This window comes from Viscerimonas tarda, from assembly GCF_054601255.1.
In genome coordinates this window covers 57,672-100,294 of record NZ_BAAHWV010000013.1, presented here as the reverse complement: position 1 = coordinate 100,294, position 42,623 = coordinate 57,672, and the positions used below count along the sequence as shown (strand labels likewise).

Sequence of the window (42,623 nt, the reverse complement as noted above, 5' to 3'; positions counted from 1 at the left end):
AGCAGGCGACGGGAAAAGAGGCGAGCAACTTGACCTTCAAGCGTTTTTTATCCGCATTGGCGCAAGATATAAGCGTATAAGGAAACGCCCAAGGGGAGTCCCCTCGCCGCAGCTCTACGAGTACAAGTTGGAGAAGCTGCAAAAACTTGAACAACAGGAAAGTGAGGGGCGTATTGTCCTCTACTATGCTGATGAAAGCCACGTTTGCACCGAGGGATACGTTCCCTACGGTTGGCAGTTGCCTGGAGAGGATGTATGCATTCCTTCCCAAAGAATCGCAAGGCTCAATATCTTCGGAATGATTGACAGAAAGAACCATTATGAAGGTTTCACCACTACGGAGAGCATCACCGCAGACAAGGTTGTCAGCTTTCTCGATGCTTTCTCGTTCCGTGTACGTAAGGACACGTTTGTCGTACTTGACAATGCCTCCGTCCACCGCAATCATAAAATACGGGAGTTGAGACCTGTCTGGGAGAAAAGAGGTCTTTTCCTTTTCTATCTGCCTCCGTATTCCCCGCATCTGAACATTGCGGAAACACTTTGGAGAATATTGAAGGGAAAATGGATAAGACCACAGGACTATGCGAGTACTGACACACTTTTCTACTCCACCAACAGGGCGGTGGCAGCGGTGGGTAAAGAACTGTTCATTAACTATTCGCATAATGTCGCTTAATTTTGAGTACTTACTTATATTCCATTAAGTCCATATATAAGAATGCTACTTGTTTGGATAATATCCTATTTTATGGCAACTTTGATGTATTTATATCTGGAAAAACCATTTATGAATATCCGAAAGAAAATACCCTTTTTGAATAGAAATCATCAGATAATAAACAAACAATCGTCAATAATTTTTTAAACCATAAATAAAAACACAAAAGCTATGAGTAAGAAGATTTTTTTAAGCGAGAATGATATTCCGACAAGCTGGTACAATGTTGTGGCAGATATGAAAAATAAACCGCTGCCTCCGTTAAATCCGGCAACAAAAGAAGTGCTGAAACCCGAAGACCTGGAGCCTGTTTTTGCCAAAGAACTTATCAAGCAAGAATTGTCGGGCGAACGCTGGATAGAAATTCCGGACGAAGTGAGGGAATTGTACAAAATATGGCGGCCAACCCCATTGGTTCGGGCTACCGGCTTGGAAAAAGCCCTGGATACGCCCGCCCATATCTATTTCAAGAACGAAAGTATAAGTCCCGTAGGTTCTCACAAGCTCAATTCGGCTATACCACAGGCTTATTACAATAAAAAGCAAGGAATAACGCACCTCACCACCGAAACCGGCGCAGGACAATGGGGCGCAGCGCTGAGCTTCGCCACCAGTTTGTTCGGCCTCAATCTGGACGTGTATATGGTGAAGGTGAGCTACGAACAAAAACCCTACCGCCGCGTAATGATGCAAACATGGGGCGCCAATGTAGTGGCCTCGCCCAGCAACCTGACCGAAGCCGGACGAAAAATTCTGGCCAAAGACCCCAACAATTCGGGAAGCCTGGGCATCGCTATTTCGGAAGCGGTGGAAATGGCTGTCAAGGGAGAGAATACCCGCTATACATTGGGTAGCGTATTGAATCATGTATCTTTGCATCAAACAGTTATTGGCTTGGAGAGTGAAAAACAAATGGAAATAGCAGGCGAATATCCCGATGTAGTTATCGGATGTTTCGGCGGCGGTTCCAATTTTTCGGGGATTGCCTTCCCTTTCCTTCGCCACAAGCTGACCGACGGCAAAGCTATCCGCATTATTGCAGCCGAACCGGCCAGTTGCCCGAAACTGTCGCGGGGTAAATTTGAATACGATTTTGGCGATACCGTAGGGATGACACCCTTGTTGCCCATGTACACGCTGGGACACGATTTTCAACCGGCAGACATTCATGCAGGCGGATTGCGCTACCATGGCGCCGGCGTGATTGTTAGCCAGTTGCGCAAAGACGGGCTTGTAGAAGTTCAGGATATTCCACAATTGGAAACATTTGAGGCCGGACGCTTATTTGCCAATACCGAAGGAATTATTCCCGCACCCGAATCAACTCATGCCATTGCAGTAGCTATAAAAGAAGCCCTGAAAGCCAAAGAAGAAGGCGTGCAAAAAAATATACTGTTCTGTTTGTCAGGCCATGGGCTGGTTGACATGTCGGCTTATGACCAATTCTTGTCGAATAAGATGAAGAATTATCAGCTGAGCGATGAGGAAATAGCCAAATCGACAGAGGTGTTGGAAAAATTAGTTTGAAAACCGTAGGGGCTGTATAAAAAGTCTCTTCTCTTAGATTGTCATTGCGGGCTCCGACCCGCAATCTCCTGACATTCAGTTGATGTTTGTCAGGAGATCCCGTGTCAGACACGGGATGACAGGCTTTTGACACAGCCCCCTACAAAATTAAAAAATAAATGAGACAGATACTGAATAGATTATTCGACCATCAAAGTCTGAGCAGGGGCGAGGCCAAAGACATTCTGACCCGGATGGCCTTGAATGAATACAACGATTCGTCAATAGCGGCGTTTATTAGTGTCTTCCTTATGCGAAGCATTACCATCGACGAGTTTATGGGATTTACCGATGCCTTGCTCGACATGCGGAGGAATGTTGATTCGTTGGCAGCGTATAATCCGGTTGATATTGTGGGTACCGGCGGTGATAATAAAAACACGTTTAATATCTCCACCCTGTCGTGTTTTACGGTGGCGGCAGCCGGTTATAAAGTGGCAAAGCACGGCAACTACGGCGCAACCTCGGTGAGTGGCGCATCGAATGTGATGGAACAGCACGGCGTGAAATTCACCACCGATACCGGAAAACTGGAACGCTCGCTCGACAAATGCAACATGGCCTACCTGCACGCACCCTTATTTAACGATGCGCTGAAAGTGGTAGCTCCTGTGCGAAAAGCATTGGGTGTGCGTACATTTTTCAACATGTTGGGGCCGGTCGTTAATCCGATAAAACCCAAGAGGAGCGTGCTGGGCGTATTCAACCTGAAGATGGCGCGCATGTATCACTACATGTACCAGCAGACGGATTGCGATTATGCCATTATACACGGGCTCGACGGCTATGACGAGATTTCGTTGACCGGCGACTTCAAAATAATAGACCGGTCGATAGAAAAGATTTTCTCGCCCGAAGAGCTGGGTTTTGAACGCTACAAGGAGTCGGATTTGTATGGCGGAAATACGCCCGAAGATGCCGCTCATATTTTCGACGATGTGGTGAATAACGTAGCCACCAAAGCCCAGAAAGACGTGGTGATTATTAATTCGGCAGTAGCCATCCGAACAATCGACCCCTCCAAGTCGATGGCAGAAGCCATTGCCGAAGCAACAGAAGTAATCGAAAGCGGAAGATTGAAAAAGACCTTTCTTCAGTTTTTGGAATTAAATACAGCCCCCTAATCCCCCGTAGGGGGACTTAGTCCCTCCAACCTCCCCGTAGGGGAGGCTATTAAAGTCCCCCTACGGGGGATTTAGGGGGCTATAACTCGTAACTGATGAACATACTAGATAAAATAGTCGAAAATAAACGGCTGGAGGTAGCGCAGCAAAAGAAAGAAACGCCACTCGACCGCTTGGCCGCTCAGCTGGAGGACAGCACGAATAAACAGTCGTTCAGGCAGTCGCTGATAGATTCGCCGACGGGAATAATCGCGGAATTCAAGCGGAAATCGCCCTCGCGTGGCTGGATTTTTGAACAGGCGAAGGTGGAGGATGTTATCCCGCTATATTCCGGGTATGGGGCTAGCGCTATTTCCATACTCACCGATACGCATTTCTTCGGCGGAAGTTTCAAGGATTTCAGGAAAGCCCGGAGCCTGACCAACACACCGCTGTTGAGGAAAGATTTTATTGTGGACGAATACCAGATTTATCAGGCTAAGCTGCTGGGCGCTAATGCAGTACTACTCATCGCCTCGGCTCTGACGATACCCGAAACGAAGCAATTCGCCGCCAAAGCCCGCGAATTGGGTTTGGACGTGTTGCTCGAGGTGCACAACGAAAAAGAATTGGCATACATAAACGATAAGGTGGACGTGATAGGCGTAAATAACCGCAATTTGACTACCTTTGTTACGGATGTGCAGGCCTCCTTCGATTTGGCGGAAAAAATCCCTGCCGGATTTGTAAAAATATCGGAGAGCGGCATTTCGCAGCCTCAAACGGTTATTGACTTGCGCCAAGCCGGATTCAGGGGATTTTTGATGGGTGAAAACTTTATGAAAACCGACAATCCGGGACAAGCTTTAAATGATTTTATTCGTCAGTTGATATGATGATAAAAGTGTGCGGGATGAAATACCCCGAAAATATCCGGCAACTGGCAAGTTTGCCAATTGATTTGATGGGATTTATTTTCTATCCCCGTTCGCCCCGTTATGTGGCCGGACTGGAACCCGGCGTATTGGCTGCCATCCCCGACCGGATAAAAAAAGTGGGCGTTTTTGTCAACGAGCAACCGGATAGGGTATTTGCCTGCATGGAGAAATACAAGCTGGATTATGTGCAGTTTCACGGCAACGAAAGCGTTGACTGGTGCCGGTTGACGAAAGCCAGGTATCCGGCAGTTAAGATTATAAAAGCGTTTAATGTTTCCGGCGCTTCCGATTTTGAAAAGACGGAAGCCTATTCAAGCGTTTGCGATTATTTTTTGTTCGACACCAAAACATCACAGCATGGCGGTTCGGGACAAAAATTCGACTGGACAATCTTGGATGCATACAGGGGAAATCTTCCTTTTTTCCTGAGCGGAGGCCTATCGGCAGATGATGCTGAATTGGTAAAGAGCTTAAAACATCCGAAACTGTACGCGCTCGATTTAAACAGCAAGTTTGAAACAGCGCCCGGATTAAAAGATATTGCATTATTGGGCGAATTTATAAATCGCCTGAAAAACAAATAAATATGAACAGAATAAAACAACTCTTCGAAAACAAGCAGAAAAATATACTATCGGTATATTTTACGGCAGGATACCCTCATCTGGAGGATACAAACGGAATTATCAGGGAATTGCAATCGAATGGCATTGATTTGATTGAGATAGGGATACCTTTCTCCGACCCAATGGCGGACGGACCTACCATACAGGCGAGCGGTACGGCTGCCCTCAAAAACGGTATGACGCTGAAAATCCTGTTCGAGCAGTTATCGACTATCCGGCAAGACATCACCATACCGCTTATACTGATGGGCTACCTGAATCCGGTGATGCAATACGGCTTCGAGAACTTTTGCATCAAATGCAAGGAAACAGGCATCGACGGCGCCATTATCCCCGATTTGCCGTTCAACGATTACATCAAGGAATACAAACCGATTGCCGACAAGTACGACATTAAAATAGTCATGCTGATTACGCCCGAAACTTCGGACGAACGCGTCCGGTTGATTGATGAACACACCGATGGATTTATCTACATGGTATCCTCGGCATCGACAACAGGCGCTCAAAGCAGTTTCGACGAAAAGAAACAGAACTACTTTAAACGCATCAATGCGATGGGTTTACGCAATCCGCGCCTGATTGGTTTCGGCATATCGAACAAAGCAACGCTGGATGCTGCACAAGCCAATGCCAGCGGCGCCATTATCGGCAGTAAATTTATCAGCTTGCTGAAAGAATCGGCTTCTGTTAAAGAGGCTGTTGCGGGGTTGAAGAGGAGTTTGATGTGCTGATATGCTGATATGCTAATGTGCTGATGCCTTTCGGTAAAGCGCCCATAAAAGACTACGCACGTTACGGATGAGATTCCTCCCTTTGGTCGGAATGACTCGCCTCTCAGTGATTTAAAGGATGAAGAAATGGCGGCTTCGCCGCCATTTCTTCATCCCCCCTCTCAAAAAAAAGAGACCGTCATTTTGAGCGTAGCGAAAAATCTCTTGCTCATATCAGCAACTTTACCGAAAGGCATCAGCAGTTTTTCTAATTTGCTAATTTGCTAATTGATTTTTATGAAAAAATTTATCCTATTTATCTTGATGGTCTTTGTTTCCTGTGCGGTATTTATATCGTGCAGCGACAATGTTGATGACAGGGAAAAGCCTGCAATTCTTACGTCTTTTAAGGACAACGACACCTTGTACATAAGCGCCAGGGACACCAATGTCTTTACGATTGAACTGCAAGATAACGAGGCCTTGTCAACCTTGAAGATACATTTGGTTTGCAATGCCGGAATCGACACGCTTAGCCGCGACAGTACGAGCGCCGCCTTGCAAAAATCCATCTATATGTGGGGCTTGTTCAATGCCAAATCGGCCATCGTTACCGACACCTTCAGTATTCAAACGACCACCACCTACAAATCGCAACGCTATCCGGTAAGCGCAGGCGACACAAGCATCTATAAACTAATTGTCGGCTGCATCGACCGCGCCGGTAATTACGATTCGGTTGTTTATAAGGTTAATTTGGTAATCCCCTAAATCCTCGAACACAGAAAGAACGCAAATTACGCAAATTATGCGAATTCACGCAACTGATTTTATGAATTGACTGATTTTAAACAATATAATTTGCGTAATCTGCGTAATTTGCGTTCTTATGTTGTCAATCAATTAATACATAAGCCAAATACCTCGTATCTTCCCTCACCGGACAAAGAGACAGGTAACCTGATTTAATTTTTCCGTTTTCCACCAGCAAGGGATGCGATTTTATTCGTTGGGTGTGTTTGGCGTATAGCTCTCCGGGGGTGGCGTTGAAATCAATGTGGAAGGAGCCGGTTGAAGCTTCGGCGAGGATGTTTTTGCTCAGACTGAGGGTGAGAAAGCCCATGTTGTTCCGCAAATTTATTTCGACGCATGGCTGCAGATAAAAACAGTTATTTTCCTCATACACCAGCATATCTACGCCTACACAACCGGCATACAAGGGAGCAATATTTTCAGCAATAAACAAGATAAGCATTTCTTTCACCTCCTCCAATTGAGATAGCGGAATGAAGCGCGCTATTTCGGCCTCGATTTGCTTTTGAGAGCCAATAAAATTTCCCAGATACGCCCCTTTTTCGTTTGTTTGGAACAGCGATAAACCTTCAAATTTTGCCGTATTGTTTGCGGTGGTAAACTCCATGGCAAAGTCCAGTTTTTTATCCAGTACCTTTTCGATGGATACCGTTCCTTGTTTTTTGAGGTAGCCGTGCAGTATTTGCTGTTCGGTGCGGGTGAGTTTTCCTTCGGGCAACCACAGCAGTCCCCTACCCGACGACGAATACGGCGCTTTGGCCAAAAGTCGTATGCTGCTGTTCCGGCCTACATAATCCTCAATATCCTCCAGCGAATGGAAAAAGCGGGGTAACAGGTCTTCGGCAAAGGCAGTCGATTTTTCAAGAATAAATCCGAGGCATTTTTTGGCAGTAGCGCGGCTGTTCAGGCTTTTGTATTCCTCCCGCCATTCCGGTATATCCCAATTCAATTGATATTCAGTATTTATCGTGTCGAAAAAATGGATAACCTGCGGCGTAATACCCCAAAAACAAAGGCCTTGATTGAGCAGTTCATTCTTATGAGCCGGAATATCCGCTCCGGTTATATGCTTGGGCAGCACAGCCGAAAACTCGCCGACATGCGAAACAAACTCTTCCGGCAGATTTTCAGCAACCAGAATCCAATCGTCCGCACCGGCATACCACGCGGGCAGGAAAGATAAATCCCGCTGCATTGTTACCACATTAGCCGGAGCCATGTAATACTTTGAGGCGTTCAGGACGGCGGCTTCATGCCCCGGATTAAAAAAATGAATCATTTCCTTAATCCATCCTTAAAATATTAGCTCCCAACTGATTGAGCCGAACGTCAATATTTTGGTAACCCCTGTCTATTTGGTCGATGTTGTGAATAATGCTTTTCCCATCGGCGCACATGGCGGCGATGAGCAAGGCAATACCGGCGCGTATATCGGGCGAGGTCATCACGGTGGCGCGCATGGGTCGTTTTCCGGCGCCGATGACGGTTGCCCTGTGCGGGTCGCATAAAATGATTTGCGCCCCCATATCTATCAGGCGGTCAACGAAAAACAGGCGGCTTTCAAACATTTTTTGATGTATCAGCACGCTTCCTTTGGCCTGTGTGGCAACCACGAGCAACACGCTGATGAGGTCGGGCGTCAAGCCAGGCCAGGGCGCATCGGCTAGGGTAAGAATCGAACCGTCGATAAATGTATCTATCACATATTCATCTTGTTGCGGAATATAAATATCGTCTCCCCGGCGTTCGACAATGATACCCAACCGACGGAAGGCATCGGGAATCATACCCAGTTCGTCATAGGCCACATTTTTTATTGTCAGTTCCGATTTTGTCATGGCGGCCATACCGATAAAGCTGCCAATCTCTATCATGTCGGGCAAAATGCTGTGAGTAGTTCCGCCAAGCGATTCCACCCCCTCAATGCGAAGCAGATTGGAGGCAATACCCGATATTTTAGCGCCCATCCTGTTCAGCATTTTGCACAATTGTTGCAGATAGGGCTCGCAAGCCGCGTTGTATATGGTGGTCTCGCCTTCGGCCAGCACAGCCGCCATCACGATGTTCGCCGTACCGGTAACCGAAGCCTCGTCGAGCAACATATAAGCGCCCTTCAAGCGGTCGGCTGTAATGGAGTACATCTGGTCATCGGAATCATAATCGAATTTGGCGCCGAGTTTTTCAATGCCGGCAAAGTGCGTATCCAACCGGCGGCGACCAATTTTATCACCCCCCGGCTTAGGCAGCAAGGCCTTTCCAAAGCGAGCGACCAAGGGCCCGATAATCATGACCGAGCCCCTCAACGAAGAACTTTTCTTGACAAACTCGGGCGTTTGCAAATAGTCGATATTCACTTCATCGGCTCTGAACGACCAGGTATTTTCGTCGATTCGCCGTGTTTTAACCCCCATTTCCGAGAGCAGAGCTATCAGGTTATTTACATCCAATATATCCGGTATATTTTCAACTACCACCTCCTCGGAAGTCAACAAGGTTGCACATATTATTTGAAGCGCCTCGTTTTTAGCGCCTTGTGGGGTAATGTCGCCTTTCAGCCGACAACCGCCTTCTATTATGAATGATGCCATATTATTTTGAGTTAAGCCCCTCCAACCTCCCCGCAGGGGAGGCTATTAAAGTCTCCCCTACGGGGAGGTTGGAGGGGCTGTTGTGTTTATTCTATTCTCACTTCCGGTTCGAGCCTAAGGCCGAACTTTTCTTTGACTACCGATTGAATTTCGGTGGCAAACCGGACAATTTCGTTGCCGTCTGTCGTTCCGTAATTAACCAAAATCAGGGCCTGATTGGGATAGGAGCCGACATTTCCTAGCCGTTTTCCTTTGTATCCGGCGCGGTCGATCAGGAAGGCGGCAGATGTTTTTATTTGCCCGTCCGTCTGCGGATAAACAGGCAGGTCGGGGTATGTTTCCAACAATTTCCTGGCTGTTTCCTCGCTTATATACGGGTTTTTGAAAAAGCTGCCGCAATTCGGCAGCCGCTTGTGGTCGGGTAACTTGCGTTGCCTGATTCGGATAACAGCATCCCTCACATCCTTTATTGTGGGCTGTTCAACATTTTCGAGTTCCTTATTCAGGTCAAGGTATTCAGGTGCATAAGTGAACGATTTTTTCAGGTGAAAAATAACCGAAATAATGACGTATTTATTCGTCCGCTTAAAAATGCTGTTCCGGTATTCAAATTCACATTCTTTATTCGAGAAAGACAGTATCTCGCTCGTCTCCATATCCAGCGCAATGACTTCGCGAATGCAGTCTTTTACCTCGGAACCATACGCGCCAATATTCTGGACGGGAGATGCGCCGACCGTTCCCGGTATCAGCGATAAATTTTCGATACCCGCAAAGCCTCTTTCCACACAATGCGCTACAAAATTATCCCAGTCTTCCGATGCCATTGCCTCAACAAATACATCGTCATCCTCTTCGCCGGATATTTCGTGCAAGCCTTTCAAGCAAGGTTTAATGACCAAGCCATTGAAATCGCGCGTGAAAAACAAGTTACATCCTCCGCCTACGATAAGCTTTTTCTCCGCCGGATAATCCACAAAGCATTCTTTCAGTTGCTGAATGTTTTGTGGTTCGCAAAACAACTTTGCATAAGCCTCCGTCTGGAAAGAATTGAATGTTTTTAACTGAACGTTTTCCTGATACATTATTTTACGATTGAGTATTGTGCAAAAATAAGAAATAAATCAATAATTTCCTTACTATTTGGAAAAGTAGCAAATAGAGACAACAACAGATTCTTACCTCATTTTCTTAACTTAATGACATTGGGCTAAGGCTGAAAGCTTTTAACTCAGATTAAGAAGTATTTATCTTACCGATGTGATGCTCCTCAAGCATTTTCTTGAGAATTATTCATATTTAATACACAAATACACCAAATTCACTGTTTATCACCAACTGCTTTTTATCCGATTGTTCAACACGACCCACTATTTGAGCTTCGATGCCAAATGATTGGGATATTTCGATTACTTGCTGTGCGTATTGTGCCGGCAGGTAAACTTCCATCCGGTGCCCCATGTTGAATACTTTGTACATTTCCTGCCAGTCGGCGCCCGATTGCTCGTGTATCAATCTGAACAGCGGTGGAACGGGGAACATATTATCTTTTACAATCTTCAGGTTATCGACAAAATGCAGCACTTTGGTCTGCGCTCCTCCTGAACAGTGTACCAGTCCATGTATCTGAGGGCGAAGCATATCCAGCAGCTTTCTCATCACCGGGGCATAGGTGCGTGTGGGAGACAAAACCAGTTTTCCCGCATCTATGTCCAAGCCCGAAATAGCATCGGTCAACTTCATTTTTCCCGAATAAACCAGGTTTTCGGGAATCGAACTGTCGTAACTTTCGGGGTATTTCCTGGCCAGGTAATTGGAGAAAACATCGTGGCGCGCCGATGTCAAACCGTTGCTGCCCATTCCGCCGTTGTAGCCTTTTTCGTACAATGCCTGCCCGTAGGACGACAAGCCTACAATAACATCACCGCCTTGTATTTTGTCGTTGGATATAACATCGGCACGCTTCATCCGGCAAGTAACTGTACTATCGACAATAATAGTACGAACCAAATCGCCTACGTCAGCCGTCTCGCCACCTGTCGGGAAAATATTCACACCCAGTTGAGCCAATTCCTCACACAGTTCATTCGTGCCGTTTATAATTGCCGAGATAACCTCGCCGGGTACAAGCAATTTATTTCGTCCGATGGTTGACGAAAGCAAGATATTATCGGTTGCGCCAACACACAACAAGTCGTCGATATTCATAATCAAGGCATCCTGAGCGATGCCTTTCCACACCGAAATATCTCCGGTTTCCTTCCAGTACATGTAAGCCAGTGAAGACTTGGTGCCAGCCCCGTCGGCGTGCATAATATTGCAATAGTCGGAATCGCCACCCAAAATATCGGGTATTATTTTGCAAAAAGCCTTGGGATATAAACCTTTGTCTATATCCTTTATAGCATTATGCACATCCTCTTTTGAAGCCGATACTCCTCGCTGATTATATCTTTGATCGCTCATTTCTTTGATTGTGGGTATTATAATTGTACAAAAGTACGAAAAAAGTGAAAAACGAAGACTAATGTACCAATTATTTAATGTAGGAATGTGGTAATTAATATTGGTAATGAAAAGTAAATAAAAAAATAAATAATTGGGTGAGCAGTTGCATATATAGCGATAAAGCTATATATTCGTAGTCTTAATCAAAAAAGATTTATGAAATTTTCGGAATTACATCGCCGACTTGAAAAAGCTGGGTAGTACATCGTAAAAGAGACCGATCACAGGTATTATGGGCGCTACGACTTCCCCCATTTGATTAAAGTAGGCCGACACGGAAGTAAAGAGGCGCCTCCAAACAAATTCAATAAAGTGATGAAACTAGCGGGACTTAAATAATTAAACAAAGAAGAAAAACATGGAAAAGAAAAAAGTAAAAGCCATTATTGGAAAATCAAAAACAGGATTTACCATTATGATGGATGGATTTGACTGGGCTATGTCATACGGAGATACACTGGAAGAAGCTAAAAAAGATTTTGAAAATTTTCCAAAAGAATACATTCAAGTATCTAAAGAAACAGGCAGGGCTATACCAGCTGAGCTGAACGATGGAAATCTGGACTTTGAATATGTATATGACTTATCGGGTTTCTTCGCTCATTATGGATTTATATCGCCTACAAAATTGGCTCGCCGAATTGGAGAAAATACAACTTTAATGCGTCAATATGCCTCAGGATGTACTTATGTGAGCGATACAAAGAAAAAGAAGATAGAAAAAGAAATACATGAAATTGGTAAAGAACTCTTAGCTGTTTCTTTTTAAATGGCTCCTGTTTTTAGACAAAAAGCACAAAAAACACTTGCATATAAGTATTAATATTCGTACCTTTGAACTCTAATAATTAAACAAAATGAAGTATTCGGAGTTTCACCGAAAAATATTAAAAAATGGCTGGGTATTTGTTTCGGCAACCGGTAGCCACTATTTTTACGAAAAAGATGGAATACCTTCCCTGCCAGTACCGTACCACGGTTCCAAGGAAATGGGAGAAGGATTAAGAAATCGTTTAACAAAATCAATGGGATTGATATAACCCCAATCAAAAAATAATTATGGAAAAGTTGTATATTATAGTCGAAAAAAGCAAAGATTATTATGATGCTTTTGCCGAAAATTGTGAAGGCGTATATGGCGCAGGTGATAGTATAGAGAGTGCAAAGGAAAACGTATTGGAAGGTTTAAGATTGCTTATTGAACATCACAAAAATAATTTGCCTGAGATACTGAAAGGCGAATACGAAATAGAATATAAATTTGATGTCTCTTCCTTTTTAAAGTATTATTCCGACACATTTAGTTTATCGGGTTTGTCGAGGCTGACGGGTTTAAATCAAGGCTTGCTGAGCCATTATGTAAACGGGCGTAAAAAGCCTCGCAAAGAAACGGTACAAAAAATAGCCGACTCGCTGCACAAACTGGGTAAAGAAATTGCCGAACTGGAGCTTGTTTGATAAAAATTAAACGAGCACACAGATAACTGCAACTACATGACCAAGCTGAAAAACGTCCTATTTTCATTGGTGAAAGCATATAAATACTCGCTTTGCCTTTATATGCTATTGTTTATTATCGCGTTCATCTTCCGAATCAACATTTTGGGAGAAAGCCTGCCCAAAGACCTCCTTTTTGCCGGATTGAACGCAATTCTTATCCTGTTGGTCGTTATCATTTTTGCACGAACCATATTTCGGATACCTGTCATCATTCTTGTATCCCTTCTTATATCGGCAGATTTGGGGCTTTTCTGTTTTTACGGAGGATTAATGAACTATGGCATATTGGCATCCATCATGGAAACCAATCTGTCCGAGGCTTTCGGAATGGGAAAGCTGGTACTTCCTGCCGGAATAGTAGCTTTCGTTGTCCTTTATTTCCTGATAAACAAATCGACATTGGAAATAAAAAAGAAGCCGGCGAAAATCAAAACAATCCTATTCTACACAGCAGCCATCCTCTTCGGAATTTTTATCTTGCCGGGATTGTTTTCGTTTGCCGAATTCAAGTCAAATATAGCTATTACAACGCGCTACAATAAAACGCTTTCCACAACAGCATATTATTCATCGGTCATCAGGTGGAAATACCCCTTGGTAATAAATGATATTTTTATCGCTTCGGCCTATTTTGACGAAATGGCCAAGTTCAGGGAAGATATGAACAGGACAAAAACACTACCCGAAGGTGTGTTATTCGACCAAGAGAAAGGAAAGATAGATAAAATTATAGTGGTTTTGGGCGAAAGTTCCAACAGGGAAAACTATTCGCTGTATGGATACAACATAAAAACAACGTCTTTTCTCGACAGTCTATCGGCTAAAAGTCCCGAATTAGTATCATTCTACGACCATATTATATCTCCGGCATCCGTAACCAGAGATGCCGTGAGGATATGCCTTTCGTTTTCAACCGTCCTCAATTTCCAACCGTTTATTGATAATAAAAACGTAGTAGATTTGGCAAACGATGCCGGCTACGAAACAGCTTGGGTATCGAACCAAAACAGGATGAGTTGGGTTGAAAATTTCACCTATCTGATAGCAAAGAGTTCGGACACCTGCGTTTTCCGCCCCGATATTTCCCCCAACGATTTGGACTTGATTCCTGTTATAGACAACATACAAAAGCCCGGCGTTAAACAATTTATGGTCGTTCACCTGGCCGGTAACCATCAGCCGTATGATGATAAATACGACCGGGAAGACTCAAAAATGCTAGGCTCTTCGGGAAAAACCATCGACTACGATAAATCCATTCATCACACCGACAGGGTCCTTCGGGAAATATATAAGTTATTTGCTAAAACCGAAGAAAACACCCTGATTTACTACTTCTCCGACCACAGCGAAAAAGTGAACGAAGGTCATGCCATTTTGAACAAATACAAAATACAATACCACATTCCTTTAATTGTGATGCAAAACAACGCGTTTATAAATGCCGACAGCCTTATCTGCAAATATTACGACAAGCAAACAGGCCGGTTAAACACATCCTCCAATATTTTCCAGCTGAGCGAATTAATGGGGTATCGTGTGGCCGACAGCTTGATTGAAAAATCGAAAATTGATGGGAGATACATTATTCAACCGGATGGCAGCTATTGCCTGTATGATGCTATAAAAGAATGAAACAGGCTGCGAAATACTAGCTCAATGTACCGAGGGCATTCGCAATATTTTAGATTTTGCACCGATATATTATCCAGGGCAAACCTTAAAAAAATTTACTGCTTATGCCTTTCGGTAAAGTTGCTGATATGAGCTGGAGATTCCTCCCTCTGGTCGGAATGACAGTCTCCTTTTTGGGAGAGGGGATGAGGAAGCGGCGGCAAAGCCGCCGCTTCCTCATCCCTTAAAGCGCTAACAGGCGAGTCATTCCGACCAAAGGGAGGAATCTCATCCGTAACAGTAGTACTAAATTTTTCATGCGTTTGACCTGGAACTTTGAACCTTGAATCTGGAATTTTGAACTTTTTTACTATCTTTGTTCCACCTCTCTTGCCTTTCCAGAGGAGGGTAAATAAAAAGCCTCCTCATTCGGGGGTGATTGGAGGGGGCTTAATTTGTAACTTGTTATGAACCAGTACAATTTCAACCAGATAATCGACCGCAAAGGGACAAATGCCTTGAAAACAGAGGCTTTAGAGAAAAGGTACGGACGTAGCGACCTGATTCCTCTTTGGGTGGCCGATATGGATTTTCTTTCTCCACCCCAAATAACGGAAGCCATTATAGAACGGGCTAAACACGGCATTTTCGGATACACCGAGCCCTCGCAGGAATATTACGATGCCATTATCAACTGGGTAGGGAAACACCACAACTGGGCGATTGAGCAGGAATGGCTCGACTACATTCCGGGCATAGTGAAGGGCATCGCTTTTGCCGTTGATTGCTTTACCACAACAGACGACAAAGTGATTATTCAACCACCTGTATATCACCCGTTCAGGATTGTACCGACTTTGCACCACCGGACGATTGTGAATAATCAACTGGTTTTAAGGGCAGGCCAATATACGATGGACTACGAAGACCTGAAAAATCAGCTTGATTCCTCCTGCAAAATGCTGATTCTCTGCAATCCGCACAATCCGGGTGGAAGGGTGTGGACCAAAGACGAACTGGCTGAACTGGCCGAAATCTGTTTCGACAACAAGATACTGGTGATTTCGGACGAAATACATTCCGATTTGGCGCACGAGGGGCACAAACACATCCCTTTCGCTACTGTTTCGGAAAAAGCGGCGATGAACAGCATCACGTTTATGGCGCCAAGCAAAACATTCAATATTGCGGGTATCGTCAGTTCGTATGCTATTATTCCCAACGAGCAGATAAGGCATAAATTTCATGCTTACCTGCACAGCAGCGAGCTGGACGAAGGGCATATCTTTGCTTATACGGCCACGCAAGCCGCTTACGAACACGGCGAAAACTGGTTGAAAGAAGCAAAAGAATATATTTGGCAAAACATTCTGTTTGTCGATAATTACCTGAAAGAAAATATTCCGCAACTGAAAGCAATGTTGCCCGAAGCCTCATTTCTTGTGTGGCTCGATTGCAAAGAATTAGGATTATCACAAAAAGAATTAGTATCTTTGTTCGTTGAAGATGCACGATTGGCATTAAACGACGGCAGCATGTTCGGCAAGGGGGGCGAAGGCTATATGCGCTTAAACGCAGGCTGTCCGCGCTCGACGCTCGAAGAGGCGCTTGGGAGGCTTAGGGAGGCGATTGATAAGGATTAATGCTCATATTTGAGTAAACAGTTATTTTTTGTAAATGATAAGGTAATAATAATGGGAGCAATTATCGGTTTTATAATCATCGGGATACCTTGTGCTGTATTCCTGGTCTATTGTCTTACGCCAGCAGGAAAACGTTGGTTAAAAACAAACCATTTACTTTAAAAACTTGTGTGTACAGACGTGGCACGCCACGTCTCTACTTATAACTGATTAAACATACATTAAACTATTATAAAAATGAAAATTTCACAGAACAAATTTGTCTCGCTAACATACGATTTGAATGTAGGAGAAGGTGAAGACCGCGAACTAATGGAAAGGGCAACCCCCGAAAATCCGCTTGAATTTATATTCGGAACCAACTCAATGCTTCCCGCCTTTGAAGAAAAGGTCGATAATTTATCGGAAGGCGATAATTTCAGTTTTACCCTTACTCCCGAACAGGCATACGGAGAGTATGACGATGAGCATGTTGTAGATCTACCGAAAGATATATTTGAAGTAGATGGCAAAATAGACGACACGGTTGTTTTTGAAGGAAACATTGTGCCGATGATGGATGCCGACGGTAACCGCCTGAATGGCTCGGTAGTAGCAATAAAAGATGAGGTAGTAACCATGGATTTCAATCACCCGCTAGCCGGAGAAACCCTTAACTTCACCGGAAAAGTATTGACCGTGAGAGATGCCAGCGCCGAAGAAATTGCGGCCATATTCTCGCACCATGGTTGCGATTGCGAAGGATGCGATTGTGGCGAAGACCATAGCGGCTGTGCCCCCGAGTGCGGTTGCGGATGTAACTAAAAACAGCCCCTCCAGCCTCCCCGTAGGGGAGGCTGGAGGGGCTCTAATTATAAAAATTATGGAACAGGAATTTTGTCAAAGTTGTGCGATGCCGTTAAGTGACGGGCAATATGGCACAAACAAAGATGGTGGCGCAAACAAGGAATATTGTTGCTATTGCTACAAAGAAGGAGCTTTTACACAAGATGTTACGATGGACGGAATGATAGAACATTGCGTTCAGTTTTTGGACGATTTCAACAAAGATTCGGGCAAAAAACTGAGCAAGGAAGAAGCCATCGCCCAAATGAAGCAGTATTTTCCTGCGCTTAAAAGATGGAAAGCATAGAACGGATAGCCCCCTAAATCCCCCGTAGGGGGACTTTTAAAGAACTGTCATATTTTTCTTCTGAAAGAAAATGAAAGAAAAAGAGAAAGAGAGATTAAGAATCGTTGTAAAAATAGGCAGTAATGTGCTGACCCGCAAAGACGGTACGTTGGACGTTACGCGCATGTCGGCGCTTGTCGATCAGGTTGTTGAGCTGAAGAAATCGGGCATTGAGGTCATTGTAGTTTCGTCCGGGGCAGTAGCTGCCGGAAAAGCCGACATACAATCTCACAACAAACTCGATATGGTTTCGGCGCGGCAATTATTTTCGGCCATCGGGCAAGTTAAGCTTATCAACCATTATTATTCCCTTTTCCACCAGCATAAAATCACCTGCGGGCAAATTCTGGCTACAAAAGAAGATTTCTCTACGCGGCGGCACTACCTCAACCAGCGCAATTGCATGACCGTCATGCTCGAGAACGGGGTTGTTCCGATAGTGAACGAAAACGACGCCATTTCGGTCAACGAACTGATGTTTACCGATAACGATGAGCTTTCGGGTTTGGTTGCAGCCATGATGGATTGCGATAAACTAATCATTTTGAGCAATATAGACGGGATATACAACGGAAATCCGGCGGATGCAGGCGTGAAAGTCATCAGGGAAATTGATGTCAAAAAAGACAACATCGAAGAATACATACAATCATCGAAATCTTCGGAGGGAAGAGGCGGTATGCAAACCAAGTACAATATCGCCCGCAAAGTAGCCGAAGAAGGCATTGAGGTGATTATTGCCAACGGTAAAAAAGAAAATATACTCTGCCTCATCGTCAACAAAGAACCGGACTGCACTTATACCCGCTTTATCCCCGACAAAAAGAAAGTTTCGAGCATAAAAAAATGGATAGCACACTCCGAAGGATTTGCCAAAGGCGAGATATACATCAACGAAGGAGCCAGGGAAGTATTGCTGGGAAACAAGGCTATCAGCCTGTTGCCGGTAGGTATCGTAAAAATAATGGGCGAATTTGAAGCCGACGACATTGTGAAAATAATGGATGAAAAAGGCATACAAATCGGCGTAGGCAAGCCCTCCTGCAACAGCGAAAAAGCGCGACAGGAAATAGGAGCAAAACAAGCTAAACCAATCATTCATTACGACTATTTATACTTAGAAAAATAGAATTATGGAAGACTATCAAAGCCTCTTTCAAGCAGCGTATGACGCACGCGAATCGATGAGTTTTCTGGATGAAACTACTGCCAGTGAAATACTGGAAGCCATCGCCAGAGAAGCCGAATTGAAGATGCATCATATCCTTTCCGAAAATCAAAAAGACTTGCAGCGGATGGATAAAGACCATCCGATGTACGACCGTCTATTACTGACCGAAGATCGGATTCTGGGGATTGCCAACGATATAAGGAATGTAGCAAAACTGCCCTCTCCCGTTGGACGAATACTGAAACAATCGACCCACGCAAACGGCATGAGGATAAGAAAAGAAGCCGTTCCTTTTGGCGTTATCGGCATTGTGTATGAAGCCCGCCCGAATGTGAGTTTCGATGTATTTTCGCTTTGTTTCAAAACCCGGAATGTTTGCTTGTTGAAGGGCGGTTCGGATGCGCGGTTCTCGAACGAGGCCATTGTGGATATTATCAGGGAAGCGCTTGACAACCACAATGTAAACCCCAATGTGTGCACCCTTATGCCCAGCGAAAGGGAAGCCACTGCCGAATTGTTGAAAGCAAAAGACTACATCGACCTGATTATACCCCGGGGCGGAAAATCGCTCATCAACTTTGTGCGCGAAACATCGCTCATTCCGGTGATAGAAACAGGCGCCGGCGTATGCCATACCTACTTCAACAAATACGGCGACCGCGAAAAAGCGCAAAAGATAATATTCAATGCCAAAACCCGCAGAGTGAGCGTATGCAACACCCTCGATTGCCTGATTATCGACAAAGAACGCCTCGAAGAATTGCCTTACCTGTGTAGCCTGTTGCAAGAAAAAAACGTAATACTATACGCCGATAAACCGGCATACGAAGCTTTATCGGATGGGTATCCGAAAAATCTGTTGAAACAGGCTGACGAGGATACATTTGGCATCGAGTTTTTGGATTATAAAATGGCTGTAAAAACCGTCTCCGATATACAGGAAGCATTGAAACATATCGCCAGATACGGGTCGAAACACAGCGAATCCATCATCAGCGAAGACGAACAATCGGTGAAACTATTCGAGCAATTGGTGGACGCATCCAGTGTTTACGCCAACGTATCAACAGCATTTACCGATGGCGCCCAATTCGGACTGGGAGCCGAAATAGGCATCAGCACACAAAAAATACACGCCCGCGGCCCCATGGGACTGGAAGAATTGTGCACGTATAAGTGGATAATAGAGGGAGAAGGACAGACAAGGTGGTAAACGACAATACAAGTAATACATCGGGGAAACATGGATAAGCAAACAGCTATAAAATTATTTGAAGAGAAGAAGGTGCGTACCGCATGGAACGAAGACGAAGAAGAGTGGTATTTTTCGATTCAGGATGTTGTAGAAATCTTGACAGAAAGTAGAGATGTAAAGCAATATATCAAAAAAATGTTACGCCGCGATGAACAATTAAAAAACAACTGGGGTACAATTTGCACCCCAGTTGAAATGAGAACCGTGGATGGGAAACGGCGAAAAATACAAGCCTCCAATATTCAAGGACTTTTCAGAATCATACAATCTGTCCCATCACCCAAGGCGGAACCATTTAAGCAATGGCTGGCACAAGTGGCAAAGGAACGTCTTGACCAAATGCAAGACCCCGAATTGTCGATAGAACAAGCCATGACCGATTACAAACGTTTGGGCTATTCTGACAATTGGATAAACCAACGGCTGAAAAGCATTGAAATTCGCAAGGACTTAACGGACGAATGGAAAAGGCACGGCTTACAGGAAGGTGTACAATTTGCCTCGCTAACCGATATTATTTACAAAACATGGGCGGGAAAGACGGCGAAAGAATACAAACAGTTCAAAGGTTTGAAAAAAGAAAACCTGCGCGACAATATGACAAATAAAGAACTGGTGATTAATATGCTTGCCGAGCTATCCACAAAAGAAATATCCGAAGTTTCTAATCCTGAAACGAGGACGTTGCCAAACGCGGAGGGAATATCGCACTTGAAGCTCGCCTAAAGCTCGAAGCCGAAACAGGTAAGAAGGTGGTTAGCCCACTAAATGCAATGGATGCACTAAGAATCGAAGATAGAAAAAAGGAGAAATAAATGTCATATTCTCATGCCAAAGAAAAAGAAAAAGTCTTCCAATAAAATAACTGTTGAAGACTACATAAAAGCCGTAAAAAAAGCCAACCGCGAAATCCAGTTATCGGCTCAACCGGGATGGGTTTCGACAAACAAGATACATAAAAGCAAAAAAGCATATAGCCGAAAAAATAAAAGAACAGACTATTTGAGTGATTGATGATGGAACGAAACATAACTATCGACTATTTTAAACTATTTCTATGTGTACTGGTTATGACCATACACATGTCTCCGCTATTCACGGCAGACAAGGCTAATTTGGGGGGATGGCTCATATCCAACGGTATTTCCCGAATCGCAGTTCCTTGTTTCTTCTTGCTGAACGGCTACTTTATTGCCGAAAGAATAAGAGACTGCAAATTTGTAAAAACCTATTTAATCCGTTTAATTATACTCTATATAGTATGGACGGCTATTTATTACGTGAGATTCTCTCATTACGATACAACATATATTCCGGTATTCTTAATCGCCGGATACTACCATTTATGGTATATTACGGCCTTGATAGGAGGCGTTTTATTGTTATACTTCCTGAGGAAATGGGTAAACAATAACCAGGTATTACTCATCGGCTCTATTGTTCTTATTCTTTGTGGATATTATATTCAAAACCATATTTATCCTTTTGCTTATGCGGCAATAAACGTTATCTTGTACAAGAATGCCATTTTTATAGGATTACCCTTTATTTTTGGCGGTTATTATATTAGAAGCATCGAAGCAAAGATAAAAAACATCAAGTTATACGGCTTGTTATTTCCGGTTATTCTCAGTTTTATCACACTTTTGGTGGAAGCAGGCAACACCGACCGTTCATCAATTCCGAATGATTTATATGTTTCCCTCATTGTTTTTTGCCCCACGCTATTTATACTTGTTCTGAAATATTCCAAGTATGCGCCAAGTGATGGCTATATCGGCAAATTAGCCTCTGGAATATATTTCGTTCATATACTGATGTTTATTCTTGTAAGAACAATACTGAATTACCCTCGTGAAGACCATATATACATATTACCGATTACTCTGTTCTTCTCGATGATAGCATCGGCAGGGATTATTGAATTGAATAAACGACTAAAAATATTTTTATAATGAGAACCTATACAAATGTCAAAGATTTAGGAAATCTTGAAAATGCAGTTAAAGAAGCGCTTGAAATCAAGAAAAACAGGTATGCATACAAGCATCTGGGCGAAAATAAAACCCTGCTGATGGTATTTTTCAACTCCAGCCTCCGCACACGCCTGAGTACCCAAAAGGCCGGTATGAACCTCGGTATGAACACCATAGTACTCGACATAAACCAAGGAATGTGGAAACTGGAAACCGAACGCGGCGTAGTGATGGACGGCGATAAAACAGAACACATCCTCGAAGCCATACCGGTTATGGGTTCTTATTGCGACATAATAGGCGTACGTGCGTTTGCCCAGTTCGAGAACAAGGCCGACGACTACAACGAAAAAATACTCAATCAGTTTATCCAATATTCGGGAAAACCCGTATTCAGTATGGAAGCGGCCACAGGGCACCCGCTACAAGCATTCGCCGACCTGATTACCATTGAAGAATACAAAAAAAACGACCGTCCAAAGGTGGCGCTTACCTGGGCTCCTCATCCCAAAGCCTTGCCGCAGGCTGTACCCAATTCGTTTGCCGATTTTATGAATGAAGCGAATGTCGATTTCGTTATTACCCACCCCAAAGGCTACGAGCTTGATTCTAAGTTTGTAAGAGGCGCCAGAGTAGAATACGACCAGGACAAGGCATTGGCCGGAGCCGATTTTGTGTATGCCAAAAACTGGGCAGCCTACGAAGACCCAAATTATGGTAAAATCCTGAACAAAGATACCTCGTGGACTGTTACAACAAACAAAATGGCTTTGACCAACAATGGATATTTCATGCACTGCTTGCCTGTGCGCCGTAATATGATTGTCAGCGACGATGTAATCGAAAGCCCACAGTCTATTGTAATACCCGAAGCCGCCAACCGCGAAATTTCGGCACAAACAGTAATCAAACGCATGTTGGAAAGTTTATGATAGAAAGAAATGTAACTATCGACTATTTTAAACTATTTCTATGTGTACTGGTTATGACCATACACATGTCTCCGCTATTCACGGCAGACAAGGCTAATTTGGGGGGATGGCTCATATCCAACGGTATTTCCCGAATCGCAGTTCCTTGTTTCTTCTTGCTGAACGGCTACTTCATACAAGGCAAGCTTAACAACCGGCAAGGTATTTATTCTTATCTAAAGCGAATGCTGAAAATATACATTGTCTGGACATTGATTTTCATTCCATTTTTCCTTGGCCGTTCGCATACCCAGATAGCATTGTTTGTTGTTTTCGGATATTATCATTTATGGTACCTGCCGGCTCTGATGCTGGCCGTATTCGGGCTGTTTGTGCTGAAAAAAGCAATCAAAAGCGATAAAACGCTGTTAATTCTGATAGTCGTCATCTATTTTATCGGATACATCATACAGTATTATCTGATAGATTCGGATATCCCCCGGGCAATTAAACTGGTGATTTCGCGCAATGGCTTATTCAATGCCCTGCCCTTTGTCTTTTTAGGATACTACATAAAGGCTTATGAAGACAAGTTAAAGCGCATCAAGAATATACATTTGTATATAACAACGGTTTTGTGTTTTGTTTTGATGGGGATTGAATCGTATATATCCTATTATTACGCATCCATGAAAATACTGGATGCATTCGCCGTATCGCTCATTATTTGTCCCGCTTTGTTTTTAATTGTCCTGAAACATTCTAAATTTGCAGTGGATGATGGATATATCGGACAATTGGCTTCGGGAATCTATTTCGTTCATGTGATAGCTATTTCGCTCGTTGTGAAGATATTTAATGAAGGAGGCGAATTCAACATACATTGTTTGGCGCTCATTTATTTCTTCAGTATGCTATTGTCGGCAGGAGTAATTGCCGTAAACAAGCGACTAAAGATATTTATATAACATCACAAAACTGATATACTTATGAAAAAAGGTTTAAAAATTGCAGGAATTGTTGTAGGTGTCATTCTAATTTTAATGATCGCAACCCCCTTTCTATTCAAAGGGAAAATAAAGGATGCCGTAATAAAAGTTGCCAACGAACAACTGAATGCGGAAGTAGCCATCGGGGATTTCGGATTGAATCTTTTTTCTAACTTCCCCAATGCCACATTATCGCTCGACGATGTATCGGTGAGCGGTATCAACGACTTCGAGGGCGATACCTTGGTAAAGGCCAAATCGCTTAGCGCCACCATCAACCTGTTTTCGCTATTTAACGGGAATTACGAAATTTCCGAAATAGAAGTGGACCGGGCTGAGGTTTATGCCAAACTGCTACCCGACGAACGGGCAAACTGGGACATTGTGAAAGATACGACTACCACCGAAGAAAGTACGGCTTTCAATCTGAGCCTGAAAAGAGTGGACATTAATTCGTGCAACATTACCTACGATGACCAGCTATCGGGTATGAAGGCTATCCTGACCAACTGGAACGGAACGCTTTCGGGAGATATGGATGCCGACGAAACCAGGTTGAAAACAAATTCAACCATTGGCGAACTGTCGTATATCATGAACGGTATTCCCTACCTCAACAAAGCGAAGGTATTTATCGACGCTGCTTTAATTGCCGATTTGAAAAACATGAAGTTTACCATTGATGAAAGCAAAATACAATTGAACGAAATAAAAGCGCAAATTGACGGTTCGGTGGCTATGATTGGAGAAACAGGTATTGATTTCGACCTGAAATTGAATGCACCCGATACCCAGTTCAAGGATATTCTTTCGATAGCGCCTGCCATGTACACCGAAGATTTTAAAGACATTAAAACATCGGGGACAGCATCGCTCGACGCTTCGGTAAAAGGCTTGATGGATGGGGATGTCTATCCGGCTTTCAATATAAAGTTACTGGTTAAAGATGCCATGTTCCAGTATCCTTCCTTGCCCAAGTCGGTGAACAATATCAATGTCGATTTGCTTGTCGATAACAAAGGCGGATCGCTGGATAATACGGTGATAGATGTCAGCAAATTCAATTTCAATTTGGGTGGCAATCCGTTTAGCGCTCATTTCAATGTACAGACACCGATAAGCGACCCGGCTGTAAAAGCGCATGTGGACGGCAAACTCGATTTGGGAATGATTAAAGAAGTGTATCCTCTGGACAAAGGCACCGAACTGAACGGAAAATTAACTGCCAACCTGGATCTTGCGACCCGCCTGTCGGCCATCGAGAAAGAACAATACGGGAATGTAACCGCAGCGGGACAATTAGCGCTGAGCAGCATGACCTACAAGTCGCCGGATATGCCTGAGGTTGTTATAAACGAAGCCAGATTGGATTTTACGCCCAAATATGTAAATCTCACGTCTCTTAATGTGAAGATAGGGCAAAACGATTTATCGGCAACCGGTCGCCTCGAAAACTTTATTGCCTACGCCCTGAAAGACCAGACATTGAAAGGACAACTGAACCTGAAATCGAACTACTTCAACGCCAACGACTTTATAAGTGATGATGAAACTGCCACAGCAGCAGACACATCCTCCGCAACAGGTAGTTTTGAAGCGCCCAAAAACATCGACTTTGCATTGAACGCCTCGATGAATAAAGTGATATACGAAAACGTAACCCTCACCAACCTCACCGGAGCTATCAACGTAGCGAATGGAACCATTACCATGAAAGACGTTTCGGCCAATGCGCTGGGAGGAAGCTGTAAAGTGAATGGGTCGTACAGCACAGCCGAAAATCCGGCCAAGCCTAAAGTCGATTTATCACTGGCGCTAAGCAAAGTGTCGTTTGCCGAGACCTTTAAACAGGTAGAAGCCATTCGGAAATTTGCTCCCGTTTTTGAAAAAATTACCGGAAACTATTCGATGAATTTCAAATTCAATACCACCATGGGCGACAACCTGCTGCAAATGCTGGGCGCATTAACCGGAGACGGAGCATTGCAAACCGGCGATGTGCAGATAGGAGGCATCGAAGCGTTGAGCCAATTATCGTCGGCATTGAAGCTGGGTTCGGGTTCGTTGAACTCCTTCTCGACAAAAGATTTGAATATTCCGTTTAAGGTTGAAAACGGTAAAATCACCACTAAACCCTTCAATATCAATATTGGTAGCGAGGGAAAATTAAATTTGGAAGGAAGTACAAGCCTTGACGAATCCATTAACTATAAAGGAATAATTACTCTTCCGAAGTCCATGTCGAGCAGTTTTATCAATAACGTCGGCATAACCATCGGTGGAACATTCACCAACCCGAAAATAGGCATCGACACCAAATCGTTGTTGAGTAATGCAGCCAGTTCGGCCGTTGACCAATTGCTTGGAGGCAAAGGCGGCAAAACAGGAGAAGTTGCCGCCCTCGCAACCGACAAAGCCCTGCAAGCTCAAAAACTGAGAGACGAAGCAAAAGCCGCCGCCGATAAATTGGTTCAAGCAGCTAAAGAACAAGGCGATAAGCAAGTCAGCGCCACTAAAAATCCATTGGCAAAAGCAGGCGTAAAACTCGCAGCCGATAAATTAGTGGATGAAGCTAAAAAGCAAGGACAAAAGCTGATTGACGAAGCGGAAGTCAAAGCTAAGCAGTTGGAAGAAGAATAACCAGCCCCCCCACCCCCCGTAGGGAGCCCCCTAAATCCCCCGTAGGGGGACTTTTGGATCCCCCCTACGGGGGGTGGGAGGCTATTAAATAAACAAACACACCATGAAAAAAAAACTATTTACTGCCATGTTCCTGTTTTTAGCAGGAACGCCATTGGCCCTCAGGGCTGAACTTCCTCCGGTATTCGGAACAGAATACGAGGGAAAAACACAAAAAGATGAACTGACCCGCCAGTACATTTCACCTCAGCGCATTGTATGGAAATACGATGGCGAAGGAGGGAAACTGGTTACCAATGACGACCTGTTGTTGCGACAAGGAAACAGTCAACCCGAAATGGGCGCCCGCAACACCTGCATGATGACCAGCACAGCCAACGAAACAGCCTCTATCCTACTCGATTACGGAAAAGAACTGCACGGCGGCTTGCAACTGGTGATGGGTGGCTCGTCGAGGCGCGAACCTTCGTTGGTACGCATCCGTTTTGGCGAATCGGTTGGCGAGTGTAACAGCTTGGCTATCAACTACGAATGGAAAGTAGGCTTTTCGACCGACGACCATGCCAAACGCGATATAGTGATGGAAATACCGCGGGATGGAATGATTGAAATAGGAAACACCGGCTTCCGTTTTGTGAGAATCGATCTTTTGCAAAAAAGTACAACCATCCGCCTGAAAGAAGCGCGCGCCATCCTCCGCTACCGCGACATCCCTTATCTGGGCTCGTTTAAGAGTAGCGACGAACGCCTGAATCAGATATGGCTGACAGGAGCGTACACCGTTCACTTGAACATGCAGGAATACCTGTGGGACGGCATCAAGCGCGACCGCCTGGTGTGGTTGGGCGACATGCACCCCGAAGTGTCTTCTATTATGAGCGCATTCGGCGGCAATGAAATCGTACCCAACAGTCTCGACCTGGCCTGCAAGCAATTCCCGCTGCCCGGATGGATGAACAATATGAGCGCCTACTCGATGTGGTACCTCATTATCAATTACGAATGGTACATGCAAAACGGCAATTTGGATTTCCTGAAAAAACACAAAGCCTATATACTGGGATTGATTGATCAGGTTGACCAGAAAATAGATGAAAACGGCGTGGAAACTTTAGCCCCCCGGCGCTTTCTGGACTGGCCGTCAACGCCCAATCAGGAAGGGGTGGAATCGGGATACCGCGCACTTATTGTGTGGGCGATGCACGATGCCGAAAAACTTTGCAACATATTAAACGAACCGGCCTACGCAAAAAAATCGGTGGCATGTGCCGACCGCATGAATCGCTTTGTAAAAGACCACAACAACCTGAAACAAGCTGCCGCACTGATGGCCATCGCCGGCATCCTCGACCCGCAGAAAGCCTGTAACGATGTAGTATCGGTGGGTGGACCCAAAGGATTCTCTACGTTCTACGGATATTATATGCTTCAGGCACAGGCTCTTGCCGGACAATATCAGGAAGCAATAGACGTCATCCGCCAATTTTGGGGCGGAATGCTCGATATGGGAGCTACCACTTTTTGGGAAGACTTCAATATGGAATGGCTCGACAATGCCGCACGCCTCGACGAACTGACACCTGCCGGTAAAAAAGACATCCACGGCGATTTCGGCGCATATTGTTACCCAGGTTTCAGGCATAGTTTCTGCCACGGATGGTCTTCGGGCCCAACAGCTTGGATGACCGAACATATATTGGGCATACAAGTCGTAGAACCGGGGTGCAAAACCATAAAAATAGAACCGCATCTGGGCGACCTGACTTGGGTAGAAGGAAGCTATCCTACTCCATTCGGCGTACTGAAAGTGAAACATACCAAGGATGCCGACGGAAAAACCACCTCACAAATCAGTGCACCCAAGGGAGTTAAGATAATTAGGAATTGAGAGTTAAAATACAACCAATTTTCTTGGGGCTATCTCATTAGTCTCCTTTCCGGGATTGTCATTGCGGGCTTGACCCGCAATCTCCTGGCTACCAATGATGAGTCAGGAGATCCCGTGTCAAGCACGGGATGACAGGCTTATGAGATACTCCCCGAGGATGAGTTAATTATTACTACACATGAAAAAAACGATATTATTTTGCTGCATCCTGTTTTCTGCTGTTGGAGCATTATCGGCACAGAATTTAAGTTGGAACAGGCTGGAATTTTTTACGAAAGATTCCACCTTCAGAAAAGCAATAGAACCCGAAGAAGGAGCTGCCGAACTGGCAAGGCTCAAGGACTTGTTCAACACAACCAGGTCGTGGGAAGAGCGGAAGGAGCGCCTGAGAAAGGGCATTCGCGAGGCATTGCTCCTCCCCGACGAACAACTAAAACCGAATGTTCCGGCCAGTATCTTTACCGGAAGAATAGTCAAAGATGGCTATGCAATTGAGAATGTGGCGATTGAAATTATGCCCGGATTGTGGGCAATCGGCAACCTGTATCGCCCGTTGAGTGTGCAATCGGGCAAACATCCGGCTATTTTGTCGGCACAGGGACATGGCCCTGCCGAAGTTTCCGAAAAGAATGCACGTTTCTCCAAATCCAGTCAGACAATGTGCGCTTCGCTGGCAAAAATGGGCGCCGTAGTCTATAATTACGATATGTTTGGCATTGGCGAATCGGGCTTACATGCAGGCCACAGCATCCATCGCACCGGATTGGCGCAATCCATCCAAACGCTGACCTCGACACGTATTGTCGATTTCTTAATCTCCCTGCCCGATGTCGATGCCAAGCGTATTGGGATGACCGGCGCGTCGGGAGGTGGTACGCAAACATTTCTGGCAACCGCAATCGATCCGCGCATCGCTGTTTCGGTTCCGGTAGTGCAGGTATCCTGTTTCTTTCCGGGCGGTTGTCCATGCGAAAGCGGGCGACCTATCCACCTGATGTGCAGTCCCATATCCAACAATGCCGAAATAGCTGCCCTGGCTGCTCCACGCCCCATGTTGGTTGTATCGGATGGCGGAGATTGGACGCGTACGGTAAACACACAGGAATACCCTTTCATAAAACGAATCTACTCGTTCTATGGCAAAGAAAAGCTAAGTGAGAACGTACATCTGCCCAACGAAAAGCACGATTACGGCCCAAGCAAACGCCATGCCATGTACGACTTTATGGCCAAGCATCTGGGCTTAAATAACAAGATTCTGAAAAATGCAGCAGGCGAATATGTCGAATCGGTCATTTTTCCGGTGGAATGGGAAGAATTATTGGTATTTCCCGATAAAAAACTGCCCGAAGGACATCTGAAAAGCATTGAAGAGATATATACTTGCTTGGTAAGAGGGAAATAATACGCGTTTTTTCCCTAAGAAATGTCATTTTTCCGGTGAAATGTGTTTAGCTTACTGGGGCTATTTTATTGGCATATTGTCAGATTCAGATTTATTTGCTATATTCGTAGCCTATTAGCTATTAAACAATTTCAATCATGAACACACAGTTATCATTTCCCCTCAAAAGAACATTCGCTGTTCTTGGCTTTTTACTGCTAAGTTTCAACCTGTTACAGGCTGCCAACGAAAAGATTTACATCAATGAAATAAGCGGCAACGAGAAATGGCTTGAAATTTACAACGCCGAAAATGTAGCTGTTGATTTGTCAGGTTACACCATCCAAAAAATTGACGAGGAGGGAATCCCTGCCGATTGGGTAATACCCGCCGGTACTTTCATCACCGCCAAAGGATTCCTGAGCTGGACACAAGGCGCCGATGCCAATGTAACATTTACCTGGGGAATTTCGGCCAAAAAAAATGTGGCCTTCAAAATTTTTGACAAAAACAACACGGAACTCGACTATTTTGAGGTAAAAATTGCAACATTACTATCTCAGGATTACCACCGGACTGTTGGCCGGAGAACCGATGGCGCAAACGAACTGATTCTGTTCGCCAATGATGGCACACGCAATGCCAGCAACAACACCGGCACACAATATATTCCGCCGACATCGGATAAAAAGATTTATATCAACGAGATAAGCGGAAATGACAAGTGGATCGAAGTTTACAATGACGAATATAGCGACATCGACTTGTCGGGCTACGTGATTCAGAAACTGGATGAAGCCGGAACCGCATCCAACTGGGCTATCCCCGCAGGCGCTACCATCCCCGCCAAAGGCTTTAAAGTCTGGTCGCAAGGCGAGAACGAAGAGCTAACATTTATATTTGGCATCTCGCCCAAAAAGGACGTTACAATCAAACTTTTCGACAATATCGGCGCCGAGTTGAGTAAACTGGAAGTGAGATTGGCGCTTTTCAGCGAAGGAAAATCGAGAACCGTTGGACGACAAACCGATGGAGCCGAGGAATTGGTCATCTTCCTGAACGGCGGAACAGCAGGAGCTTCCAATAGCGCCGGAACAGTTCAAACGCCAACCGCAAACCCCAAGAAAATATATGTGAACGAAATAAGCGGCAACGATAAATGGATAGAAATTTACAACGCCGAAGACGCTGCCGTTGATCTGACCGGTTATTCGCTTCAAAAAATCGGTACGCCCGCCACACCAAACAGCGTTGACAACTGGTTTATTCCCAGCGGAACAACCATTCAGGCCAAAGGATTCCTATACTGGGCCCGGGACGTCAACGAAGAAGTAGCCTTTACATGGGGTATCAGTGCAACGCAGGATGTTGCCTTCAAAATTTTTGATGACAATGGCGCCGAACTGGACTATTTCGACGTAAGAATGCCTGCCCTGAACTCTTCGGGAAACGCCAAAACTGTTGGCCGTGAGACCGATGGGGCAGAAAAGCTAAGCATTTTTCTTGCCGGAGGGACTAAAGGCGCATCCAACAGCGGAGGAATTAATAGCATTGAACAAGTCGCCGGAAACAAACTGTTTGCCTACGTCAAATCGGGAATCGTTTATCTACCGGAAGAAGTTCAGTCTGTTTCGCTGACAAGCATTAGCGGAGCAATCGTTGTTCCCGAGAGAAAAATAAGCGGACAAACACTCGATTTGCAGCATTTGCCAAAAGGTATTTATATCCTGAAGCTATCGGGGTATGACAAGTTGGTTAAAGTGCAGAAGATTGTGGTGGAATAAGAAGCGAAAGCGAATCTATATAGAAACTATCGGAACGCAAATTACGCGGATTACGCAAATTATCACAATTTATGTATTGTTTAAAATCGGTCGATTCTCAAAACAATAATAATTTATTTATTCGTGTGAATTTGTGTAATCTGCGTAATCTGCGTTCTCTCCGGGATCGACTATTTACGGCTCAGGCATTTCTGGCATGTTCCTAAAAAAACTTACGCAGATTATAACTAAATTTGATAAAATTTATTACCTTTGCGCCGCAATTCAGAATTAAAGACATGATTGCACAATACTCAAATCTACTGAAGATAGTGGAGGATGAAGAATTAATCCTGATTCTCAGCTCTCAATGCTCAATTCCTTTGTTGAGGAAAATACCAAGAAACCATTTAATTAATAGCAAGTTGTATTTAGTATAACTTTTTGTATAATATATTTATTTAAGTAATTCAGAAATATGGAGGCATATACAGATTTTAAAGGGAGCAAGTGGAAAGACGAAATCAATGTACACGATTTTATCATTAAAAACTACACGGAGTACGCAGGTGATGAATCTTTTCTGGAAAAACCAACAGAGGCAACCACTAAATTGTGGGAGAAATTAAGTGAAATGTTCAAGCTTGAAAAAGAAAAAGGCGTTTATGATGCCGAAACCAAGATTCCTTCACAAATTGATGCATACGGAGCCGGTTATATCGACAAGAATCTGGAGAAAATAGTTGGCGTACAAACCGATAAGCCCCTCAAAAGAGCCATCTTCCCAAATGGTGGAATTCGCATGGTGCAACAAAGCCTCGAAGAATACGGCTACAAATTAGACCCCATTATCACCGAAATATTTACCAAATACCGCAAAACGCACAACGAAGGCGTATTCTCGGCCTATACCGACAGTATTCGCCGTGCCAGAAGCAATGGCTTGTTGACCGGCCTGCCGGATGCATACGGACGGGGACGCATTATCGGCGATTACCGGCGCATCGCGCTTTATGGCATCGACCGGTTGATGAGCGAACGCGAAATACGCTTCAAGGAATGCGACCCTATCGTGATGACTGACGACTTGATTCGCCTTCGCGAAGAATTGAGTTCACAAATTCAGGCCTTGAAAGCCTTGAAACGCATGGCAGCCGCTTATGGGTTTGACATTTCAAAACCGGCTTCTAACGCACAGGAGGCTATCCAATGGACATACTTTGGTTATTTGGGCGCTATTAAAGACCAAAATGGGGCGGCAATGAGCCTGGGACGCGTAACAACTTTTCTCGACATATATATCGAAAGAGACCTGAAAGCAGGTTTGATAACAGAAAAAGAAGCCCAGGAAATGATCGACCATTTCGTCATGAAACTGCGTATTGTCCGTTTCCTTCGCACCAGTGAATACAACGAATTATTCTCTGGCGATCCGGTTTGGGTTACAGAATCGCTGGGTGGCATGACCAACAACCGAGGCTCGATGGTAACCAAAAACAGTTACCGCATGTTGCACACCCTCTACAACTTAGGCCCTGCGCCGGAACCAAATCTGACGATTCTTTGGAGCGACCGTTTGCCCGAAGCATGGAAAAAATATTGCGCCAAAGTATCCATCGAAACATCCTCGCTTCAGTATGAAAACGATGACTTGATGCGTCCTCAATTGGGAGACGACTATGGCATTGCTTGCTGTGTATCGCCTATGCGCATCGGCCACCAGATGCAGTTTTTCGGAGCGCGCGCCAACCTGCCAAAGGCATTGCTTTACACCATCAACGGCGGGAAAGACGAAAAAACAAAAGTGCAGGTATTACCCAAGCACTGGGTAGAAAAAGTTTCGGGCGATTACCTCGATTTTGATGAAGTCTGGGCAAAATTCGACCGCACACTCGACTGGGTAGCAGAGACTTACGTGAAGGCGCTCAATATCATTCATTATATGCACGACAAATACTCGTACGAAGCCCTGGAAATGGCTTTGCATGATGTAGATATTGTTCGCACGCAAGCATTTGGCATATCGGGACTATCAATCATCGCCGATTCGTTTGCCGCCATTAAATATGGTAAAGTGCGCATTGTGAGGGATTTGGACGGCAATGCAGTGGACTATATCAACGAAAAAGAGTATGTTCCCTTCGGAAACAACGATGATAACACCGACAAATTTGCCGAAGCCATTGTAGAGAAGTTTATGAATAAAATCCGTAAACGCAAGATGTATAAGGAAGCCATCCCGACACAATCGGTACTGACCATCACATCGAATGTTGTTTATGGAAAGAAAACAGGCAATACCCCCGATGGTCGCCGCGATGGAACGCCTTTTGCTCCGGGAGCGAATCCCATGCACGGACGCGATACCAAAGGGGCGGTGGCATCACTTTCGTCGGTAGCAAAACTGCCGTTCGAACATGCCAACGACGGGATTTCCTACACCTTTGCCATCACGCCCAATACTCTGGGAAAAAACAAGGAAGAGGAAGTTCAGAACCTCACCGGATTGTTGGATGGGTATTTCCTTCAAACAGGGCATCATTTGAATGTGAACGTTTTCGATCGCCAATTGCTGATTGATGCCATGGAACATCCCGAACAATATCCACAGTTGACAATCCGCGTATCGGGTTATGCCGTGAACTTTGTGAAGTTGACAAAAGAACAACAGTTGGATGTTATCAACCGGACGATTGCAACAGCCATTTAATGATTGATAAAGTAATTTAAGCGAAGGGGAGTTCTTTTTAGACAGCCCCTTCGTTTATATATTCAGAAGAAACTGGTTAAATGTCAGGATACATACATTCCTTTGAAACATTTGGTACAAAAGACGGGCCGGGCATTCGTTTCGTTTTGTTTATGCAGGGTTGCCCGTTGCGTTGCCTGTACTGCCACAATCCCGACACCTGGGAAAAGAAAGAGGCAAAATATACGTTTACACCGGAAGCTGTTTTTCAGGAATTGGATAAAGTAAAAAACTTTGTCCGTGGAGGAATTACCGTTTCGGGTGGAGAACCGATGCTTCAGGCGGAGTTTGTTTCAGCGCTTTTCAAACTATGCAAGGCGCATGGAATCCACACGGCCATAGACACATCGGGGATATTGCTGAACGACAAAGTGAAAGAAGTTCTTGACTATACCGACCTGGTTCTGCTTGATATAAAGCAGATTAACCCCGAAAAATACAAAGAACTCACCAACAACGAACTAGCCCCTACCCTAAAGTTTATGGAGTATCTGTCTTCGATAAATAAGGCTACGTGGTTGCGTTATGTGCTTGTGCCCCATTACACGGACGAAGAAAAAGACCTGATTGAATGGGCAAAATATGTCTCGCAATTCGGGAATGTAGAGCGGATAGACATTCTCCCCTTCCATCAAATGGCCACTCACAAATGGGAACAATTGGGCATAGCGTATAAATTAAAAGACGTACAAGCGCCAACTCCCGAGCAAATAGAAAAAGCTTCGACTATTTTCAGGAGCTACGGATTGAAAATTTAATTGATTAACGACACAAAATGACAAACTATTATACCCCCAAAGAAATAACGCAAAATTTTGCCGCATCGGCTACCAACAAACGAAACCTGCCATTAATCAAATTTATGCTTGCCGCTATTCTGGGAGGCGCATTTATAGCCTTTGGCGGAATGCTTTCGGTTATGGTTGCAGGCGGAATGCCCGGCATCGGCGCATCCAATCCGGGCTTGGTAAAGTTTGTAGCCGGCGCGTTGTTCCCTGTTGGGTTGATTATGGTTTCTATCACAGGGGCCGACCTGTTCACAAGCGATTGCGCCGCTTTTACTTACAGTTCGCTACAACGGCAAATTACGATAAAGACCTACTTCAAGTACCTGTTATTCTCCTATTTATTCAACTTTACAGGAACACAACTGGTGGCATTCCTCCTGTCGTACGAAGTCGGATTATTGGACAGCGAACCTTGGCAAGGATACCTGCATCATTATGCCGAAGCAAAAGTTAATCAGGATTTTATAAAAGTACTGCTGAAAGGTATCGGAGCCAACTGGCTTGTATGCCTGGGGATGTTTATGGGGTATTCGGCCAAAGATATTACGGGCAAGTGCATTGCCATTTGGATTCCGGTGATGCTCTTCGTTAGCCTGGGTTACGAACACTCGATAGCCAATATGTTCTTTATTCCCGCCGCCATCTATTCCGGCGCCAACATTTTGTGGGCCGACTTTATATGTCAGAATCTTATTCCGGCTACAATCGGTAATTTTATCGGAGGGGCGTTATTTGTGGGATGTGTGTATTGGTATTTGCATCTTAAAGAGGAGAAGCAGTAATCAGGCGGTGTTAAATTATTGTCAAATCTCGGTAAGCCGTCAAGACTAATGCATGAAAAAATTTAGTACTACTGTTACGGATGAGATTCCTCCCTTTGGTCGGAATGACTTGCGTGTTAGTGGTTTAAGGGATGAGGAAGTGGCGGCTTCGCCGCCACTTCCTCATCCCCTCTCCCCAAAAGGAGACAGTCATTCCGACCAAAGGGAGGAATCTCCTGCTCATATCAGCAACTTTACCGAAAGGCATAAGCAGTAAATTTTTTCATGGTTTGCCCTGAACAAACCGCACGAAGATTTTGAGAAAGAATTTGCATCATGGTGATAATTTCAGCCCTTTGAATAATGGTACCTCATAGACAAAACATAAACCACTATCATTTCGTTGTGTACTGAATAAACTATTCGATGTTCCGAATTTATACGTCTCGACCACATACCCGAGAGGTCATATTTCAGTGGTTCGGGCTTTCCCAGGCCGGTAAAGGGGTGTTTTTGAATATCGTCTATCAAAGCGCTGATTCTCTTCATTATAGCTTTGTTTCCGGTCTTTTTCCAATAGGCAATATCTTCTTGCGCTTGCTCCGAATAGACTATTTCCATAGCTCTGCTGTGGGTATTGTTTTGCCTTTCCCTTCCTGTATGTTCTTTTCGGCATCCTTTATGCGCCGTAGCATTTCGGGCGAAGACATAATATATTCCGTCTCCACTAAGGAATTATATTCATCCAACGAAATAAGCACTACGCCGGTATTTTTTCCCCTGTTGATAATAAGCGTTTCCGAATCATCTATTACCGAATCAATGTAATCTTTCAGATTGCTCCTGAAATCCGTATAATTTGCTGTTTTCATGTCAAAGCAGTTTTATGTTTTACAAAGATAGGTACTTATTTGCGTACTTTTATGCTTTCGGATGTTATTTTTTCGGTTAAAATGGCTGCGACTGTCAGGAGATTGCGGGTCGGAGCCCGCAATGACACAAAAATACATACTCCCCCCCCCATTGGCGCAAGTTTGAAACTTGTACCCATAATTTAGAAAGTTTATAACTTTCGGTAGTTGAAAACTACCTGAATATCAGGCACAAGTTTCAAACTTGCGCCAAAGTATATCCCGAAATTATAACAAAGCCACTTTACACATCCAACGACTCGTACTTGGAATTTTTGCTGATAAATTCGGGGACTAGCTTCTTCATGTTTGATACGAGTTCGTATTCTTCGCCGTTTCTTGCCTTGGAGATGGTTAGTTCTATCTGGGGCAGAATCTCTTGGAAACAATATTTCCTGACTTTGGCTTTCTTGATTTTCCCGTGAGAGGTTGGTTCTGTTATTTCCGAATCATTCAGCAATTCTTCATACAATTTCTCACCCGGACGTAGTCCTGAAAATTCTATGGCAATATCTTTTTCGGGAACTAAACCGGCAAGTTCTATCATTTTTCTGGCCAAGTCGTATATTTTGACCGGTTTTCCCATGTCAAAAATATAAATATAACCCGATTCGCCAATCACGGAGGCTTCCAGCACCAAGCGGCAGGCTTCGGGTATTGTCATAAAATAGCGCGTTATTTCGCGGTGGGTTACGGTAATTGATTCTCCTCTTTCTATCTGTCTCTTGAACAGCGGAATTACCGACCCGTTGCTACCCAATACATTCCCGAAACGAGTGGTTATGAACTTGGTATTCGATTTGTTTTTCTGCGAGTCGGTCGCACAACTCTGCACGTATATTTCGGCAATTCGTTTGGTTGCACCCATTATATTGGTCGGGTTCACTGCCTTATCGGTCGATACCATAATAAAGGTTTCAACAGCATGATCAATGGCCAAATCTGCCAGTAACTTTGTGCCCAAAACGTTTGTGATAACAGCTTCGCAAGGATATACCTCCATCAATGGAACATGCTTATAGGCAGCTGCATGATAGATTATATCGGGTTTATATTGCTTGAAAATCCGGGTAAGTTTAGATTCATTGCGTATATCGGCAACGACTGAGATAAAATTCTGGCTGGGATATTTCGACTTTAACTCCACATCCAGATCGTTTAATGACGTTTCTCCCTGATCCAGACAAACGATTAATTTAGGGGAGAATCCGGCTAATTGGGTTACAATTTCGCTCCCTATTGACCCTGCAGCGCCTGTTACCAACACAGTTTTTGCCTGAATAGTTGAAGCAATAGCATCCAAGCTTATATTTATTTCTTCTCTTCCAAGTAAGTCTTCGATTCGGATAGAACGGATATTTTTACCCATATCCGACAATTGAGACATGTTGTTGATGCTTTTTGCCTGCATAATATAGATGCGAATTTTTAAACTTATCATCATTTCTACATAAGCGGCATCATGTTTAAGCTCGTTTTCATCGGTGAATATAACGCTCCTTGTTCTGTATTTACTCAAATCTTCGGGAGTCGGCAACAATATAACCGGCAATCTTGTAATCCTTTTCAGCTTCGGATTGGAAGCCGTAGTCAAGAATCCGATAATCTTAAACTTATTGCGGCTGCTATTAAACAGCTCGGTGAACATGATATTTTCTTCACTGGGTTTCCCCCAAAAGAAAACAGGTATAATGAGTCTCGTTCCAAACTTTCGGGTCAGCGCCGCATAAGCATAGACTACCACAATGCGAAATCCGTAAAGGCCAACCAAAGAGGCCAGAAAAAACGTCGTGCAATAAGCCACCGAAACACTACCGGAGGAACCCATTATCTTGTGTAGAGTAAGAAAAATCAGGATAGTTGCCAAGATTAACGAGCCCAAAATCCGCTGAAATTCATAAATTGTAGAATAACGGATTATCCCTTTATACGTTCTGAATAACAGGAAATACAGAACATTAAAAAACAACACAACAGCCGCATATTCTACGAACACAGGGTAGTAGATATGACTGATATTCCTATAAATTTGATGAACAAGCAAGTACGAAATGATGGAGGCAATAAAGATTATAGCAGTATCGCAAAACAGTACGAACCATCGGCTCAGTAACCGGTCTTCGAGAAATCTTTTATATATTTTTTCAATCATGAGAGTAAGTGTAAGGGGTTGTTTATATAATATTTATATATAATCTATCTATAATATGCGCTTTATAGAATCTGCAACTCGTTGTAAATCATTTATTTTCAGACTTGTTCCCGAGGGTAAACACAAACCGTCTCTGAATAAAGATTCGCTTGTTCCATCGCCATAAAAAGGACAATCTTTAAAAACAGGCTGCAAATGCATCGGCTTCCAAAGGGGGCGGGATTCGATATTTGCCTCGTTAAGCGCCGAGTATAAATCCTCGCGCGTTTTTCCGCCTGTCTTCGCCGGGTCTATCAGGATGGAAGTCAGCCAATAATTTGAATAATAATCGGACGAAGGTTCCGTCTGAAAGCTGATACCCTCAATGTCTTTTAGTTGCTGCCTGTAAAACTGGTTATTCGCCCTCCGTTGTTCGATTCGGTTGGGCAATACCAGCATTTGCCCCCGGCCAATACCTGCTACCACATTGCTCATCCGGTAATTATATCCTATCTGCGTATGCTGATAATGAGGCGCGGCATCCCGGGCCTGCGTAGCCAAAAAACGGGCTTTCCTGATGTATTCGTCATTGTGAGCGACAAGAGCGCCGCCACCCGAAGTGGTGATTATTTTGTTTCCATTGAACGAAAGAATCGCCATTTCGCCCAAGGTTCCACAATGCCGATTCTGATAGGTAGAGCCTAAGGCCTCCGCGGCATCTTCAACAATGGGGATTTCGTATTTGAGAGAAATCGCCCGTATTTCGTTCATATTGGCAGGCATACCGTAGAGGTGAACCGGAATTATCACTTTCGGTTTTTTCCCTTTCGCCAGTCTGTCCTTTATAGCCCTTTCGAGGTGTTCGGGCGACATGTTCCAGCTATCCTTTTCGCTATCAATAAAAACAGGCGTAGCCCCCTGATAAACAATGGGATTGGCCGAAGCCGAAAAGGTAAAACTTTGGCAAAGCGCCTCATCACCGGCTTTCAGACCTAAAATAATTAACGCAAGGTGCAATGCCGCTGTACCGGCGCTCAACGCGGCAACCGACAGATTATCACCTAAAAAACCGGCCAGTTCTTTTTCAAAAGCATCCACATTAGGCCCCATAGGCACCACCCAATTGGTATCGAATGCTTCCTGAATAAATTCTTGTTCGCGGCCTCCCATGTGTGCCAGAGAAAGCCAAATACGGTTATTGTTCATATTATTTTTTTGTAAACCAAATTAATATCGTTAAAGGAGTTTATATAGATAATTGAATTATGTATATTGTTATTTTTTTGTTGCTTATGAATATTTTCCCCTTTATCTATTAAGCAAAATGTCTTCCATCCAAGCTCTATCGGAACTATAAAATCTTTATTCAAATTATCGCCAAAGAAAAAGAATTTTGCTTCTCTGTACTTATCACTATAATATTTAAAATTTCTAATATCGGGTTTTTCTGAACCAAACTCTTCTGATATTATGATATCCTTAAAGTATTTATCAATATTTAAAGCTCTCAATTTATTCCATTGAGTTACACTTCTACCATCAGATATTATACCCATTGGTATTTCATATCTATATAATTGGGTTAGAAAACATGATGTATCTTTAGATAAGGATATATGAGGAGTGTGTGTCCTATATATATTTAATAGTTCTGTTTTAGATACAAGATCAGGATACTTCTTTTCAATCCAAAGAAATACATCCTCATTTTTATGATATTTATGTAGCATAATATCATAAATATCTTGATTAATCAAAGTGTACATATATCCCGCTATAGCTTTATATGCCGATTTTAAATAATCAATCTCCTGATAAAGAGTATCATCTAAATCAAAAATGAAGAAAGAGTTTGTTTTATTAATCTCTATAATCATGTATTAGAACCTCATCATCATAACGTAACATCAATAAATTATTTTCCCAACCCTCGAAATAGTTAATTGATTCATTAAGAAAATATTCTTCTATTAACCATTTTGGATAATTACCTTTAGCGGCATAACTCAACGGGAAGCCGCCGCCAAATCTTGGATTGATTTCGATACCAATAATATCCTTTGTTTCATCAGAATAAAATAGTTGTAATGTTATACAACCAATAGCTCCATCAATATATTCAAACTTCCTTTTTAAATAATTTACTATTTCATTTTTACAAGTTATACCTTTTTGTATCTCTCCTGCTCTTACTGTGATTCTTTTTCTAGGAATAATAGATTTAACTCTATTATCTTTCCCATAATACATATCTACAGTATATTCCGAATATTCATTTTTATCAATAACTTCCATAAACATGAATTTTTCGTTGTTTAAGAATTTATCAAGCAATTCTTCTTTTGTATTAATAATAAATATATCTGAACTTAAACTTCCATCGTATGGCTTTATAAATATAGGGAAAGTAGGGTTTTCTTTGTTTATTGGTCGTGGAATATTAACTCCATGTTCTAAAAAGAAATTATTGGTTATTCTTTTATCTCTGCATGTCTGTATAAATTTATGAGAAGATATAATCACTTTTATATTATTATCTTCAAATAAGTCTTTATTATCTGACAAAATTTGCAATTCAGTATCAATAGTAGGGATAATCATTCCTATATTATTCTCTTGGCAGATAGTTAAAACTTCCTCTATATATGTTGACGAAGTTACTCTACTTACCTGAAAATATTTATCAGAAATATTGCAGGCAGCACTTAATTTCGGATTTAAATCTGTAGTAAAAACTAATCCTAATTTATCATTTCGTAATTCCTTTTGAAAAGCTCTAACTAAAGAGACCCTCTGACCTGCAGATGTAATAAGGATGTTCATTTTATTCATTTTCCTTCAAATTTTTCCATTGTAACACTAGCTTCCGAACTAATACCTTCGGTTTTAAACACTTTCAACACAGTAAGTATCAATATTTTACTATCTAAAAGTATGGATATATTATCAACATACCACACATCCAGCCTGAATTTTTCCTGCCACGAGATAGCATTTCGCCCATTCACTTGCGCCCACCCGGTTATACCCGGACGAACCTCGTGCCGCCTTATCTGCTCCTTGCTATATAATGGAAGATATTCGACCAATAACGGACGTGGCCCAACCAAACTCATATCTCCCTTGATAACATTCAAGAGCTGTGGAACTTCATCCAAGGAGGTCTTCCGCACAAACTTGCCAATAGCAGTTAGCCTGTCGGCATCGGGAAGAAGATTGCCAGCCGAATCCTTCTTATCGTTCATCGTCTTGAATTTAATCACCTCGAATATCTTATTGTTCTTACCCGGACGCTGCTGAAAAAAGAATGGCTTTCCATCGTTAGCTATCGTCAGGAAAAGTGTAACAAGCAGAAATACAGGCAACAAGAGTATAAACCCTATCAACGACAGGATGAAATCGATACCATATTTGAAGAAGCGCTTATACATGTTTTTCTTCCAAGGATTTATATTCAGTTAATATCGCCTGCCAAACTATCCTTTGCTCGTAACGAGATGTTATCATTTCGCGCGCATGTGCCTTATGGCGGTTCAATAAATTTTTGTCGATTAAATAATCTTCCATCCTCCGTTGCAATGTCAAGGCGTTTTTAACCGGAATTATTGTGCCGTTTATATCCTCTACAATAATCTCGTTGCATCCGTTGATGTCGGTAACAATAGATGGCAATCCCATGGCTCCGGCCTGCATCACCACATTCGGAAAACCCTCCCGATAGCTGGGAAATACCAGCGCATCCGAAATAGCCAGATAGGGTCTTACATCCGATTGGTAGCCAACAGCCAGGATATGCTTATTT

40 protein-coding genes and 1 pseudogene (1 of these 41 only partly in view) are annotated in these 42,623 nt (G+C 43.6%); 29 read left to right on the top strand and 12 right to left on the bottom strand.

The genetic code is table 11. The features are described 5' to 3' along the window. The first annotated feature begins 49 nt into the window (after window positions 1-49). The 7 genes from ACYPWY_RS07785 to ACYPWY_RS07755 all read left to right on the top strand — a co-directional run bounded on the left by ACYPWY_RS07785 (window position 50) and on the right by ACYPWY_RS07755 (window position 6,438). Window positions 50-679, top strand: a complete 630-nt coding sequence (locus ACYPWY_RS07785) for an IS630 family transposase (protein WP_459684893.1) — start codon at window positions 50-52, stop codon at window positions 677-679. 213 nt (window positions 680-892) lie between these two features. Beyond that, entirely contained in the window at window positions 893-2,248 is a 1,356-nt protein-coding gene (locus ACYPWY_RS07780; protein ID WP_459684886.1) for a TrpB-like pyridoxal phosphate-dependent enzyme, read from the top strand. Between the two features lie 158 nt (window positions 2,249-2,406). Next, window positions 2,407-3,411 (top strand): anthranilate phosphoribosyltransferase, encoded by a 1,005-nt coding sequence (trpD, locus tag ACYPWY_RS07775; RefSeq protein WP_459684885.1) that lies wholly within the window; start codon window positions 2,407-2,409, stop codon window positions 3,409-3,411. Between the two features lie 92 nt (window positions 3,412-3,503). Then, complete coding sequence (trpC, locus tag ACYPWY_RS07770; RefSeq protein ID WP_459684892.1) at window positions 3,504-4,286, top strand: indole-3-glycerol phosphate synthase TrpC; 783 nt, start codon at window positions 3,504-3,506, stop codon at window positions 4,284-4,286. Beyond that, on the top strand, window positions 4,283-4,912 hold the full coding sequence (locus ACYPWY_RS07765) for a phosphoribosylanthranilate isomerase (RefSeq protein ID WP_459684883.1): 630 nt from the start codon (window positions 4,283-4,285) through the stop codon (window positions 4,910-4,912). Before trpC ends, ACYPWY_RS07765 begins: the two co-directional genes overlap by 4 nt. 2 nt (window positions 4,913-4,914) lie before the next feature. Beyond that, window positions 4,915-5,688 carry a tryptophan synthase subunit alpha gene (gene trpA / locus ACYPWY_RS07760; RefSeq protein WP_459684881.1) on the top strand — a complete coding sequence of 258 codons (774 nt, stop codon included), beginning with the start codon at window positions 4,915-4,917 and terminating at the stop codon, window positions 5,686-5,688. Between the two features lie 276 nt (window positions 5,689-5,964). Continuing rightward, window positions 5,965-6,438: a hypothetical protein gene (locus ACYPWY_RS07755; protein WP_459684880.1), complete on the top strand. Its 474-nt coding sequence runs from the start codon at window positions 5,965-5,967 to the stop codon at window positions 6,436-6,438. Between the two features lie 124 nt (window positions 6,439-6,562). Here the strand turns inward: ACYPWY_RS07755 and ACYPWY_RS07750 are convergent, their stop codons facing one another. From ACYPWY_RS07750 to ACYPWY_RS07735, 4 genes are all read right to left on the bottom strand, one after another. Next, complete coding sequence (locus tag ACYPWY_RS07750) at window positions 6,563-7,759, bottom strand: hypothetical protein (protein ID WP_459684879.1); 1,197 nt, start codon at window positions 7,757-7,759, stop codon at window positions 6,563-6,565. A gap of 4 nt (window positions 7,760-7,763) precedes the next feature. Continuing rightward, a complete protein-coding gene (gene murA, locus ACYPWY_RS07745) occupies window positions 7,764-9,068 on the bottom strand; it encodes a UDP-N-acetylglucosamine 1-carboxyvinyltransferase (RefSeq protein ID WP_459684877.1) in 1,305 nt (434 codons plus the stop codon). A gap of 86 nt (window positions 9,069-9,154) precedes the next feature. Then, a complete protein-coding gene (murB, locus tag ACYPWY_RS07740; RefSeq protein WP_459684875.1) occupies window positions 9,155-10,153 on the bottom strand; it encodes a UDP-N-acetylmuramate dehydrogenase in 999 nt (332 codons plus the stop codon). 214 nt (window positions 10,154-10,367) lie between these two features. Beyond that, window positions 10,368-11,534 carry an AIR synthase related protein gene (locus ACYPWY_RS07735; protein WP_459684874.1) on the bottom strand — a complete coding sequence of 389 codons (1,167 nt, stop codon included), beginning with the start codon at window positions 11,532-11,534 and terminating at the stop codon, window positions 10,368-10,370. Window positions 11,535-11,934: 400 nt separating this feature from the next. Between ACYPWY_RS07735 and ACYPWY_RS07730 the strand changes: the two genes are divergently transcribed. The 22 genes and pseudogenes from ACYPWY_RS07730 (at window position 11,935) to ACYPWY_RS07625 (ending at window position 36,056) form a co-directional block, all read left to right on the top strand. Then, window positions 11,935-12,345 (top strand): pilus assembly protein HicB, encoded by a 411-nt coding sequence (locus ACYPWY_RS07730; RefSeq protein WP_459684872.1) that lies wholly within the window; start codon window positions 11,935-11,937, stop codon window positions 12,343-12,345. 88 nt (window positions 12,346-12,433) lie between these two features. Continuing rightward, on the top strand, window positions 12,434-12,616 hold the full coding sequence (locus tag ACYPWY_RS07725; protein WP_459684871.1) for a type II toxin-antitoxin system HicA family toxin: 183 nt from the start codon (window positions 12,434-12,436) through the stop codon (window positions 12,614-12,616). A 19-nt stretch (window positions 12,617-12,635) separates the two neighbouring features. After that, window positions 12,636-13,034: a helix-turn-helix domain-containing protein gene (locus tag ACYPWY_RS07720; protein ID WP_459684869.1), complete on the top strand. Its 399-nt coding sequence runs from the start codon at window positions 12,636-12,638 to the stop codon at window positions 13,032-13,034. Between the two features lie 36 nt (window positions 13,035-13,070). Then, window positions 13,071-14,711, top strand: coding sequence for a phosphoethanolamine transferase (locus ACYPWY_RS07715; RefSeq protein ID WP_459684867.1), 1,641 nt, complete (start codon window positions 13,071-13,073; stop codon window positions 14,709-14,711). 446 nt (window positions 14,712-15,157) lie between these two features. Beyond that, window positions 15,158-16,333: a MalY/PatB family protein gene (locus ACYPWY_RS07710; protein WP_459684865.1), complete on the top strand. Its 1,176-nt coding sequence runs from the start codon at window positions 15,158-15,160 to the stop codon at window positions 16,331-16,333. 237 nt (window positions 16,334-16,570) lie between these two features. After that, complete coding sequence (locus ACYPWY_RS07705; protein ID WP_459684863.1) at window positions 16,571-17,137, top strand: FKBP-type peptidyl-prolyl cis-trans isomerase; 567 nt, start codon at window positions 16,571-16,573, stop codon at window positions 17,135-17,137. A gap of 58 nt (window positions 17,138-17,195) precedes the next feature. Beyond that, the gene (locus ACYPWY_RS07700; RefSeq protein WP_459684861.1) at window positions 17,196-17,465 is read left to right on the top strand and encodes a zinc ribbon domain-containing protein; all 270 of its coding nucleotides are present in this window, start codon (window positions 17,196-17,198) and stop codon (window positions 17,463-17,465) included. Between the two features lie 70 nt (window positions 17,466-17,535). After that, window positions 17,536-18,633, top strand: a complete 1,098-nt coding sequence (proB, locus tag ACYPWY_RS07695) for a glutamate 5-kinase (protein ID WP_459684859.1) — start codon at window positions 17,536-17,538, stop codon at window positions 18,631-18,633. Window positions 18,634-18,637: 4 nt separating this feature from the next. Then, window positions 18,638-19,888, top strand: a complete 1,251-nt coding sequence (locus ACYPWY_RS07690; protein ID WP_459684858.1) for a glutamate-5-semialdehyde dehydrogenase — start codon at window positions 18,638-18,640, stop codon at window positions 19,886-19,888. Between the two features lie 30 nt (window positions 19,889-19,918). After that, window positions 19,919-20,745: pseudogene (locus tag ACYPWY_RS07685) on the top strand (BRO-N domain-containing protein). A gap of 13 nt (window positions 20,746-20,758) precedes the next feature. Continuing rightward, window positions 20,759-20,944 carry a hypothetical protein gene (locus tag ACYPWY_RS07680; RefSeq protein ID WP_459684856.1) on the top strand — a complete coding sequence of 62 codons (186 nt, stop codon included), beginning with the start codon at window positions 20,759-20,761 and terminating at the stop codon, window positions 20,942-20,944. Next, entirely contained in the window at window positions 20,944-21,885 is a 942-nt protein-coding gene (locus ACYPWY_RS07675) for an acyltransferase (RefSeq protein WP_459684854.1), read from the top strand. The genes ACYPWY_RS07680 and ACYPWY_RS07675 overlap by 1 nt, the downstream gene beginning before the upstream one ends. Beyond that, on the top strand, window positions 21,885-22,838 hold the full coding sequence (locus tag ACYPWY_RS07670) for an N-acetylornithine carbamoyltransferase (protein WP_459684853.1): 954 nt from the start codon (window positions 21,885-21,887) through the stop codon (window positions 22,836-22,838). Before ACYPWY_RS07675 ends, ACYPWY_RS07670 begins: the two co-directional genes overlap by 1 nt. Further along, window positions 22,835-23,785, top strand: coding sequence for an acyltransferase (locus ACYPWY_RS07665; protein WP_459684851.1), 951 nt, complete (start codon window positions 22,835-22,837; stop codon window positions 23,783-23,785). Before ACYPWY_RS07670 ends, ACYPWY_RS07665 begins: the two co-directional genes overlap by 4 nt. 21 nt (window positions 23,786-23,806) lie before the next feature. Continuing rightward, a complete protein-coding gene (locus ACYPWY_RS07660; RefSeq protein WP_459684850.1) occupies window positions 23,807-26,446 on the top strand; it encodes an AsmA family protein in 2,640 nt (879 codons plus the stop codon). A gap of 103 nt (window positions 26,447-26,549) precedes the next feature. Next, window positions 26,550-28,334, top strand: a complete 1,785-nt coding sequence (locus ACYPWY_RS07655; RefSeq protein WP_459684849.1) for an alpha-L-rhamnosidase-related protein — start codon at window positions 26,550-26,552, stop codon at window positions 28,332-28,334. A 178-nt stretch (window positions 28,335-28,512) separates the two neighbouring features. Then, window positions 28,513-29,739, top strand: a complete 1,227-nt coding sequence (locus ACYPWY_RS07650; RefSeq protein WP_459684848.1) for an alpha/beta hydrolase family protein — start codon at window positions 28,513-28,515, stop codon at window positions 29,737-29,739. A 137-nt stretch (window positions 29,740-29,876) separates the two neighbouring features. Beyond that, entirely contained in the window at window positions 29,877-31,502 is a 1,626-nt protein-coding gene (locus tag ACYPWY_RS07645) for a lamin tail domain-containing protein (RefSeq protein WP_459684847.1), read from the top strand. Between the two features lie 457 nt (window positions 31,503-31,959). Continuing rightward, window positions 31,960-34,191 (top strand): formate C-acetyltransferase, encoded by a 2,232-nt coding sequence (gene pflB / locus ACYPWY_RS07640; protein ID WP_459684846.1) that lies wholly within the window; start codon window positions 31,960-31,962, stop codon window positions 34,189-34,191. A gap of 80 nt (window positions 34,192-34,271) precedes the next feature. Continuing rightward, window positions 34,272-34,988: a pyruvate formate-lyase-activating protein gene (gene pflA, locus ACYPWY_RS07635; protein WP_459684845.1), complete on the top strand. Its 717-nt coding sequence runs from the start codon at window positions 34,272-34,274 to the stop codon at window positions 34,986-34,988. 17 nt (window positions 34,989-35,005) lie between these two features. Next, a complete protein-coding gene (locus ACYPWY_RS07630) occupies window positions 35,006-35,800 on the top strand; it encodes a formate/nitrite transporter family protein (RefSeq protein WP_459684844.1) in 795 nt (264 codons plus the stop codon). Between the two features lie 52 nt (window positions 35,801-35,852). Beyond that, on the top strand, window positions 35,853-36,056 hold the full coding sequence (locus ACYPWY_RS07625; protein WP_459684843.1) for a hypothetical protein: 204 nt from the start codon (window positions 35,853-35,855) through the stop codon (window positions 36,054-36,056). 71 nt (window positions 36,057-36,127) lie between these two features. Here the strand turns inward: ACYPWY_RS07625 and ACYPWY_RS07620 are convergent, their stop codons facing one another. The 8 genes from ACYPWY_RS07620 to ACYPWY_RS07585 all read right to left on the bottom strand — a co-directional run. After that, window positions 36,128-36,400, bottom strand: coding sequence for a Txe/YoeB family addiction module toxin (locus tag ACYPWY_RS07620; protein WP_459684842.1), 273 nt, complete (start codon window positions 36,398-36,400; stop codon window positions 36,128-36,130). Then, window positions 36,391-36,651: a type II toxin-antitoxin system Phd/YefM family antitoxin gene (locus tag ACYPWY_RS07615; RefSeq protein WP_459684841.1), complete on the bottom strand. Its 261-nt coding sequence runs from the start codon at window positions 36,649-36,651 to the stop codon at window positions 36,391-36,393. The genes ACYPWY_RS07620 and ACYPWY_RS07615 overlap by 10 nt, the downstream gene beginning before the upstream one ends. A 283-nt stretch (window positions 36,652-36,934) precedes the next feature. Further along, the gene (locus ACYPWY_RS07610) at window positions 36,935-38,842 is read right to left on the bottom strand and encodes a UDP-N-acetylglucosamine 4,6-dehydratase family protein (RefSeq protein ID WP_459684840.1); all 1,908 of its coding nucleotides are present in this window, start codon (window positions 38,840-38,842) and stop codon (window positions 36,935-36,937) included. Window positions 38,843-38,890: 48 nt separating this feature from the next. Then, window positions 38,891-40,027 (bottom strand): DegT/DnrJ/EryC1/StrS family aminotransferase, encoded by a 1,137-nt coding sequence (locus ACYPWY_RS07605; RefSeq protein ID WP_459684839.1) that lies wholly within the window; start codon window positions 40,025-40,027, stop codon window positions 38,891-38,893. Then, window positions 40,024-40,698, bottom strand: coding sequence for an HAD family hydrolase (locus ACYPWY_RS07600; RefSeq protein WP_459684838.1), 675 nt, complete (start codon window positions 40,696-40,698; stop codon window positions 40,024-40,026). The genes ACYPWY_RS07605 and ACYPWY_RS07600 overlap by 4 nt, the downstream gene beginning before the upstream one ends. Next, window positions 40,682-41,653 carry an ATP-grasp domain-containing protein gene (locus ACYPWY_RS07595; protein ID WP_459684837.1) on the bottom strand — a complete coding sequence of 324 codons (972 nt, stop codon included), beginning with the start codon at window positions 41,651-41,653 and terminating at the stop codon, window positions 40,682-40,684. Before ACYPWY_RS07595 ends, ACYPWY_RS07600 begins: the two co-directional genes overlap by 17 nt. Beyond that, window positions 41,650-42,252 carry a sugar transferase gene (locus tag ACYPWY_RS07590; protein WP_459684836.1) on the bottom strand — a complete coding sequence of 201 codons (603 nt, stop codon included), beginning with the start codon at window positions 42,250-42,252 and terminating at the stop codon, window positions 41,650-41,652. The genes ACYPWY_RS07595 and ACYPWY_RS07590 overlap by 4 nt, the downstream gene beginning before the upstream one ends. Then, on the bottom strand, window positions 42,245-42,623 hold the final stretch of the coding sequence (locus ACYPWY_RS07585) for a glycosyltransferase family 4 protein (RefSeq protein WP_459684835.1). 782 nt of this gene lie beyond the right edge of the window; only the last 379 of its 1,161 coding nucleotides appear in the window; its start codon lies off the right edge, out of view; its stop codon occupies window positions 42,245-42,247. The genes ACYPWY_RS07590 and ACYPWY_RS07585 overlap by 8 nt, the downstream gene beginning before the upstream one ends.

What these genes read in the sequence shown, in the direction of transcription:
- ACYPWY_RS07780 (WP_459684886.1), top strand. Translation starts at nt 893, where the DNA reads ATGAGTAAGAAGATTTTTTTAAGCGAGAATGATATTCCGACAAGCTGG.
- trpD (WP_459684885.1), top strand. Translation starts at nt 2,407, where the DNA reads ATGAGACAGATACTGAATAGATTATTCGACCATCAAAGTCTGAGCAGG.
- ACYPWY_RS07765 (WP_459684883.1), top strand. Translation starts at nt 4,283, where the DNA reads ATGATGATAAAAGTGTGCGGGATGAAATACCCCGAAAATATCCGGCAA.
- trpA (WP_459684881.1), top strand. Translation starts at nt 4,915, where the DNA reads ATGAACAGAATAAAACAACTCTTCGAAAACAAGCAGAAAAATATACTA.
- ACYPWY_RS07755 (WP_459684880.1), top strand. Translation starts at nt 5,965, where the DNA reads ATGAAAAAATTTATCCTATTTATCTTGATGGTCTTTGTTTCCTGTGCG.
- ACYPWY_RS07750 (WP_459684879.1), bottom strand. Translation starts at nt 7,759, where the DNA reads ATGATTCATTTTTTTAATCCGGGGCATGAAGCCGCCGTCCTGAACGCC.
- murA (WP_459684877.1), bottom strand. Translation starts at nt 9,068, where the DNA reads ATGGCATCATTCATAATAGAAGGCGGTTGTCGGCTGAAAGGCGACATT.
- murB (WP_459684875.1), bottom strand. Translation starts at nt 10,153, where the DNA reads ATGTATCAGGAAAACGTTCAGTTAAAAACATTCAATTCTTTCCAGACG.
- ACYPWY_RS07735 (WP_459684874.1), bottom strand. Translation starts at nt 11,534, where the DNA reads ATGAGCGATCAAAGATATAATCAGCGAGGAGTATCGGCTTCAAAAGAG.
- ACYPWY_RS07730 (WP_459684872.1), top strand. Translation starts at nt 11,935, where the DNA reads ATGGAAAAGAAAAAAGTAAAAGCCATTATTGGAAAATCAAAAACAGGA.
- ACYPWY_RS07725 (WP_459684871.1), top strand. Translation starts at nt 12,434, where the DNA reads ATGAAGTATTCGGAGTTTCACCGAAAAATATTAAAAAATGGCTGGGTA.
- ACYPWY_RS07720 (WP_459684869.1), top strand. Translation starts at nt 12,636, where the DNA reads ATGGAAAAGTTGTATATTATAGTCGAAAAAAGCAAAGATTATTATGAT.
- ACYPWY_RS07715 (WP_459684867.1), top strand. Translation starts at nt 13,071, where the DNA reads ATGACCAAGCTGAAAAACGTCCTATTTTCATTGGTGAAAGCATATAAA.
- ACYPWY_RS07710 (WP_459684865.1), top strand. Translation starts at nt 15,158, where the DNA reads ATGAACCAGTACAATTTCAACCAGATAATCGACCGCAAAGGGACAAAT.
- ACYPWY_RS07705 (WP_459684863.1), top strand. Translation starts at nt 16,571, where the DNA reads ATGAAAATTTCACAGAACAAATTTGTCTCGCTAACATACGATTTGAAT.
- ACYPWY_RS07700 (WP_459684861.1), top strand. Translation starts at nt 17,196, where the DNA reads ATGGAACAGGAATTTTGTCAAAGTTGTGCGATGCCGTTAAGTGACGGG.
- proB (WP_459684859.1), top strand. Translation starts at nt 17,536, where the DNA reads ATGAAAGAAAAAGAGAAAGAGAGATTAAGAATCGTTGTAAAAATAGGC.
- ACYPWY_RS07690 (WP_459684858.1), top strand. Translation starts at nt 18,638, where the DNA reads ATGGAAGACTATCAAAGCCTCTTTCAAGCAGCGTATGACGCACGCGAA.
- ACYPWY_RS07680 (WP_459684856.1), top strand. Translation starts at nt 20,759, where the DNA reads ATGCCAAAGAAAAAGAAAAAGTCTTCCAATAAAATAACTGTTGAAGAC.
- ACYPWY_RS07675 (WP_459684854.1), top strand. Translation starts at nt 20,944, where the DNA reads ATGATGGAACGAAACATAACTATCGACTATTTTAAACTATTTCTATGT.
- ACYPWY_RS07670 (WP_459684853.1), top strand. Translation starts at nt 21,885, where the DNA reads ATGAGAACCTATACAAATGTCAAAGATTTAGGAAATCTTGAAAATGCA.
- ACYPWY_RS07665 (WP_459684851.1), top strand. Translation starts at nt 22,835, where the DNA reads ATGATAGAAAGAAATGTAACTATCGACTATTTTAAACTATTTCTATGT.
- ACYPWY_RS07660 (WP_459684850.1), top strand. Translation starts at nt 23,807, where the DNA reads ATGAAAAAAGGTTTAAAAATTGCAGGAATTGTTGTAGGTGTCATTCTA.
- ACYPWY_RS07655 (WP_459684849.1), top strand. Translation starts at nt 26,550, where the DNA reads ATGAAAAAAAAACTATTTACTGCCATGTTCCTGTTTTTAGCAGGAACG.
- ACYPWY_RS07650 (WP_459684848.1), top strand. Translation starts at nt 28,513, where the DNA reads ATGAAAAAAACGATATTATTTTGCTGCATCCTGTTTTCTGCTGTTGGA.
- ACYPWY_RS07645 (WP_459684847.1), top strand. Translation starts at nt 29,877, where the DNA reads ATGAACACACAGTTATCATTTCCCCTCAAAAGAACATTCGCTGTTCTT.
- pflB (WP_459684846.1), top strand. Translation starts at nt 31,960, where the DNA reads ATGGAGGCATATACAGATTTTAAAGGGAGCAAGTGGAAAGACGAAATC.
- pflA (WP_459684845.1), top strand. Translation starts at nt 34,272, where the DNA reads ATGTCAGGATACATACATTCCTTTGAAACATTTGGTACAAAAGACGGG.
- ACYPWY_RS07630 (WP_459684844.1), top strand. Translation starts at nt 35,006, where the DNA reads ATGACAAACTATTATACCCCCAAAGAAATAACGCAAAATTTTGCCGCA.
- ACYPWY_RS07625 (WP_459684843.1), top strand. Translation starts at nt 35,853, where the DNA reads ATGAAAAAATTTAGTACTACTGTTACGGATGAGATTCCTCCCTTTGGT.
- ACYPWY_RS07620 (WP_459684842.1), bottom strand. Translation starts at nt 36,400, where the DNA reads ATGGAAATAGTCTATTCGGAGCAAGCGCAAGAAGATATTGCCTATTGG.
- ACYPWY_RS07615 (WP_459684841.1), bottom strand. Translation starts at nt 36,651, where the DNA reads ATGAAAACAGCAAATTATACGGATTTCAGGAGCAATCTGAAAGATTAC.
- ACYPWY_RS07610 (WP_459684840.1), bottom strand. Translation starts at nt 38,842, where the DNA reads ATGATTGAAAAAATATATAAAAGATTTCTCGAAGACCGGTTACTGAGC.
- ACYPWY_RS07605 (WP_459684839.1), bottom strand. Translation starts at nt 40,027, where the DNA reads ATGAACAATAACCGTATTTGGCTTTCTCTGGCACACATGGGAGGCCGC.
- ACYPWY_RS07600 (WP_459684838.1), bottom strand. Translation starts at nt 40,698, where the DNA reads ATGATTATAGAGATTAATAAAACAAACTCTTTCTTCATTTTTGATTTA.
- ACYPWY_RS07595 (WP_459684837.1), bottom strand. Translation starts at nt 41,653, where the DNA reads ATGAATAAAATGAACATCCTTATTACATCTGCAGGTCAGAGGGTCTCT.
- ACYPWY_RS07590 (WP_459684836.1), bottom strand. Translation starts at nt 42,252, where the DNA reads ATGTATAAGCGCTTCTTCAAATATGGTATCGATTTCATCCTGTCGTTG.